Origin of the sequence: Kitasatospora sp. NPDC057936, from assembly GCF_042887525.1 — a bacterium.
Lineage (GTDB): Bacteria > Actinomycetota > Actinomycetes > Streptomycetales > Streptomycetaceae > Kitasatospora.
Genome location: NZ_JBHVPD010000083.1, coordinates 1 through 47,982, shown reverse-complemented (window position 1 = coordinate 47,982; position 47,982 = coordinate 1). Strand labels below are relative to the sequence as shown.

At 74.4% G+C, this 47,982-nt stretch carries 47 protein-coding genes; 36 read left to right on the top strand and 11 right to left on the bottom strand.

The window, feature by feature from the left end; translation table 11 throughout:
* Nucleotides 1-39 precede the first annotated feature (39 nt).
* The 17 genes from ACFVU9_RS33675 (at nt 40) to ACFVU9_RS33595 (ending at nt 14,706) form a co-directional block, all read left to right on the top strand.
* Nucleotides 40-450, top strand: a complete 411-nt coding sequence (locus ACFVU9_RS33675) for an FKBP-type peptidyl-prolyl cis-trans isomerase (RefSeq protein WP_380444392.1) — start codon at nt 40-42, stop codon at nt 448-450.
* A 164-nt stretch (nt 451-614) separates the two neighbouring features.
* Entirely contained in the window at nt 615-1,598 is a 984-nt protein-coding gene (locus ACFVU9_RS33670) for a helix-turn-helix transcriptional regulator (RefSeq protein WP_380444391.1), read from the top strand.
* Between the two features lie 73 nt (nt 1,599-1,671).
* Complete coding sequence (locus tag ACFVU9_RS33665) at nt 1,672-2,628, top strand: WYL domain-containing protein (RefSeq protein WP_359972411.1); 957 nt, start codon at nt 1,672-1,674, stop codon at nt 2,626-2,628.
* A gap of 3 nt (nt 2,629-2,631) precedes the next feature.
* Nucleotides 2,632-2,862, top strand: a complete 231-nt coding sequence (locus tag ACFVU9_RS33660; RefSeq protein ID WP_380444387.1) for a hypothetical protein — start codon at nt 2,632-2,634, stop codon at nt 2,860-2,862.
* A 41-nt stretch (nt 2,863-2,903) separates the two neighbouring features.
* Nucleotides 2,904-3,080 carry a hypothetical protein gene (locus ACFVU9_RS33655; protein ID WP_359972417.1) on the top strand — a complete coding sequence of 59 codons (177 nt, stop codon included), beginning with the start codon at nt 2,904-2,906 and terminating at the stop codon, nt 3,078-3,080.
* Nucleotides 3,081-3,272: 192 nt separating this feature from the next.
* Entirely contained in the window at nt 3,273-3,563 is a 291-nt protein-coding gene (tatA, locus tag ACFVU9_RS33650; protein ID WP_380444385.1) for a Sec-independent protein translocase subunit TatA, read from the top strand.
* A 127-nt stretch (nt 3,564-3,690) separates the two neighbouring features.
* Complete coding sequence (tatC, locus tag ACFVU9_RS33645; protein ID WP_380444404.1) at nt 3,691-4,581, top strand: twin-arginine translocase subunit TatC; 891 nt, start codon at nt 3,691-3,693, stop codon at nt 4,579-4,581.
* Nucleotides 4,582-4,720: 139 nt separating this feature from the next.
* Nucleotides 4,721-5,881, top strand: a complete 1,161-nt coding sequence (locus ACFVU9_RS33640) for an NAD(P)/FAD-dependent oxidoreductase (RefSeq protein ID WP_380444383.1) — start codon at nt 4,721-4,723, stop codon at nt 5,879-5,881.
* Nucleotides 5,882-5,917: 36 nt separating this feature from the next.
* Nucleotides 5,918-6,235 (top strand): (2Fe-2S)-binding protein, encoded by a 318-nt coding sequence (locus ACFVU9_RS33635; RefSeq protein ID WP_380444381.1) that lies wholly within the window; start codon nt 5,918-5,920, stop codon nt 6,233-6,235.
* Between the two features lie 34 nt (nt 6,236-6,269).
* Entirely contained in the window at nt 6,270-7,709 is a 1,440-nt protein-coding gene (locus tag ACFVU9_RS33630; RefSeq protein ID WP_387599944.1) for an NAD(P)/FAD-dependent oxidoreductase, read from the top strand.
* Between the two features lie 136 nt (nt 7,710-7,845).
* Nucleotides 7,846-8,709 (top strand): dihydrodipicolinate synthase family protein, encoded by an 864-nt coding sequence (locus ACFVU9_RS33625; protein WP_380444402.1) that lies wholly within the window; start codon nt 7,846-7,848, stop codon nt 8,707-8,709.
* 62 nt (nt 8,710-8,771) lie between these two features.
* Nucleotides 8,772-9,776 carry a proline racemase family protein gene (locus tag ACFVU9_RS33620; protein WP_380494387.1) on the top strand — a complete coding sequence of 335 codons (1,005 nt, stop codon included), beginning with the start codon at nt 8,772-8,774 and terminating at the stop codon, nt 9,774-9,776.
* A gap of 40 nt (nt 9,777-9,816) precedes the next feature.
* On the top strand, nt 9,817-11,181 hold the full coding sequence (locus ACFVU9_RS33615; RefSeq protein ID WP_380444376.1) for an aldehyde dehydrogenase family protein: 1,365 nt from the start codon (nt 9,817-9,819) through the stop codon (nt 11,179-11,181).
* Nucleotides 11,181-12,209, top strand: coding sequence for a proline racemase family protein (locus tag ACFVU9_RS33610; RefSeq protein WP_387599940.1), 1,029 nt, complete (start codon nt 11,181-11,183; stop codon nt 12,207-12,209). Before ACFVU9_RS33615 ends, ACFVU9_RS33610 begins: the two co-directional genes overlap by 1 nt.
* Entirely contained in the window at nt 12,206-13,153 is a 948-nt protein-coding gene (locus tag ACFVU9_RS33605; RefSeq protein WP_380494379.1) for an ornithine cyclodeaminase family protein, read from the top strand. The genes ACFVU9_RS33610 and ACFVU9_RS33605 overlap by 4 nt, the downstream gene beginning before the upstream one ends.
* Nucleotides 13,154-13,298: 145 nt before the next feature.
* Complete coding sequence (locus ACFVU9_RS33600; RefSeq protein WP_380444370.1) at nt 13,299-14,009, top strand: GntR family transcriptional regulator; 711 nt, start codon at nt 13,299-13,301, stop codon at nt 14,007-14,009.
* A 100-nt stretch (nt 14,010-14,109) separates the two neighbouring features.
* On the top strand, nt 14,110-14,706 hold the full coding sequence (locus ACFVU9_RS33595) for a Uma2 family endonuclease (protein ID WP_387599935.1): 597 nt from the start codon (nt 14,110-14,112) through the stop codon (nt 14,704-14,706).
* Here the strand turns inward: ACFVU9_RS33595 and ACFVU9_RS33590 are convergent.
* A complete protein-coding gene (locus ACFVU9_RS33590) occupies nt 14,636-15,367 on the bottom strand; it encodes an ABC transporter ATP-binding protein (RefSeq protein WP_387599932.1) in 732 nt (243 codons plus the stop codon). The two genes, ACFVU9_RS33595 and ACFVU9_RS33590, sit on opposite strands and share 71 nt — an antisense overlap.
* Nucleotides 15,364-16,440 (bottom strand): ABC transporter permease, encoded by a 1,077-nt coding sequence (locus ACFVU9_RS33585; protein ID WP_380444365.1) that lies wholly within the window; start codon nt 16,438-16,440, stop codon nt 15,364-15,366. Before ACFVU9_RS33585 ends, ACFVU9_RS33590 begins: the two co-directional genes overlap by 4 nt.
* A gap of 162 nt (nt 16,441-16,602) precedes the next feature.
* Between ACFVU9_RS33585 and ACFVU9_RS33580 the strand changes: the two genes are divergently transcribed.
* The 3 genes from ACFVU9_RS33580 to ACFVU9_RS33570 are packed head-to-tail and all read left to right on the top strand — an operon-like array spanning nt 16,603 to nt 19,547.
* Nucleotides 16,603-17,850, top strand: a complete 1,248-nt coding sequence (locus ACFVU9_RS33580) for a sensor histidine kinase (protein WP_387599929.1) — start codon at nt 16,603-16,605, stop codon at nt 17,848-17,850.
* Complete coding sequence (locus tag ACFVU9_RS33575; protein WP_380444361.1) at nt 17,847-18,479, top strand: response regulator; 633 nt, start codon at nt 17,847-17,849, stop codon at nt 18,477-18,479. The genes ACFVU9_RS33580 and ACFVU9_RS33575 overlap by 4 nt, the downstream gene beginning before the upstream one ends.
* 45 nt (nt 18,480-18,524) lie before the next feature.
* Complete coding sequence (locus ACFVU9_RS33570) at nt 18,525-19,547, top strand: nitronate monooxygenase (protein WP_380444359.1); 1,023 nt, start codon at nt 18,525-18,527, stop codon at nt 19,545-19,547.
* A gap of 9 nt (nt 19,548-19,556) precedes the next feature.
* Here the strand turns inward: ACFVU9_RS33570 and ACFVU9_RS33565 are convergent, their stop codons facing one another.
* A complete protein-coding gene (locus tag ACFVU9_RS33565; protein WP_387599925.1) occupies nt 19,557-21,005 on the bottom strand; it encodes an aminopeptidase P family protein in 1,449 nt (482 codons plus the stop codon).
* A gap of 167 nt (nt 21,006-21,172) precedes the next feature.
* Between ACFVU9_RS33565 and ACFVU9_RS33560 the strand changes: the two genes are divergently transcribed.
* From ACFVU9_RS33560 to ACFVU9_RS33540, 5 genes are read left to right on the top strand one after another with little or no spacing between them, the layout of a single operon-like run.
* A complete protein-coding gene (locus ACFVU9_RS33560; protein ID WP_387599922.1) occupies nt 21,173-22,924 on the top strand; it encodes an ABC transporter substrate-binding protein in 1,752 nt (583 codons plus the stop codon).
* Between the two features lie 11 nt (nt 22,925-22,935).
* Nucleotides 22,936-23,910: an ABC transporter permease gene (locus tag ACFVU9_RS33555; RefSeq protein WP_387599920.1), complete on the top strand. Its 975-nt coding sequence runs from the start codon at nt 22,936-22,938 to the stop codon at nt 23,908-23,910.
* Entirely contained in the window at nt 23,907-24,893 is a 987-nt protein-coding gene (locus tag ACFVU9_RS33550) for an ABC transporter permease (RefSeq protein ID WP_380444351.1), read from the top strand. The genes ACFVU9_RS33555 and ACFVU9_RS33550 overlap by 4 nt, the downstream gene beginning before the upstream one ends.
* Complete coding sequence (locus tag ACFVU9_RS33545) at nt 24,893-25,891, top strand: ABC transporter ATP-binding protein (protein ID WP_387599916.1); 999 nt, start codon at nt 24,893-24,895, stop codon at nt 25,889-25,891. Before ACFVU9_RS33550 ends, ACFVU9_RS33545 begins: the two co-directional genes overlap by 1 nt.
* Nucleotides 25,891-26,880 carry an ABC transporter ATP-binding protein gene (locus ACFVU9_RS33540; protein ID WP_380494352.1) on the top strand — a complete coding sequence of 330 codons (990 nt, stop codon included), beginning with the start codon at nt 25,891-25,893 and terminating at the stop codon, nt 26,878-26,880. The genes ACFVU9_RS33545 and ACFVU9_RS33540 overlap by 1 nt, the downstream gene beginning before the upstream one ends.
* Nucleotides 26,881-26,963: 83 nt before the next feature.
* On the opposite strand, the gene soxR is transcribed toward ACFVU9_RS33540, so the two are convergent.
* The 3 genes from soxR to ACFVU9_RS33525 all read right to left on the bottom strand — a co-directional run bounded on the left by soxR (nt 26,964) and on the right by ACFVU9_RS33525 (nt 30,223).
* A complete protein-coding gene (gene soxR, locus ACFVU9_RS33535; protein ID WP_380444345.1) occupies nt 26,964-27,419 on the bottom strand; it encodes a redox-sensitive transcriptional activator SoxR in 456 nt (151 codons plus the stop codon).
* Between the two features lie 185 nt (nt 27,420-27,604).
* A complete protein-coding gene (locus tag ACFVU9_RS33530) occupies nt 27,605-27,982 on the bottom strand; it encodes a YrdB family protein (RefSeq protein WP_387599912.1) in 378 nt (125 codons plus the stop codon).
* Nucleotides 27,983-28,108: 126 nt separating this feature from the next.
* On the bottom strand, nt 28,109-30,223 hold the full coding sequence (locus tag ACFVU9_RS33525; protein ID WP_387599909.1) for a prolyl oligopeptidase family serine peptidase: 2,115 nt from the start codon (nt 30,221-30,223) through the stop codon (nt 28,109-28,111).
* Nucleotides 30,224-30,308: 85 nt separating this feature from the next.
* On the opposite strand from ACFVU9_RS33525, the gene ACFVU9_RS33520 reads away from it, so the two are divergent.
* Complete coding sequence (locus ACFVU9_RS33520; RefSeq protein WP_387599906.1) at nt 30,309-31,481, top strand: aminotransferase class V-fold PLP-dependent enzyme; 1,173 nt, start codon at nt 30,309-30,311, stop codon at nt 31,479-31,481.
* Between the two features lie 41 nt (nt 31,482-31,522).
* Here the strand turns inward: ACFVU9_RS33520 and ACFVU9_RS33515 are convergent, their stop codons facing one another.
* A complete protein-coding gene (locus ACFVU9_RS33515; protein ID WP_387599904.1) occupies nt 31,523-31,855 on the bottom strand; it encodes an ArsR/SmtB family transcription factor in 333 nt (110 codons plus the stop codon).
* 30 nt (nt 31,856-31,885) lie between these two features.
* Nucleotides 31,886-32,260 (bottom strand): hypothetical protein, encoded by a 375-nt coding sequence (locus ACFVU9_RS33510; protein WP_380444337.1) that lies wholly within the window; start codon nt 32,258-32,260, stop codon nt 31,886-31,888.
* Between the two features lie 285 nt (nt 32,261-32,545).
* On the opposite strand from ACFVU9_RS33510, the gene ACFVU9_RS33505 reads away from it, so the two are divergent.
* Nucleotides 32,546-35,401, top strand: coding sequence for a DEAD/DEAH box helicase (locus ACFVU9_RS33505; protein WP_380444400.1), 2,856 nt, complete (start codon nt 32,546-32,548; stop codon nt 35,399-35,401).
* Nucleotides 35,402-35,478: 77 nt separating this feature from the next.
* On the opposite strand, the gene ACFVU9_RS33500 is transcribed toward ACFVU9_RS33505, so the two are convergent.
* Together ACFVU9_RS33500 and ACFVU9_RS33495 are read right to left on the bottom strand one after the other, a co-directional pair.
* On the bottom strand, nt 35,479-36,384 hold the full coding sequence (locus ACFVU9_RS33500) for a 5'-3' exonuclease H3TH domain-containing protein (protein WP_380494444.1): 906 nt from the start codon (nt 36,382-36,384) through the stop codon (nt 35,479-35,481).
* Between the two features lie 76 nt (nt 36,385-36,460).
* On the bottom strand, nt 36,461-37,531 hold the full coding sequence (locus ACFVU9_RS33495) for a cation diffusion facilitator family transporter (RefSeq protein ID WP_387599901.1): 1,071 nt from the start codon (nt 37,529-37,531) through the stop codon (nt 36,461-36,463).
* Nucleotides 37,532-37,779: 248 nt separating this feature from the next.
* On the opposite strand from ACFVU9_RS33495, the gene ACFVU9_RS33490 reads away from it, so the two are divergent.
* The 6 genes from ACFVU9_RS33490 (at nt 37,780) to ACFVU9_RS33465 (ending at nt 43,392) form a co-directional block, all read left to right on the top strand.
* A complete protein-coding gene (locus ACFVU9_RS33490; protein ID WP_387599898.1) occupies nt 37,780-38,727 on the top strand; it encodes an acyl-ACP desaturase in 948 nt (315 codons plus the stop codon).
* A 72-nt stretch (nt 38,728-38,799) separates the two neighbouring features.
* A complete protein-coding gene (locus ACFVU9_RS33485) occupies nt 38,800-39,711 on the top strand; it encodes a class I SAM-dependent methyltransferase (protein WP_387599896.1) in 912 nt (303 codons plus the stop codon).
* Between the two features lie 7 nt (nt 39,712-39,718).
* On the top strand, nt 39,719-41,152 hold the full coding sequence (locus tag ACFVU9_RS33480; RefSeq protein ID WP_387599893.1) for an MFS transporter: 1,434 nt from the start codon (nt 39,719-39,721) through the stop codon (nt 41,150-41,152).
* 14 nt (nt 41,153-41,166) lie between these two features.
* Nucleotides 41,167-41,409, top strand: coding sequence for an acyl carrier protein (locus tag ACFVU9_RS33475; protein ID WP_380444327.1), 243 nt, complete (start codon nt 41,167-41,169; stop codon nt 41,407-41,409).
* Complete coding sequence (locus ACFVU9_RS33470) at nt 41,406-42,629, top strand: beta-ketoacyl-[acyl-carrier-protein] synthase family protein (protein WP_380444325.1); 1,224 nt, start codon at nt 41,406-41,408, stop codon at nt 42,627-42,629. The genes ACFVU9_RS33475 and ACFVU9_RS33470 overlap by 4 nt, the downstream gene beginning before the upstream one ends.
* A 13-nt stretch (nt 42,630-42,642) precedes the next feature.
* Nucleotides 42,643-43,392, top strand: coding sequence for an SGNH/GDSL hydrolase family protein (locus ACFVU9_RS33465; protein ID WP_387599889.1), 750 nt, complete (start codon nt 42,643-42,645; stop codon nt 43,390-43,392).
* A gap of 74 nt (nt 43,393-43,466) precedes the next feature.
* Here ACFVU9_RS33465 and ACFVU9_RS33460 read toward each other — a convergent pair whose 3' ends face one another.
* Complete coding sequence (locus tag ACFVU9_RS33460; RefSeq protein ID WP_387599886.1) at nt 43,467-44,195, bottom strand: gamma-glutamyl-gamma-aminobutyrate hydrolase family protein; 729 nt, start codon at nt 44,193-44,195, stop codon at nt 43,467-43,469.
* A gap of 158 nt (nt 44,196-44,353) precedes the next feature.
* On the opposite strand from ACFVU9_RS33460, the gene ACFVU9_RS33455 reads away from it, so the two are divergent.
* The 3 genes from ACFVU9_RS33455 (at nt 44,354) to ACFVU9_RS33445 (ending at nt 47,906) form a co-directional block, all read left to right on the top strand.
* On the top strand, nt 44,354-45,739 hold the full coding sequence (locus tag ACFVU9_RS33455; protein ID WP_380444319.1) for a glutamine synthetase family protein: 1,386 nt from the start codon (nt 44,354-44,356) through the stop codon (nt 45,737-45,739).
* Between the two features lie 5 nt (nt 45,740-45,744).
* On the top strand, nt 45,745-46,545 hold the full coding sequence (locus ACFVU9_RS33450; protein WP_380444317.1) for a 3-oxoacyl-ACP reductase: 801 nt from the start codon (nt 45,745-45,747) through the stop codon (nt 46,543-46,545).
* Between the two features lie 149 nt (nt 46,546-46,694).
* On the top strand, nt 46,695-47,906 hold the full coding sequence (locus ACFVU9_RS33445; protein WP_387599883.1) for a DUF2510 domain-containing protein: 1,212 nt from the start codon (nt 46,695-46,697) through the stop codon (nt 47,904-47,906).
* Nucleotides 47,907-47,982: the final 76 nt, after the last annotated feature.

Sequence of the window (47,982 nt, the reverse complement as noted above, 5' to 3'; positions counted from 1 at the left end):
GGTCCGGACGGACCGGGTGCGGGCGCCCGCCGCTTGGTCATGGAAGCAGAGAAAACCGTGAGAAGAGGGACTGTGAGCCTCAACGAGAAGCCTGAGATCGATTTCCCCGGCGGCGACGCTCCGACCGAGCTGCAGATCCGCGACATCGTCGTCGGTGACGGCGCGGAGGCCAAGAAGGGCCAGGTCGTCAGCGTCCGCTACGTCGGCGTGACCTTCGAGACCGGCGAGGAGTTCGACGCTAGCTGGAACCGGAGCCCCAACGAGTTCCGTTTCCCGCTGGGCGCCGGCCGCGTCATCAAGGGCTGGGACCAGGGTGTCGAGGGCATGAAGGTCGGCGGCCGCCGCGAGCTGGTCATCCCGTCGCACCTAGCCTACGGCGCGCAGTCGCCGTCGCCGCTCATCCCGGCGCACTCGACCCTGATCTTCGTGGTCGACCTGCTGGGCGTCTGAGCCCGTCGCGGCCGTGGGCCGGACCCCTCCGGGGGCCCGGCCCACGGGCGTTTGCGGATGCGGCTTTTGCGGTGCGTACCGCTACCGGTACGGTCGGTCCCGCCGGGTGACGATCGTCCGGCGGCGCACCCCGCGCACGGCGCGGCACACCGGAAGGGTCAGCGATGGCGATCGCCAAGGCAGAGCGGCTGATGAATCTCGCCCTGTGCCTGATGAACACCAGACGTCCGCTCTCCAAGAAGGAGCTGCGGGAATCCATCGAGGCGTACCGCGAGGCCTGGCAGAACAGCAGCGAGGACGCCTTCAACCGGATGTTCGAGCGGGACAAGGACGACCTGCGCGAGCTCGGCCTGGTGATCGACGTCGACGAGAACGCCCTGGACGGCGAGCTCGGCTACCTCGCCCGCGCCGACCGCAACCGGCTGCCCGAGATCGCGCTGGACGCCGAGGAGGCGGCCGCCCTCACGCTGGCCGCGCGGGTCTGGCAGCAGGCCAAGATGTCCGGCGCCGCCAGCGGCGCGCTGCAGAAGCTGCGGGCCGCCGGGGTGCCGTTCGCCGAGGCCGAGGCGCGCTCCGCCCTGGAACCGCGCATCCCCGCCCGGGAGGCCGCGTTCGAGCCGCTGCTCACCGCCGCCCGGGACCGCCGTCCGGTCACCTTCGAGTACCGCAAGGCCGGTGCCGCCGCCGTCGAGCAGCGCAGCGTCGAGCCGTGGGCGCTGGAGTGCTGGCGCGGGCACTGGTACCTGGCCGGCTGGGACCGCGACCGGGGCGACGCCCGGGTGTTCCGGCTCAGCCGGATCACCGGCAAGGTGCGGGCGAAGACCGGCGCCTTCCTCGGCACCGTGCCGGAGCACGTGGACGTGCGGGCGACCGTCGCCAAGTTCGCCGGCGAGGGCGCCACGGCCACCGCGACCGTGCGGGTCCGGCGGGGCGCGGGCTTCCCGCTGCGCACCAAGGCGCTGAGCACCGGCCGGGTCGACGAGGCCTGGGACGAACTGGAGATCCCGTACGGCAACGGGCTGGGCGCCGACCTGGCCGAGTTCGGGCCGGACGTCGTGGTGCTCGGGCCGGAGGAGCTGCGGGCCGACGTGATCGAGCGGCTGCGGGCGGTCGCCGGGCCGGACGTGGTGGAGGGTGTGCGGGCGTGAACGAGCGAAGCGAGCGAACGATGAGCAGGTGCGTATTGTGCGAAGCGCCCGCCGAGCGCAGCGAGGTGGACGCATGAGTAATGCGATCGACCAGACGCGACGGATGCTGTCGCTGGTCACCTACCTGCGGGAGCGGCCCGGGGCCGAGGTCGCCGAGGTGGCCCGCGCGTTCGGGATCACCGAGCGCGAGCTGATCGGGGACCTCAACGTGCTGCCGATGTGCGGCACCAGCTTCCGCGGCGGCGACCTGCTCGACATCGACACCGACGGCGAGCGGATCTGGTGGCACAACGTCGACGACGTGGCGCAGCCGCTGCGGCTGGCCGCCGACGAGGCCACCGCGCTGCTGGTCGCCGCCCGCGCGGTGGCCGGGCTGCCCGGTCTGCGGGCCGGGGACCGGGAGGCGCTCACCCGGGCCGTCGCCAAGATCGAGAACGCGGCGGGGGAGAGCGCCGAGGGCAGCGCCCGGGTCGGCGTGACGTTCGAGGCCGAGAGTCACGTCTTCGCCGACATCGACCGCGCGCTGAGCGAGGGCCGCCGGCTGTGGCTGCGCTACTACTCGCACGGGCGCGGCGGGATGACCGAGCGCGAGGTCGACCCGATCCGCCTGCTCACCGAGGGCCACACCTACCTGGAAGCCTGGTGCCGCACCTCGGAGGACCACCGGATGTTCCGGCTGGACCGGGTGGCCGAGATCCGGGTCCTGGACGTGCCCGCCGACCCGCCCCGGCGCGAGCCGCGGGACCTGTCCGGCGGGCTGGTCAACCCGGCGGCGGACGACCCGGAGGTGGTCGTCGAGGTGTCCTCCGGCGGGCGCTGGGTGGCCGAGTACTACACCCACGACCGGGCCGAGGAACTGCCGGACGGCGGCCTGCGGATCACCCTGCGCAGCGCCGACCCCTCCCAGCTGCGCCCGCTGGCGCTGCGGCTGGGCCGGGACGGGCGGATCGTGTCGCCGCCGCAGCTCGCCGAGCAGGCGCGCGCGGCGGCCCGGGAGGCGCTGGCCGCCTACGGGGAGGGGCGGGACTGAGCCGTGGAGCCCGGTACCAGATTCAAGGTCTACTGCTCGCAGTGCCGGGAGAAGGTGGAGCTGCCGGCCGAGGAGTTCCGCCTGACCCTCGGCCGCACCCCGGAGCAGGCGCACTACAGCTTCGGCTGCCCACTGTGCGGGGCGGCGGTGCGCAAGGCCGCGGGGGAGAAGATCGTGGCGGCGCTCACCGGGGCGGGAGTGCGCACCATGCGGCTCGTCCCGGCCGAGGGGTAGCAGTCCGGGCCCGGGCCCTCGGCCCGTATAGGGTGGGCGGCATGTCCTGGATGCTCGTCGCCGCCGTCCTGCTCGCCACCGCGGGCCTGCTGGTCCTCGGCGTCCTCGGGATCCGGCTGTGGCTGGACGTCCGGGCGCTGGCCAAGGGCGTCGGCACGGCCTCGCGGGCGCTGGCCGACGCGGCCGAGGAGCTGGCGGCGGCGGTGCCCTCCCGCTGAGGACTGCGTCACCAGGTCGTACGGGGACTGCATCCCGGGTGTAGGGGCGGGTTACGCTCTGAGGTGGCTCCCGAACTGCGAACCGGGGGCCGCTGTCCTTGTTCGGGCGGACGTCGTCGGGGTGTCATCCGCAGCGGTTACCATCCGCCGCGGGCGGTCCGCCGGTGCCGCGTTGACTGAAGGTGGTCGAGCATGCGCATCTCGATGACCGCGATCGTCGTGGTCGTGGTAATCGCCATCGTGCTTTTCGGTGCCAAGCGGCTGCCCGATCTGGCGCGCTCGCTCGGCCAGTCGATGCGGATCCTCAAGAGCGAGGCCAAGGCGATGCGCACGGACGGCGAGGCCGCGGAGCCCGCGCCGGCGCCGCCGGTGAGCGGCGGTGCGGCCAAGACCATCCAGACCGCGCCCGGTGCCACCGGCACGGCCCGGCCGGTGGCCGAGCCCGCCGAGCGGCCCGCCGCGGACGGCGACCGGCCGCACTGAGCGCGGCGCACGTGACGCACGCGACCACGGAGGCCCGTCGACCGGCGGGCCTCGACGCACGAGTTGAGGACCGGGGTTGAGCAAGCTCTCCAAGGCGCCGAAGGCGTCCAAGGATCCTGAGGGGCGGATGGCCCTCGCCGATCACCTGCGGGAACTGCGCAATCGCGTGGTCAAGTCGGTCATCGCGATCGTGCTGATCACCATCGTCGCGGCGATCTACCACAAGCCGATCGAACACTTCCTGCTGGAGCCGCTGCCGCAGTGCACCCCGGACACGGCCGACCAGTTCGACGGGAAGTGCGCTCAGGTCTCGACGATCGGTCTGACCTCCGGTTTCACCTGGATGCTCCAGGTGGCACTGACGGCCGGTGTGGTGGGCGCCGTGCCGGTCTGGCTGTGGCAGGTGTGGGCCTTCGTGGCGCCGGGTCTGCACCGGCACGAGAAGAAGTACACGGTCATCTTCATGGCGGCCGGGGCGCCGCTGTTCCTGGCCGGCGTGGGCTGCGCCATCCTGACGCTGCCGACCACGGTCCAGGTGCTGATCTCGTTCACCCCGGACAAGACCACGCCGATCCTGCCGCCCAACGACTACTTCGACATCGCCACCCGCATGGTGCTGGTCTTCGGCGCGGCCTTCGAGTTCCCGCTGCTGCTGGTCATGATGAACATGGTCGGCATGGTCACCGGCAAGCGGCTGCTCGGCTGGTGGCGCGGGATGGTCATGGGCATCACGGTGTTCGCCGCGTTCGCCACCCCGAGCGCCGACCCGGTCAGCATGCTGGTGCTGGCCGCGCCGATCTGGGCGCTGTACTTCGCCGCGGTGGGCATCGCGCTGTTCAACGACCGGCGCAAGCGCCGCAACAACCCGGACGCGGACCTGGACGACGAGGAGGCCTCGCACGTGGACCTCTCGGTCGAGACGGTCGCGGGAGCGGAGGCCATCGAGGCTTCGTCGGCGCCGGCGGCGAGTGCTCCGGTGCCGGCCGCGCGCCGGGAGCAGATGGACGACATCACCTGATCCGTTGATCCGCTGATCGCCGGCCCCGGCCCGTCGCACCCCGTGTGCGGCGGGCCGGGGCTTTTGCGTCGCTTGGGTCCGGTTCGCGTTTCGTCGCGGCACTCTTGGCAGGGCTGATGGCATGTGACATATTACTGCCGTGCCCAAGACCTGGAGACCTCCCCTGGACGTCGTCGTGGTCGGCGCCGGAGTCGTCGGCGCCGCCTGCGCCTACTACGCGGCCCGCGCCGGGCTCGCCGTCGCCGTCGTCGACCGCGGGCCGGTGGCCGGCGGCACCACCGGCGCCGGCGAGGGCAACCTGCTGGTCTCCGACAAGGAGCCCGGGCCCGAGCTCGACCTCGCGCTGCTCAGCACCCGGCTGTGGCGCGAGCTCGCCGGGGAACTCGGCGCCGCCGTGGAGTACGAGGCCAAGGGGGGCCTGGTCGTCGCCCAGGCCGCGGCCGGGCAGGAAGCCCTGCGCGCCTTCGCCGCGCGCCAGGCGGCCGCCGGGGTGGTCGCCGAGGAGGTGCCCGCCGAGCGGCTGCGGGAGCTGGAACCGCACCTCTCGCCGGGCATGGCCGGCGGCTTCCACTACCCGCAGGACGCCCAGGTGCAGCCCGCCCTCGCCGCCGCCCACCTGCTGCGTGCGGCCCGGCGGATGGGCGCGGAACTGATCACCGGCGAGACCGTCCGGACCGTCCGCCGGGGGGCGGACGGCGCCGTCCTCGGCGTCGGGACAGACCGGCGGCGGCTGGACGCGCCCGCCGTCGTCAACGCCGCCGGGACGTGGGGCGGGGAGCTCGCCGCGCTGGCCGGGGTGCACCTGCCCGTCCTGCCCAGGCGCGGGTTCGTCCTCGTCACCGAGCCGCTGCCGCGGATCGTGCGGCACAAGGTCTACGCCGCCGACTACGTCGCCAACGTGGCCAGCGGGTCGGCCGGGCTGGAGACCTCGGCCGTGGTCGAGGGCACGCCCGGCGGGCCGGTGCTGATCGGCGCCAGCCGGGAGCGGGTCGGCTTCGACCGGACGCTCTCCCGGGAGGTGCTGCGGCGGCTCGCCGCGCAGGCGGCCGAACTGTTCCCGGTGCTCGCGGACGTCGCCGTGATGCGCGCCTACCGGGGATTCCGCCCCTACCTGCCGGACCACCTGCCGGCGGTCGGCGCCGACCCGCGCGTGCCCGGGCTCTACCACGCGTGCGGGCACGAGGGCGCCGGGATCGGGCTCGCCCCGGCGACCGGGCTGCTGATCGCCGAACAACTGACCGGCAAGCAGCCGGAGTTCGACCTCACGCCATTCCGGGCCGACCGATTCCCGGCCGCCTGACCCGCACTTCCCCCGACCGGATTGGAGAGGCCCTCGATGCGCCGCCGCACACCCGCCGAGCTGGTCGGGGCCGAGCCCGGGCCCGCCCACCACATCGACTTCGACGGACGGCCCGTGCCCGCGCTGCCCGGCCAGTCGATCGCCGCCGCGCTCTGGGCCGACGGCGTCCTCGCCTGGCGCACCACCCGGGCCGGCGGGCGGCCCCGCGGGGCGTTCTGCGGGATCGGCGCCTGCTTCGACTGCCTCGCCACCGTCGACGGCCGCCCCAACCAGCGCACCTGCCTGCTCCCCGCCGAGCCCGGCACCACCGTCACCACCCAGGAGGGCCACGGCCGTGCCGACCTCGCCGTCTGAACCGTTCGAGCCGTTCGAGCCGTCAGGTCCGCCAGTGCCGTCAGGTCCGTCAGGGCCGGTCGAGCCGCCGGAAGGGGCGCAGCCCTTCCCGTACGACCTCGCGGTGATCGGGGCCGGCCCGGCCGGGCTCGCCGCCGCCGTCACCGCGGCCGACCTCGGGCTGCGCTGCGCGCTGCTCGACGGGGGCGGGCAGACCGGCGGCCAGTACTACCGCCACCCCGCGCCCGGCCTCCGGGCCGCCCGGCCCGACCGGCTGCACCACGGCTGGTCCGTCTACGCCGACCTGGCCGGCCGGCTCGCCGCGCACGAGCGGACCGGGCAGGTGCGCTTCCTCGGCGGCCACCAGGTGTGGGCGCTGGAGCGCACCGGCGACGGACTCGCCGCGCACGTCACCCTCGGGCCGGAGGCCGGTGACCGGACCACCGTGCGGGCCGCCGCCGTGCTGCTCGCCACCGGCGCGTACGAGCGGCAGCTGCCCTTCCCCGGCTGGACCCTGCCCGGGGTCGTCACCGCGGGCGGCGCCCAGGCCATGCTCAAGGCCGGGCTGGTGCTGCCCGGCCGGCGGATCGTCGTGGCCGGCAGCGGGCCGCTGCTGCTCGCGGCGGCGTCCTCGCTGGTCACCGCCGGGGCCGAGGTGCCCGCGGTGGTCGAGGCCGGCGACTACCTCGGCTACGCGCGGCGCCCCGGCGTGCTGGCGGCCGTTCCCGCCAAGCTCGTCGAGGGCGCCGGGCACGGCGGCGCGCTGCTGCGCCACCGGGTGCGGCTGCGCCCGCGCAGCGCCGTCGTCGAGGCGCACGGCACCGACCGGGTCACCGCCGTCACGGTGGTCCGGCTGGACGCCGACTGGCGGCCGGTGCCCGGCACCGGCCGCCGGATCGCCTGCGACGCGCTCGCCGTCGGCCACGGCCTGCTGCCGCAGATCGAGCTCGCGACCGAGCTCGGCGCGGACACCGTGACCGGCCCGGACGGCGCGGTCGCGCTGCGGGTGGACGCCCGGCTGCGCACCAGCGTCCCCGGCCTGTGGTCGGCGGGGGAGACCAACGGCGTGGGCGGCGCGGACCTCGCGGTCGCGGAGGGCGCGCTGGCCGCGCACGCGGTCGCCGGCCGCACCCCGGAGCCGGCCCTGCTGCGCCGCCGGGCCCGGCGGCGGGCCTTCGCCGCCCTGATGGCCGCCGCCCACCGGCCCGGCCCCGGCTGGACGGACTGGCTGCGCCCGGACACCGACGTGTGCCGGTGCGAGGAGGTGCCGGTGGCGGCGATCCGGGAGGCGGTGGACGAGCTGGGCGCGGGGGACCCGCGGACCGTCAAGCTGCTGACCCGCGCGGGGATGGGGTGGTGCCAGGGCCGGATGTGCGGTCCGGCGGTGGCCTGCCTGTCCGGCGCCGGCGGCGCCTGCGGTCACGGGGGAGCGGGGCCCGACCGGCGGCCGTTCGCCTGCCCGGTGCCGCTCTCGCAGCTGGCGGCCGGCGACTGAGCCGGGCCCGACCGAACACGGGGGCCGGGGACTCTTGTCTCCGGCCCGTCCCCACTAATAAAATGTCACACCTCACCAAGGAGTCATCATCGTGTCCCACACCCCGCACGACACCACCCGGCCCTGGCGCGGCATCATGGTCGCCACCGCGATCCCGCTGCGCCAGGACCTCTCCGTCGACTACGACGCCTACGCCGAGCACGTCCGCTGGCTGATCGACAACGGCTGCGACGGCGTCGTCCCCAACGGCTCGCTCGGCGAGTACCAGACGCTCACCGACGACGAGCGCGCCCGCATCGTCCGGGTGGCCGTCGAGGCGGCCGGCGACGGCGCCCGCGTCATGCCCGGCGTCGCCGCGTACGGGAGCGCCGAGTCCCGCCGCTGGGCCGAGCAGGCCGCGGAGGCGGGCGCCGGCTCCGTCCTGCTGCTGCCGCCGAACGCGTACCGGGCCGACCACGACGCCGTCCGCGCGCACTACGCCGAGGTGGCCCGGGCGGGCGTGCCGGTCGTCGCGTACAACAACCCGATCGACACCAAGGTCGACCTCGTGCCCGCGCTGCTCGCCGAACTGCACGCCGAGGGCTCGATCGTCGCGGTCAAGGAGTTCAGCGGCGACGTCCGCCGGGCCTACGAGATCGCCGAACTCGCGCCCGGGCTCGACCTGCTGATCGGCGCGGACGACGTGCTGCTGGAGCTCGCGCTGGCCGGCGCGGTCGGCTGGATCGCCGGCTACCCGAACGCGCTGCCGGAGGCCTCGGCGGCGCTCTACAAGGCCGCCGTCGCGCACGACCTGGAGACCGCGCTGCCGCTCTACCGGGCGCTGCACCCGCTGCTGCGCTGGGACTCCAAGACCGAGTTCGTCCAGGCCATCAAGCTCTCGATGGACATCGCCGGGCGCCCCGGCGGGCCCGTCCGGCCGCCGCGGCGGCCGCTGGGGGCCGAGGCCGACGCGGCCGTCCGGGCCGCCACCGAGAAGGCGCTGGCCGAGGGCCTGTCCTGAATCCGTAGCCGACGAGCCGGCTGACGGGGCAGCCGGCCCATCCTCCGAGGGAGTTCCGACACATGCGCAGCCGTCACGTGTTCCACGCCGTCGACTCGCACACCGAGGGCATGCCGACCCGGGTCGTCACCGGCGGGTTCGGTGTCGTCCCGGGTGCCACCATGGCCGAGCGCCGGGTGCACTTCCAGCAGCACCTGGACCACTTCCGCACCCTGCTGATGTACGAGCCGCGCGGGCACGCCGCGATGAGCGGCGCGATCCTGCAGCCGCCGACCCGGCCGGACGCCGACTACGGGGTGCTGTTCATCGAGGTCTCCGGGCTGCTGCCGATGTGCGGGCACGGCACGATCGGTGTCGCCACCGTGCTGGTGGAGACCGGGATGGTGCCGGTCGTCGAGCCGGTGACGACCGTGCGGCTGGACACGCCCGCCGGGCTCGTGGTCGCCGAGGTGCGGGTCGAGGACGGCGCGGCCAAGGCCGTGACCATCCGCAACGTGGCCTCGTACGCCGTCGCGCTCGACCGCAAGATCGACGTGCCCGGGTACGGGACGGTCGGCTACGACCTCGCCTACGGCGGCAACTTCTACGCCATCCTGCCGCTCGCCGAGTTCGGGCTGCCGTTCGAGCGCGAGCGCAAGCAGGACATCCTCACCGCCGGGCTGGCCCTGATGGACGCCATCAACGCCGGCCCCGAGCGGCCGGTGCACCCGGAGAACCCGTCCTTCCACAGCTGCCACCACGTGCAGCTGCTCGCCCCCGGCTCGACCGCCGAGCACTCGCGGCACGCGATGGCCATCCACCCCGGCTGGTTCGACCGCTCGCCGTGCGGCACCGGCACCTCGGCGCGGATGGCGCAGCTGCACGCGCGCGGCGAACTGCCGCTCGGGCGGGACTTCCGCAACGACTCCTTCATCGGGACCACCTTCACCGGGCGGCTGGTCGAGGAGACCGAGGTGGCCGGGCGGCCCGCGGTGGTGCCGACCGTCACCGGGCGGGCCTGGGTGACCGGCACCGCCCAGTACTTCCTCGACCCCACCGACCCGTTCCCCGCCGGCTTCCTGCTGTGACGGAGCCTGCTGTGACGCTCCACCCGAAGGGCTTCTGGCTGTGACCATCACCTCGTACAACCCCGCCGACCCCGCGGACCTCGTCGTCGCCGTCGACGAACCCGGCGCCGACGCCGTCCGGGCCGCCGTCGCGCGGGCCCGCGGCGCCCAGGCGCGGTGGCTCGCCGCGGGCGCCGGCGCCCGGTCGGCGGCGCTCGGCCGGATCGCCGACGCGGTCGAGGCGCACGCGGAGGAGCTGGCCTCGCTGGTCGTGCGCGAGGTCGGCAAGCCGCTCGCCGAGGCGCGCGGCGAGGTCGCCAGGACGGCGGCGATCTGGCGGTACTACGCGCAGGCGCCGTACGCGCCCTCCGGGGCCGTGCACGAGACCGCCGGCGGGCCCGGGCTGCTGCTCACCCGGCGGCGGCCGCACGGGGTGGCCGGGCTGATCGCGCCGTGGAACTTCCCGCTGGCGATCCCGAGCTGGAAGGCCGCGCCGGCGCTGGCGGTCGGCAACGCCGCGGTGCTCAAGCCGGCCCCGGAGGCGACCGCGTGCGCGCTGCGGCTGGCCGAACTGGTGGCGCTCGCCGGGCTGCCGGCGGACGTGCTCACGGTGCTGCCGGGCGGCGCGGAGGAGGGCGCGGCGCTGGTCGACGCGGCGGACGTGGTGTCGTTCACCGGCTCCACCGGGGTCGGCCGGGCCGTCGTGCGGGCGGCCACCGAGCGCGGTGTGCCCGTGCAGGCCGAACTCGGCGGGCTGAACGCGGCGCTGGTGCTGCCGGACGCCGACATCGCGCAGGCCGCCGGGCACATCGCCGCCGCCGTCGCCGGGTACGCGGGGCAGAAGTGCACCGCCACCAGCCGGGTGATCGCGGTCGGCGAGGCGTACGAGCCGCTGCGGGACGCGCTGGTCAAGGCGCTGGAGGCGGCGGACGACGCGGTCTGCGGGCCCGTCATCAACGCCGCGGCCCGGGACCGGCTGACGGGGGCCGTCGAGTCGGCCGTGGCCGCCGGGGCCGAACTGCTCACCGGCGGACGGGTGCCCGCGCGGGCCGGCTGGTACGTCGAACCGGCGCTGCTCACCGGGGTGCCCGCCGAACACCCGCTGGCGCGCGAGGAGTTCTTCGGCCCGGTCGCCGTGCTGCACGCCGCGCCCGACCTCGACGCGGCGATCGCGCTCGCCAACGACACCCCGCACGGCCTCGCCACCTCGGTGCACAGCCGCAGTCTGGACGTCGCCCTGGCGGCCGCCGACCGGCTGGACGCGGGCATGATCCGGATCAACGCGCCGTCCAGCGGCGTCGACTTCCACCTGCCGTTCGGCGGCGCCAAGGGCGCGAGCCACGGGGAGCGTGAGCAGGGGCAGGCGGCGCTCGACTTCTACACCGTCGGGCGGACGGTCAGCGTGCTGCCCGCCGGGGGTGTGTGATGTACGTCCGGACCGTCGACTACCACACGGCCGGCGAGCCGTTCCGGATCGTGCTGGACGGCGCCCCGGTGATCCCCGGGGACAGCGTCGCCGAGCGGCGGGCCATCGCGATCGGCGCGGGCGGCAGTGCCACCGCGCCCCGGCCGGGTGCGCTGGACGACGTCCGCCGGCTGCTCGGCCGCGAACCCCGCGGGCACGCCGGGATGTACGGCGGGTTCCTGGTGCCGCCGGACGACGACGAGGCGCACCTGGGCGTCCTGTTCTGGCACAAGGACGGCTACTCGACGGCCTGCGGGCACGGCACCATCGCGCTCGGCGCGTGGGCGGTCGACTCCGGGCTGGTCGCGGCCCCCGCGGACGGCGTGGCGCGGGTGCGGATCGACGTGCCGTCGGGGCGCGTCACGGCCCTCGTCCACCGGGCCGGCGGGCGCACCACCGGGGTGACCTTCCGCAACGTGCCGTCGCGGGTGAGCGCGCCGAAGCTGGCGGTGGCGACCTCGCGCGGCACCGTGGAGGTCGCGGTGGCGCACGCCGGGGCCTGCTACGCCTCGGTGTCGGCGGCGGCGCTGGGCCTGACCGTCGACACCGCCCGGCTGGCGGAACTCACCGCCGCAGGGCGGGAGATCAGGCGGGCGCTGGAGGGTTCGGAGGCGGTGGCGCATCCGTCGGACCCGCGGCTCTCGGGCGTGTACGGGGTCGTGCTGTACGACGAACTCCCCTGGGACGGCGAAGGGTTGAGCCAGCGGAACGTCACCGTCTTCGCGGACGGGCAGATCGACCGCTCGCCCTGCGGCTCCGGCACCTCCGCCCGGCTCGCGGTGCTCGCGGCCGAGGGGCGGCTCGCGCCGGGCGAGGAGCTGCGGCACGAGTCGGTCATCGGGACGGTGTTCCACGGGCGGGTGCTGCCGGGCGGCGACCCGCTGGGCTCCGGCGTCGTCACGGAGGTGACGGGGACGGCGCACCGCACCGGGGAACACGGATTCGTGCTGGAAGAAGGGGACGGGCTCGGGGCAGGATTCCTGCTGTGACTTCTTCTGACGCGAATTACTCCGTACCGCCCGGCACGGCGACCGAGCCGCTCCGGTACGCCGTGTCGGGCACCGGGTCCGTCACGCCCGCCCGGGCCGCCGGCGCGGTCGAGCGGATGCTGCTCGACGGGTTCGACCCCGAGGCCGCGCCCGTCCGCACCGGGGTGCCCGTCCCGGCCGGCGAACTGCTGATGATGCCCGCCGCCGCCGGGCGGTACGCGGGCGTCAAGATCGCCGGTGTCGCGCCCGCCAACCCCGGGCGCGGCCTGCCCCGGATCACCGGCAGCTACCTCCTGCTCGACGGGCCCACCCTCCAGCCCGTCGCGCTGCTCGACGGCGCCGCGCTCACCGCGCTGCGCACGCCCGCCGTCACCGCCGTCGCCCTGCGCCGGCTCGCCCCGCCGGAGGCCGCGCACCTCGTGCTGTTCGGCGCCGGGCCGCAGGCGTACGGGCACCTCGACGCGCTGCTCGCGATCCGGCCGCTGACCCGGCTCACCGTGGTCGCGCGCAGCGCCGGGCCCGCCGAGGCGCTGGCCGCGTACGGGCGGGGGCTCGGGCTGGCGGCCTCGGTCGGCGGGCCGGAGGCCGTCGCGGCGGCGGACGTGGTGGTGTGCTGCACCACCGCGCGCACGCCGCTGTTCGACGGCGCGCTGGTGCCCGCGCACGCCGCCGTCGCGGCGGTCGGCTCGCACGAGCCGGACGCGCGGGAGGTGGACGCCGCGCTGGTCGGGCGGGCCGAACTCTACGTCGAGGCGCGGGCGGTGGCGGCCCGCGAGGCCGGGGACCTGATCATGGCGGGGGTCTCCGGACGCCAGGTGTGGAACCTGGCCGAGCTGGTGCGCGGCGACGTCCACGTGCCGGCGGACCGGCCGCGGTTCTTCAAGAGCGTCGGCATGGCCTGGGAGGACCTGGCCGTGGCGGCGGAGGTGCACGCGGGCGGCTGAGGACGGCGGGTTTCGTGGGCCGCCGGCCGTTGTCACGGCCGGCGGCCGCTGCCACGATGAGCTGCGGCTCGAATCGCGGACCGTTGCGCACGCACCGTAACGTGACATTGTACGCTGGTGTTCTGCACCGACCCGGAGGAACACCATGGCCGAGCTCAAGTCCCGCACCCTGATCTCCGTGCAGGAGCGGCTCCGCGACCAGGTCGCCCACGCACTGCGCGCCGCCCTGATCTCCGGGGAGCTGCGCCCCGGCGTCGTCTACTCCGCGCCCGCGCTCGCCGCCGACTTCGGCGTCTCCGCCACGCCGGTGCGCGAGGCCATGCTCGACCTCGCCCGCGAGGGCCTGGTGGAGGCCGTCCGCAACAAGGGCTTCCGGGTCACCGAACTCACCGAGCGGGACCTCGACGACTACACCGAGATCCGCGCCCTCATCGAGGTCCCGACCGTCGGCCGGGTCACCCGCACGGCCACCGCCGAGCAGCTGGAGCGGCTGCGCCCGCAGGCCGAGGCGATCGTGGCCGCCGCGCGCAAGCACGATCTGATCGGCTACCTGGAGGCGGACCGCCAGTTCCACCTCGACCTGCTGGGCCTCGCGGGCAACGCGCGGCTGGTGGACGTGGTGGGGGACCTGCGCAAGCGCTCGCGGCTGTACGGGCTGAACCGCCTCGACGAGCGTGGTGAGCTGGTGTCCTCGGCGGAGGAGCACCTGGAGCTGCTGGACCTGATGCTGTCGGGCGACGCGGAGGCGGCGGAGGCCTGCATGACGCGGCACCTGAGCCACGTGCGCTCCCTGTGGGCCAACGGCCAGGAGGCCCAGGAGGAGCCCCGCACGGCGCTGCGGCTGCGGGCGCGGTAGAGGCTAAACCACTCGTTCGGGTGAGGGGTGAAGATCGGGCGTCGGAAGGCGTCTGCGTCCTACGATGATGTTCTCGACATCGGCAGTCAGGAGGAACTCCATGTCCGCCGCAGCAGTGGAAGAACCGATGGGGCAGCTGACGCTACTCGAAGCCGCCGAGCTGATCTCGAACCAGTTCGCCGGGCATCGGGTCGAGATCGTCGGGAGCCAGATCACCGTGACGCCGCCGCCGGATGTTTCGCACGGTAAGTCGCTGAGTCGCCTCATGCGGGTACTTTTTGCGGCCGGCCTCGATGGGGACGAGGTCGACGTTCTGCAGAACGTGGGCATCTGGTTGCCGGACGGGCCCTCGGATTATGCGGTGCCCGATCTGTCGATCGTCGATGCCGACATTGATGATCACCTGATCGAGTACAACTGTTACGACCCAGCGGCGTTCCGTCTCGTGCTGGAGGTCACGTCGTCGAACGTCAGTGACGACCTGAAGAAGAAGCCCTTTGCGTACGCCGAGGCTGAAGTGCCCGTCTACGTCATCGTGGACCGGAAGAACCAGCGCGTCATGGTGCTCACCGACCCCAAGGACGGCGAGTACCGGGTACACGCCGTCCACCACCCCGGGCAGTCGTTCACACTGCCGGAGTCGATCGGGGCACCGGTGACACTAGCGGTGGACGACGTGCTGGCTGCGAAGAAGTAGTCAGCCGGCCGTCGTGGACCTCGGCGGTCTCGTCGACGGCGGTCAGGTGGGTGCGGTCGTGGGTGACCAGGACCGTCGCCGTCGCGCGCTGGTGCGTGAGGGTGGTGATCAGGTCCAGGACGGCTGCTCCGCGCTCGTGGTCGAGGGCGCTGGTGGGTTCGTCGATCAGCAGGACCTTCGGGTCGTTCATCAACGCCCGTGCGATGTTGACGCGTTGGCGCTGGCCGCCGGAGAGCTGGTGCGGGCGGCGGTGGGCCTGGTCGCGGAGGCCGACGGCGTCGAGGAGTTCGAGGGCGCGGGGGAGGGCGGCGCGGGGGGAGCGGCCGTCGAGGTGGGCCATCACCTGGAGCTGTTCGGCGGCGGTCAGGGATGGCAGCAGGTTGGCCTGTTGGAAGACGATGCCGATGCGGGTGCGGCGCAGCGCGGTGAGTTCGGCGCGGGTGAGGCCGGTGGTGTCGGTGCCGTCCACGACGACCCGGCCGGAGTCGTGGGCGATGAGGGTCGCGGCGACGGCGAGCAGGCTGGACTTGCCGGAGCCGGACGGGCCGACCACGGCGGTGATGGTGCCCGCGGGGACGGTCAGGGAGACGTCGTCGAGGGCGGTGAGCCGGCCGTCGCCGTCCGGGTAGGTCAGGGTGACGTGGTCGAGGTGGAGGGTCATCGGGCGCTCCCGAGGGCGGTCAGCGGGTCGACGGAGGTGATCCGGCGGATGGACAGGGCCGCGCCGACGGCGCCGAGGGCGATCATCACGGCGGCGGGCAGCAGCAGGGTCGGGGCGTCCAGGACGAACGGGACGGCGGAGCCGATCAGCGAGCCCGCTCCCAGGGCGATCGCGGTGCCCGCCGCGGTGCCGAGCACCAGCAGCAGGACGGCCTGGCCGAGCGCGTCCCGCAGCAGGTAGCGGGTGGAGGCGCCGAGGGCCTTGAGGACGGCGACGTCGCCGCTGCGCTGGATCGTCCAGACCGTGAAGAACGCGCCGATGACCAGGGCGGAGATGGCGAACAGGAAGCCGCGCATCAGCTGCAGCGAGCCGTTCTCGGAGGTGTAGGAGCCGATCGCGGCGAGCGCGTCGTCGCGGGTGCGGGTCTCGGTGCCGAGGCGGGCGTCGGCCGCGCCGAGGTCGGCGCCCTTCGCGGCGGTGAGAGCGATGACCGTCGCGTGGCCGGTGCCGCCGGGGGCGAACGCCTGCCAGTCGGCGAGGCTGGTCCAGATCACGGGGGTGTGGCTGTAGGCGGCGTCGCCGTCGACGGCGGCGACGGTGAGCGGGTGGCCGGCCATCGTGAAGCCGGCGCCGGCCGTCAGCCCGCCGAGGTTCGCGGCGGCGGTCTTCGACAGCACCGCCTGGCCGGCGGTGATGCGGGCGCCCTGCGGGGCCAGCCCGGAGCCGTCCGGGACGCCGAACGCGGAGAGTGCCGCGGTGCGCTGCCCGGCGGCGGCCTTGGTGGTGGTGATGCCGAGCGGCTGGGCGGAGGTCACGCCCGGCTCGTGTGACCAGGCCTGCCACTGCTCCGGGGTGACCTGGGAGTCGGTGAAGGACAGCTGCTGCCCGTCGGCGGGCCGTCCGAACACCAGGTGGTCGGCCGGCAGGCCGGTGATCGCCGAGACGTTCTGCCGGCCGAGCCCGGCGGTCAGCCCGGACAACAGGCCGACCAGCACGGTGATCAGCACGATGACGGTCCCCATCAGGGCGAACCGCCCCTTGGCGAACCCCAGGTCCCTCCAGGCGACGAACACGACGGGCCTCTCTGCACGAAACGACTGTGTGCCCACACCGTCGCCGGGAAGGGGGCCCGCGGGCATCGCACGGGGGATTGCATCCTCGGCATCGAAGGGCAGAAGCGGAGTTCAACCTTTTGATTGATGCCGGGCCCGCAACGCGGAACTTAGGCTGGACGGATGGCGACCGAACGTTTCCGCACCACCCCCGTCGCCCGCGTCCTCCAGGTCTGCCTGCACCTGCTCGTGGCGGGCCTGCTCGTCCTCGCCGTCGCCCGCGCCTTCACCGGCCGCGACGGCGGCCCGGCGTCCGTGACCGCCGCCGCCACCGCCATGGGCGCCGCCTACGCGGCCGGGCCGAGGCTCGCGGTCATCCGCCGCTCGCGCCGGGCGGCCGCGCTGTGGCTCGCGCTGCTCGGCGTCACCTGGGCGGGCGTGCTCGTGGCCACGCAGGACGGGGTGTGGCTGGCGTTCCCGCTGTACTTCCTCGAACTGCACCTGCTCGGCCGCCGGGGCGGACTCGCCGCCGTCGGGCTGACCGCCGCCGCCGCGATCGCCGCGTGGTCCTGGCACCAGCACACCTTCAGCGTGGCCGCGTCGATCGGGCCCGCGCTCGGCGCCGCCGTCGCCACCGCGACCGTCCTCGGCTACCAGGCGCTGTACCGGGAGAGCGAGGAGCGCCGCCGGCTGATCGACGAGCTCACCGCCGCCCGCGCCGACCTCGCCACCGCCCACCACGCCGCCGGGGTGCTCGCCGAGCGCGAACGCCTCGCCCGGGAGATCCACGACACCCTCGCGCAGAGCCTCAGCAGCATCCAGCTGCTGCTCCGGGCCGCCCAGCGGGCCCTGCCGGAGCGCACGGACGCCGCGGCCGGCTACGTCGAGCAGGCCCGGCAGGCCGCCCAGGACAACCTCGACGAGGCCCGGCGCTTCGTCCGCGCGCTCACCCCGCCCGCGCTCGACGGCGACCCGCTGCCCGTCGCGCTGGAGCGGCTGTGCGCCACCACGACGGCGCACAGCGGGCTGCCCGTCCACCTGCACGTCTCCGGGGAGGCGGTGCGGCTGCCGGTGCCGCAGGAGGTCGCGCTGCTGCGGATCGCGCAGTCGGCGCTCGGCAACACCGTCCGGCACGCGCGGGCCTCGCACGCCGAGGTGACGCTCAGCTACATGGAGGGCGAGGTGGCACTCGACGTGTTCGACGACGGGGCCGGGTTCGATCCGGCGGCGCTCCCGGGGCGCCCGGCGCGCGACGACGGCGGGTTCGGGCTGCCGTCGATGGGGGCCCGGGCCCGGGCGCTCGGCGGCACCTTCACGGTGGAGTCGGCGCCCGGCGAGGGCACGGCGCTCGCCGTGCTGCTGCCGGTGCCGGCGGTGCCGCCCGTGCCGCCGGTGCAGCCGGGGTTCCCGGCGACGGAGGTGGGGGCGTGATCAGGCTGCTGCTGGCGGACGACCACCCGGTGGTGCGGGCCGGGCTGCGGGCCGTCCTGGAGGGCGAACCGGACTTCACGATCGTCGGGGAGGCGGCGACCGCCGAACGGGCGGTCGAGCTGGCCTCCGCGGGCGGGGTCGACGTCGTGCTCATGGACCTCCAGTTCGGGCCCGGCTCGGCGATGAACGGTGCCCAGGCCACGGCCGAGATCACCGCCCGCGCGGGGGCGCCGCGGGTGCTCGTCGTCACGACGTACGACACGGACGCGGACACCCTGCCCGCCCTGGAGGCCGGCGCCACCGGGTACCTGCTGAAGGACGCCCCGCCGGAGGAGCTCGCCCAGGCGGTGCGGGCCGCGGCGGCGGGCCGGACGGCGCTCGCGCCGACCGTCGCGGACCGGCTGCTGGAGCGGATGCGGACGCCCGCGGCGTCGCTCAGCAACCGGGAGATCGAGGTGCTGGGACTCGTCGCGGACGGGCTGACCAACCAGCAGGTGAGCCAGCGGCTGCACCTGAGCCAGGCCACGGTGAAGTCGCATCTGGTGCACATCTACACGAAGTTGGGGGTCGACTCGCGCACGGCGGCGGTGCGGGAGGCGCGCGGCCGGGGGCTGATTCGGCGGGCGTAGGGTGGGGCGGGTTCGAACCGTTCTCCGGAGTGGAGGAACCCGCCGATGGCCCGTCTTCTCGATGAACTCGCCGTTCCCGTGATCGCCGCGCCGATGGCGGGCGGGGCGTCCACCCCCGAGCTGGTGGCGGCGGTGAACCGGGCCGGCGGGCTGGGGTTCCTGGCCGCGGGGTACCGGACGGCGGCCGGGACGGCCGAACAGATCGCCGCCGTACGGAAGTCGACCGACCGGGCCTTCGGCGTGAACCTCTTCGTCCCGGCCGCGCCCGGCGATCCGGCGGCGGTCGCGGCCTACCGGGAGCGGCTGCGGCCGGAGGCCGAGAGGTGGGACGTCCGGCTGCCCGAGGAGACCGGGCCGGACCGGGACGACTGGGAGGCCAAGCTCGACGTGCTGCTGGCCGATCCGGTGGACGTCGTCTCGTACACCTTCGGGCTGCCCACGGCGGCGGAGGCCGCGGCCGTCCGCGCGGCGGGGTCGTTCCAGGTGGGCACCGTCACCACGCCCGAGGAGGCGCGGGCGGCGGAGGCGGTCGGCATGGACGCGCTCTGCGTGCAGGGCCCGGAGGCGGGCGGCCACCGGGGCACCCACCGTGTCGCGGACGAGCCGGGAGAGGTGCCGCTGCTCGAACTCCTGGGCACCGTACGGACGGTGACCGACCTGCCGCTGATCGCCGCCGGCGGACTCGGCGACGGCCCGTCCATCGCGGCGGCGCTGCGGGCGGGGGCGGTGGCGGTGCAGCTGGGGACGGCGCTGCTGCGCGCGGACGAGTCCGGCGCGTCCCGGGCCCACCGGGCGGCGCTCACCGGACTGCCGGAGACCGTCGTCACCCGCGCCTTCACCGGCCGCCCGGCCCGCGGCCTGCGCAACGCCTTCATCGACCGTTACGGCCCCTACGCCCCGCCCGCCTACCCCGAGGTCCACCACCTCACCAGCCCCCTCCGCGCCGCCGCCACCCGCCGCGCCGACACCCGGTCCATGCACCTCTGGGCAGGCACCGCCCACCGGCTGGCACGCCCGGGCCCGGCGGAGCAGCTCGTCGCGGACCTCTGGCGGGCGGCGCGGGGGTAGTAGAGGGCTCTACCGCAGCAGGTCGGCCATCCAGGACTCGATGGCCTCCGGTGTCCTCGGGAGGGCGCTGGACATCAGGTGGGCGCCGTCGTGCGTGATGACGAGGTCGTCCTCGATACGGATGCCCAGGCCGCGGAGTTCCAGGGGGAGGGTCTCGTCGTCGGGTTGGAGGTAGAGGCCGGGTTCGACGGTGAGGACCATGCCCTCCTCCAGGGTGCCGTCGAGGTAGCGGTCGGCGCGGGCCTGGGCGCAGTCGTGGTAGTCGAGGCCGAGCATGTGGCCGCTGCCGCAGAGGGTGTAGCGGCGGTACAGGCCGTTGTCCTCGGCGAGGGCCTGGTCGGCGGGGATGCGCAGGACGCCCCAGTCGGCGAGGCCTTCGGCGATGACCCGCATGGCGGCGCGGTGGAAGTCGCGGAAGCGGGCGCCGGGGCGCAGGGCGGCGATGCCGGCGCTCTGAGCGGCGAGGACGAGGTCGTAGGCCTGGCGCTGGACGGGGGTGAAGGTGCCGCTCAGGGGCAGGGTGCGGGTGATGTCGGCGGAGTACAGGGTGTCGGTCTCGACGCCGGCGTCGAGGAGGAGCAGGGCGTCGGGGTCGAGGGCGCCGTCGTTGCGGATCCAGTGCAGGACGCAGGCGTGGGCGCCGGAGGCGGCGATGGTGGTGTAGGCGGTGCCGTTGCCCTCGGCGCGGGCGCGGAGGTCGAAGACGCCCTCGATCCAGCGTTCGCCGCGCGGGTGGCGCAGGGCGGCGGGCAGGGCGCGGACGACGTCCTCGAACCCCAGGACGGTGTGGTCGACGGCGAGTTGGAGCTGGTCGACCTCCCAGGTGTCCTTGGCCAGGCGCAACTCCGAGAGGACGGCGGCCAGTTCGCGGTCGCGGAGGGCGTCGGCGCCGGTCCGCAGGGAGTCGACGAACGGGTCGGTGCCGGCCAGGACGCGGGTCGGCGGCTGCGGTCCGGTGAACAGCTTGGCGAGGTCGTCGAGGTGTTCGGTGCGCAGGCCGGTGAGCGCGGCGGCCTCGGCGAGGTCGGGGCGGCGGCCGACCCAGAACTCGCCGTAGCGGCGGTCGCGGTAGAACTCGGCGCCGTCGCGCGGGGAGCGGGGCCGCAGGTGGAGCACGGGTTCGTGCCCGGTGGGGCCGGCCGGTTCGAGGACGAGGACGTGGTCGGCCTGGTCCTCGCCGGTGAGGCCGGTGAGCCAGGCGTAGGCGCTGTGCGGGCGGAAGCGGTGGTCGAGGTCGTTGCAGCGGACCTTGAGCCGGCCGGCGGGGACGACCAGCCGCTCGCCGGGGAACGCGGCGGAGAGCCGGGCGTGCCGTCCGGGGAGTCGGTCGTGACCGGGTGCGCGCCGGTCGGCGGGCAGCGGGCTGGGGGCCCACCGCGTGGCCATGAAGGCGTCGAGGGCGGGGGAGACGGGGAGGTCGTGGCTCCCCGTGTTGAGGTCGGCTTGACGGAGGGTCACCGGTGAACTCCTCGACGTGGCACGGGCGGTAGGGCGCCGGGCGGTAGGGCGCCGGACACAGCTCGGTAACGGGCGGCGCGAGCTCTTGTGCAGTGCAATTTCACATTACTATGTTACGGGTCACACAGCGGAGCGGCCAGACCCGGCCCCCACAGCGGAGTTGCAACATGACCAGGCGCACCCACGCCGCGCTCGCGGCAGCCCTCGCGGCGACCCTCACCCTCGGCCTCGGGGCCTGCACGAACGACAAGAGCGACAGCGGCGGTGACAGCCGGGCCGAGAGCACCAGGGCCCCCGGCGCCGCCTCCGGCTCGATCGTCGGCGGCACCCCGGTGAGGGGCGGCACCCTGACCGTCCTCTCGAACCAGGACTTCGCCCACCTCGACCCGGCCCGCAACTGGACCATGCCGAACATGGACTTCGGCATCCGGCTGCTCTACCGCACCCTGGTCACCTTCAAGGCGGAGCCGGGCGCCGCCGGCAGCGAGATCGTCCCCGACCTCGCCACCGACCTCGGCCGCTCCTCGGACGGCGGGAAGACCTGGAGCTTCACCCTCAAGGAGGGCGTCAAGTACGAGGACGGGACGCCGATCAGGTCCGCCGACATCAAGTACAACGTCGAGCGCTCCTTCGCCCCGGACCTCACCGGCGGCCCCGACTACGCGCAGCAGTACCTGGCCGGCGGCGAGAACTACAAGGGCCCGCTGAACGGCGAGCACCTGGCGAGCATCGAGACCCCGGACGACCGGACCGTCGTCTTCCACCTCAAGCGCCCGGTGGCCGAGTTCTCCTACACCGCGACCCTGCCGACGTTCGCGCCCGTGCCGCAGGCCCAGGACAAGGGCACGCAGTACGACCTGCGCCCGTTCTCCTCCGGCCCGTACAAGATCGAGACCTACGACCGCGGCAAGCAGCTGACGCTCGTCCGCAACACCGGCTGGGACCCGGCCACCGACCCGGTCCGCAAGGCCTACCCCGACAAGATCGTGGTCGTCCAGGGCCTCAAGGGCGGGCAGGTCGACGACCGGATCATCGCGAGCGAGGGCGCCGACGCCTCGGCGGTCGAGTGGATGAACCTGCGCCCGGAGTCGGTCGCGAAGGTGCTGCCCAAGCCGGACGTGAAGTCCCGGCTGATCGCCGAGCAGCAGGGCTGCACCGACATGCTCTACCCCAACACCTCCAAGGCGCCGTTCGACGACCCGAAGGTGCGCGAGGCGTTGATGTACGCGGTGGACCGGGACGCCCAGGTCACCGCGAACGGCGGCCCGGCGATGGGCGACGTGGCCACCGCCTACCTGCCGCCCGCGATGACCGGCGGCACCAAGGTGGACACGCTGAAGATCGCCCCGACCGGCGACCCGGAGAAGGCCAAGCAGCTGCTCAAGGACGCGGGCAAGACCGACCTCAAGGTCTCGCTGACCGTCTCCTCCGGCGACAAGACCCGGGCCGAGGCGCTCCAGCAGTCGCTGGCCAAGGCCGGGATCCAGGTCACCATCACCACCGCCGACCCGTCCGTCTACTACGACACCATCGGTGACACCAAGAACGCGCCCGACCTCGCCATCCTCGGCTGGTGCCCGGACTACCCGTCCGGCGCGACTTTCCTGCCCATGGTCTTCGACGGCCGCACCATCAAGGAGAAGGGCAACCAGGGCAACGTCGAGCAGTTCCGCGACCAGGCCACCTCGGACCGGATCGACCAGATCAGCGCGATGACCGACGTCGCCGAGGCCAACAAGGCCTGGCTCCAGCTGGGCGACGACCTGATGAAGAAGGCGCCGACCGTGCCGATGCTCTGGCAGCGCCGCCCGCTGCTGGCCGGGACGAACGTGGCCGGCGCCTTCGGGCACCCGGTGTGGACCGGTCAGTGGGACTTCGCCACGATCGGCCTCAAGGACCCCGCCAAGAGCCAGGGCTGAGGGATCGTCCGATGACTGCCACCACTGAGCCCGCCGCCACCGAGCCCGCCACCGCGCGGGCGGGGGCGGCGGGCCCCGCGAAGGCCGCCGGGCGCGGGCCCTGGCGGCTCGTCCGGGACCGGCTGTGGGCCCGCGGTTCGGCCCGGTTCGGCCTGGTCACCGTCGCCGTCCTGGTGCTGCTCGCCGCACTGGCCGGCCCGCTGAGCGCGCTCGGCGGCTGGTCCCCCGACGAGTTCGACAAGCGCGCGATCGACCCGTACCTCGGCGGCCAGCCGGTCGGGGACTTCGGCGGGATCGGCACCCGGCACTGGCTGGGCGTCGAACCGTCGACCGGGCGCGACCTGTTCGCCCGGGTCCTGCACGGCGGCCAGGTCTCGCTGCTGATCGCCTTCACCGCCACCGCCGTGGTCGTGGCCACCGGCACCCTGGCCGGGATCGCCGCCGGCTACTTCGGCGGCCGGACGGACTCGCTGCTCTCCCGGCTGATGGACCTCACGATGTCCTTCCCGTCCCTGATCTTCATGATCGCGATGATGTCGGTGGCCAAGGACGTCAACCGGATCCTGCTGATCACCCTGGTCATCGGCCTGTTCACCTGGCCCGGCATCGCCCGGGTGGTCCGCGGCCAGACGCTCTCGCTCAAGCACCGCGAGTACGTCGAGGCGGCCAAGGTCGGCGGCGCCCGCCCCTGGCGGATCCTCACCCGCGAGATCCTGCCCAACGTCTCCGGCCCGGTCATCGCCTACACGACGCTGCTCGTCCCCGGCATGATCGCGACCGAGGCCGCGCTCAGCTACCTCGGCGTCGGCGTGCGCCCGCCGACCCCCTCCTGGGGCCAGATGATCGCCGAGAGCATCAACTTCTACGAGACCGACCCGACGTACTTCCTGATCCCGACGGCCTTCCTGTTCCTCGCCGTGCTCGCCTTCACCCTGCTCGGCGACGCGCTGCGCGACATCCTGGACCCCCGGGGAGGCCGGTCGTGATCCTCTACCTCGGCCGCCGGCTGCTCGGCGCGGCCGGCATCCTGCTCGCCATCACCGCCATCACCTTCACCATCTTCTACCTGCTGCCCAGCGACCCGGCCGCGGCGGCCTGCGGCAAGACCTGCAGCCCCGAGCGGCTCGCCGACGTCAAGGCCGCGATGGGCCTGGACCGGCCGGTCTGGGAGCAGTTCGCCGGCTACCTGACCGGCATCTTCGCCGGCCGCGACTACGGCAGCGGCCCCAGCGCCGTGCACTGCGGCTTCCCGTGCCTCGGCTACTCCTACGAGTACTCGCTGCCGGTCTGGGACCTGCTCACCGACCGGCTGCCGGTCTCCGTCTCGCTGGCGCTCGGCGCGGCCGTGCTCTGGCTGGCCCTCGGCCTCGGCACGGGCGTCACCTCGGCGCTGCGCAAGGACACGGCCGTCGACCGCACGCTGATGGTGTTCTCGGTCGGCGCCGCGTCGCTGCCGGTCTACTTCACCTCGATCATGCTGATCTGGGGTGTCGTCAGGACGGCCGGGCTGCTGCCCTACCCGGCGTACCACAAGTTCACCGACGGCCCGGTGCCGTGGGCCTCCAACCTGCTCCTGCCGTGGATCGCGCTCGCCCTGCTGTACGCGGCCATGTACGCCCGGCAGAGCCGCAACTCGATGATCGAGGCGATGGCGGAACCGTACATCCGCACCGCCCGTGCCAAGGGGCTGCCGGGGCGCACCGTCACCGTCAAGCACGGGCTGCGCTCCGGGATGACGCCGATCCTGACCATCTTCGGCATGGACCTCGGCGGGCTGCTGGCCGGCGCCGTCATCACCGAGTCCATCTTCGGACTGCCCGGCGTCGGACGGCTCTTCTACGACGCGCTGGTCCGCTCCGACCAGCCGGTCATCCTCGGCGTCACCCTGCTCGCGGCCTCCTTCATCGTCGCGGCGAACCTGCTGGTCGACCTGCTCTACGCGTTCGTCGACCCGAGAGTGAGGTACTGATGGCCGCTCTTCTGGAAGTCGACGACCTCGGGGTCTCGTTCGACACCCCGCGCGGCACCGTCCGGGCCGTCGACGGCATCTCCTTCACCGTCGACGCCGGGCGCACGCTCGGCCTGGTCGGCGAGTCCGGCAGCGGCAAGTCCGTCACCTCGCTCGCCGTCATGGGCCTGCACCGCGGCGCCGCCGTCACCGGCTCGATCCGGCTGGAGGGGAGGGAGCTGAACGGGCTCGGCGAACGGGAGCTGGGCACCGTCCGGGGCCGGCGGATCGCGATGATCTTCCAGGACCCGCTGTCCAGCCTGCACCCCTTCTACACCGTCGGCGAGCAGATCGCCGAGCACTACCGGGTGCACTTCCGGGCGGGCCGCCGGGCCGGCCGGCAGCGCGCCGTCGAGATGCTCGCCGAGGTCGGCATCCCCGAACCGGCCCGCCGCGTCGACGAGTACCCGCACCAGTTCTCCGGCGGCATGCGCCAGCGCGTCATGATCGCCATGGCGCTCGCCTGCGAACCCGACCTGCTGATCGCCGACGAGCCCACCACCGCGCTCGACGTCACCGTGCAGGCGCAGATCCTCGACCTGATCGCCCGGATCCAGCAGGAGCGCGGCCTCGGCGTCGTCATGATCACCCACGACCTCGGCGTCGTCGCCCGGGTCGCCCACGAGGTGCTCGTCATGTACGGCGGACGGGCCGCCGAACAGGCCCCGGTGGACCGGCTGTTCGGCGCCCCCGCCCACCCCTACACCCGCGGCCTGCTCGACTCGCTGCCCCGCCTCGACGACACCGACGACGCCCCGCTGCGGGCCATCCCCGGCAGCCCGCCGTCGCTGATCGCCCCCGCCCCCGGCTGCTCCTTCGCACCGCGCTGCGCCCGCACCACCGCCGCGACCGCCGAGGAGCACGCCCGCTGCCTGGCCGAGCGCCCCGAATTCGGCCCGCTCGGCCCCGGCCACCAGGCCGCCTGCCACCTGCCGCTGGTGCCGGAAGGGGTCCTGTGATGGCTCGATCGACGGGTGAAACCCTGCTCTCCGTACGGGACCTGGTGAAGACCTTCCCGGGGCGCCGCAGTCGCACCGGGCGTCCGGGCGCGCCGATCCGGGCCGTCGACGGGGTGTCCTTCGACGTCGGCCGGGGCGAGACCCTGGGCCTGGTCGGCGAGTCCGGCTGCGGCAAGTCCACCACCGGGCGGATGATCGTCCGGCTGCTCGACCCGACCGCCGGCACCGTCACCTTCGACGGCACCGAGATCGGCGGCCTGTCCCAGTCCCGACTGCGGCCGCACCGGCGGCACTTGCAGATGGTCTTCCAGGACCCGTACTCCTCGCTCAACCCCCGGCAGACGGTGGCCCGGATCATCTCCGAGCCGCTGCTGGTCCAGGGGTCGGGCGCAGCCGAGGCACGGAAGCGGGCCGGCGAGCTGATGGAGCTGGTCGGGCTGATCCCCGAGCACCTCGACCGCTATCCGCACGAGTTCTCCGGCGGCCAGGCGCAGCGCATCGGCATCGCCCGGTCGCTGGCCACCTCGCCGAAGCTGGTGATCGCCGACGAGCCGGTGTCCGCGCTCGACGTGTCGATCCAGGCGCAGGTCGTCAACCTGATGGAGGAGTTGCAGCGCGAGCTGGGCCTCGCCTACGTGTTCATCGCGCACGACCTCTCGGTGGTCAAGCGGGTCTGCGACCGCGTCGCGGTGATGTACCTGGGCCGGATCGTCGAGATCGGCGACAAGGCCGAGGTGTACGGCAACCCGGCGCACCCGTACACGAAGGCGCTGCTGTCGGCCGTGCCGCTGCCCGATCCGGCCGCGGAGCGGGCGCGCGAGCGGATCGTCCTGGCGGGCGACCCGCCGAGCCCGGCGAACCCGCCGTCCGGCTGCACGTTCCACCCGCGCTGCCCGAAGGCGCAGGAGGTGTGCCGGACGGAGCGGCCGCTGCTGAAGCTCGCCGGTCCAGGCGGCCGGGAGGCGGCCTGCCACTTCCCGGAGGCCTGACCGGCCCCAGACCCCCGGTCGGGCGCGGTGGGGAACCACACGAGGACCGCGCCCGACCGGGTTCCAGCCGTTCGTTCACCCGGTCATTCGGTCAGGGGCGGCAGCCGGCGCGGGCCCGGCCCCTCGGCGGCCAGTTCGTCGCCGGGGTTGAGCACCCGGCAGCGGCGCAGCGACACGCAGCCGCAGCCGATGCAGCCGGTCAGCTCCGATTCCAGCCGTTCCAGCTCGGCGCGCCGGGCGCGCAGGTGCTCGGCCCACCTGGCCGAGATGCGTTCCCAGTCGCGCTTGCCGGGCATCCGGTCCTCGGGCAGCGCGGCGAAGACCTCGGCCACCTCGGCCAGCGGGATGCCCAGCCGCTTGGCGACCAGGACGAGGGAGAGCCGGCGCAGCACGTGCCGGCGGTAGCGGCGCTGGTTGCCGGTGGTGCGCTCGGAGGAGATCAGGCCCTGCTCCTCGTAGAAGCGCACCGCCGAGGTGGCGATCCCGGCCCGCCGGGCCACCTCCCCGACGCTCAGCAGATCGACCGGTCCGGTGTCCACGGCGGCCCTCCGGGTGCTCGTTGACTTCAAGTCCTCTTGAAGATCCAGCGTACCGGACGTGATCGAACCGGTCGCGGGGCAGCGTGCCGCGGCCCCTGCCGATCAGGGAGGTTGCGCATCGGAACGGTTGCCGTCCGGTCCCCCGGCGGGCCGGCGTGAACTGCTTCCCGGGCTTTCCCGAGCCGTCAGCCGGCGGTGTACTCCACGGCCGTGGTGACCACCGCGAGCACGCCGTACACCGTCGCGAGCGTGGTCCGGCCGGTGGCGTACAGGGCCAGCGCGCCGGTGCCGAGGACCACCAGCTTGAGGACGATCTCGGCGGCGAGCGGCAGCCGGTACTTCGGACCGCCCGCGGCCAGGAACAGGCCCCAGACGGTCGCCGCCAGGGCGGGCGCGCCGATCCCGAGGAGCAGCCTGGTGCCCAGGGCGGCGCCGGTCTTGAAGCCCCAGTAGCAGAGCGCCGCGAGCAGCGCGAGCTCCAGCCCGAAGGCGACTCCGCCGTTGACCGCGGTCAGCGGCGTCCACTGGCGCTGGTTGACCGGGCCCGGTCTCCGGATCTTCATCTCGTCCACTCTCCCCGTTTCGCCGTCCGGCACGACCGGCGCCCAAACCGGGTGCCGGTCATGCCGGAGTGTGGCAGCACGGCCGGGCCAACTCAATGGATCACGCTCAATGGATCACGCCGCGGATCACGCCAAGGTCTCCCGGAGGAAGACGAGTTCGGCCTGGGTGACCTGCTCGCCCACGCCGCCGGGCGTCATGTGCGTGACGCCGGGCAGCGGCAGGACGCGGTGCGGGCGGCCGGCCCTGGTCAGCGCGCGGGAGAGCCGCAGGGTGTGCGAGGGGTGGACGTTGTCGTCGGCCAGCCCGTGGACCAGCAGCAGCGGGCGGGTCAGCGCGGGGGCGTCGCCGATCAGGCAGTCGTCGGCGTAGCCCTCCGGGTTGTCCTGCGGCAGGCCGAGGTAGCGCTCGGTGTACGCGGTGTCGTACTCCCGGAAGTCGGTGGGCGGGGCGCCCGCGGCGGCGGCGTGGAAGACGTCGGGGCGGCGCAGGACGGCGAGTGCGGCGAAGTAACCGCCGTACGACCAGCCGCGCACGCCGACCCGGCCGAGGTCGAGGTCGGGGTGGCGCTCGGCGAGGGCGTGCAGCGCGGCCACCTGGTCGTCGAGCGCCACCTGGGAGAAGCGGCGGAAGATCGCCCGGGTGAAGGCGGGGGAGACGAACGGGGTGCCCCGGTTGTCGGTGGTGACGACGGCGAAGCCCTGGTCGGCCCACCACTGGCGGAGCTGCCAGCGGCGCGGCTCGCTCGCGACGGCCTGGAAGCCGGGGCCGCCGTAGACGTCGAGGAGGACGGGCAGCCGGCGGCCGGGGACGTGGTCGCGCGGGTACACCACGGCGGTGGGCAGGGCGAGTTCGGTGACGCGCGCGAAGTGCGGGTGGACGCGGAACGGGAGGGCCGCGCTCAGGTCGGCGAGCGGGAGCTCGCGGCCGTCGGGCCGGCGCAGCGTGCGGCGGACGCCGTCGGGGGTGGCGGAGGTGAGCAGCAGGGTGCCGGCGGCGGCGAGGGCGGAGTGGACGCCGGGGCCGTCGCTGAGCCGCTCGGGCGGGCCGCCGTCGGGGTCGACGAGGTGGACGTGCTGGTCGGCCGGGTCGCCGTCGGTGGTCTCGCAGAGCAGCCGGCCGTGCAGCGTGCCGGTCACCCGGCGGACCTGGAGGCCGGTGGTGTCGAGCGGCTTGCCGTCGAGGGCGAGGCCGCGGGCGTCCGGGGTGTCGTGGGCGGTGAGGAGACGGCCGCCGGGGAGCCGGGCCGGGGTGCCGGGCAGGTCGTCGACCCAGAACTCGTCGGTGGTGCGCGAGAGTTCGCGGGTCTCGCCGGTGGCCGGGTCGGCGGTGAGCAGCAGGACGTTCTGCTGGAGCCGGTCGGCGACGGTCAGCAGGAGCTCGTCGTCCGAGGCCCAGGAGGCGTCGCAGACGTACGGGAACGCGGCGGCGTCCCAGCGGAGCCGGACGCGGCTGCGGTCGGCCTCCCGGGTGCCGAGGACCCACAGCTGGACGTCGGCGTTCGGGCCGCCTGCCTGTGGGTAGGCGAAGTCCTCGGCGGGCAGGCCCGGTTGGGCGGGGTCGGCGAAGTACCGCCGGGGCAGGGCGGATTCGTCCACCCGGGCGGCGAGCAGGGCGCCGCCGTCCGGGCGCCACCAGTGGCCGCGGTGGCGGCCGAGCTCCTCGGCGGCGGCGAACTCGGCGACGCCCCAGCGGGCGCCGTCGGCGGGGGAGAGGGGAGTGAGGTCCGGGTGGACGTACAGGGCGTCGTCGGCGACGTACGCGACGCGTTCGCCGGTGGCGTCCGGGCGGGGGTCGAACGCGGGCCCTGCGGTGGGGAGTTCGGTGCCCATGCCGGTGGCGGTGTCGACGCGGAAGAGCCGGCCGTCGAGGGTGAACACGGCGACGGCGAGGTCGGCGGTGGCCGCGTACGTGCCGATGCCGGGGGCGGCCAGCCTGGTCCGTTCGCGCAGCCGGCGCTCGACGGCGGGCAGGTCGTCGCGGTGGCCGGTGCGGCCGGGGGCGAGGGCGGCGGGATCGGCGACGAGGCGCTCGGTGCCGAGCGGGGTGTCGGTCGCGGTGCCGGACCCGGTGTCGAGTGCGGTGTCGAGCAGGTGGAGGCGCTCGACCGGGTCGTCCGGACCGGTCGAGCGGAGCAGCAGCAGCCGGGTGCCGTCCTCGCTGAGCGTGGTCGCACGCGGGGCACCGAAGGTGAACCGGCCGGTTCGGGCGCTGAGGGTGAGGAAGGGGTCCGTGATGGTCATCGCCCGATGGTGGCCGGACGGCGCCTTGCCGGACCAGGGGTACGTCATGTGAAATGTCACACAACACCAGCAGGAGGAGAGTGCCGTGACCGAGGACCTGCCGACCGTCGAACCCCCCGAGCCCCTGAACGGGACCGACGGGCTGTTCGGCCTCTCGACCGACGCCGCGCACCTGAACCACGGCTCGTACGGTGCGGTGCCCCTGCCCGTCCAGCGCGTGCAGGACCGGCTGCGCGCCGAGCACGAGCTCGACCCGGACGACTTCTTCGCCGACCTGCCCGCCCGGATCGGCGCCGCCCGCCGCCGGATCGCCGCCGAGCTGGGCACCGACCCCGACCGCCTCGCGCTGGTCACCAACGTCACCGAGGCGGTCGCGATCGCGCTGGACACCGTCCCGCTCGCGCCCGGCGACCGCGTCCTCGTCACCGACCACGGCTACGGCGCCGTCACCAGGGCGGCCGCCCGGCGGGCCGCCGAGGCCGGCGCCGAGCTCGTCACCGCCGAGCTGCCCCTCGACGCCCCGGACGAGCACGCCGTCCGGGAGGCGGTGCTGGCGGCCGTCGACGGGCGCACCCGCCTCGCCGTCCTCGACCTGGTCACCTCGCCCACCGCCCGCGTCGTGGTCGGCCCCGAGCTGCTCGCCGAGCTGCGCCGGCGCGGCGTGACCACCGTCGTGGACGGCGCCCACGCGCCCGGCATGCTGCCCGCGCCGGTCGACGGAGCCGCCGACTTCTGGTGCGGCAACCTGCACAAGTGGGCCTTCGCCCCGCGCGCCACCGCCGTCCTGTCCGTCCGCCCGGAGTGGACGGACCGGGTGCGCCCGCTCGCCCTCTCCTGGGAGCACGACCGGGGCTTCCCGGCCAACGTCGAGTGGCGCGGCACCTGCGACTACACGCCCTGGCTGGCCGCCCCGGCCGGGTTCGACCTGCTGCGGGAACTCGGCACCGGGCGCGTCGCCGCGCACAACGCCGGGCTCGCCGCGTACGGCCGGCGGGTGCTCGCCGAGCGGGCCGGGCTGACGCCGCTGCCCGCGCCGCCCTGGGCGTGGATGCGCACCGTCCGGCTGCCCGCCGGGTGGGCCGAGACCGAACCCGACGCGCGGGCGGTGATGGCGGCGGTGCGGGAGCGCCTCGCGACCCGGGTCGCCGTCCGCCCGTGGGCCGGCGGCGGGGTGCTGCGGGTGAGCGCGCAGGTGTACAACCGGCCGCACGAGTACGAGCGGCTGGCGGACGGGCTGGCCGAGCTGCTCAAGGGCTGACGCTGCTCAAGGGCCGAGCCGCCTCACGACGCCCGGAGCGGTCATTCGGCGGTCGCGCGCAGCTCGGCGAGGAGCAGGTTCTGGTCGGCGAGCAGCCCGGTGAGGATCCGCCGGGCCGAGCGGAGCAGGTCGGCGACGTCGCCCCCGGCGAGCGCGTACACCACCGTGCTGCCCTCCCGGGTCGCGGTGACGATGCCGGACCGGCGCAGCACGGCGAGCTGCTGCGACAGGCTGGAGGGTTCGACCTCCAGTGCCGCGAGCAGGTCGCGCACGGGCGTCGGTCCGGCCTGGAGGAGTTCGAGGACCCGGATCCGCACGGGGTGGCCGAGCATCCGGAAGAACTCGGCCTTGGCCTGGTAGAGGGCTACCGGCACGAGATCCCCCCTTCCCTGGTGTCGGTGCGCTCAGATCTCCAGGGCGAGTTCGATCCGCTTGAGCTGGTGGCGGGCCATCGCGAGGTTGGAGCGGTTGCGGTTGAGCGCGAGGAAGAGGAACAGCCCGCGGCCGGTGGGCGTCGTGATCGGCCGGACCATGTGGTACTGGTTCGTGAGGCTGATCAGGATGTCCTCGATCTCGTTGTCGTGCAGGTTGAGCATCTCCATCGCCCGCATCTTGGCGCGGACGACGTCGGTGTTCCCGGCGGCGGCGACGTTGAGGTCCAGCTCGCCGCCGTCGCCGAGGCTGCCGAGCGCCATGCCGCTGCCGTAGTCGACGAGGGCCACGCCGATCGCCCCGTCGATCGACATCGCGTCCTTGAGGGACGTCTCCAGGTTCGCCATCTCGGTGTCCTCCCGTGTGTCCGGCCGTCTCCCCGGCCGCGGATCCGGCCGTGCGTCCGGTGCGTGTGTTCGGTGCGGTCGAAGGTAGGGAGGACGGGCCGCTCTCCACCGGGATTGACCGGAGTCGTTCGAAGCTGGCCCGGATCAGATCACTTGAAGACATTTGCAACTATGGATCTGAGGGAGAACTGATCCGGTCCCGGAAAAAACGGTGCTATCGATGTCAGTCCACCCGGGTAACCTCTCGCTGAGATGCGAGATCACACCAACCCCACCCGGACGGCGATGAACACCCCTGAGCCCGAGCCCCACGACGACCGGGAGCTCAGCCCCGCCGAGGCGTACGCGGCCAGCCGTCGCCGGGCCGTGGAGCAGGCGACGGCCCTCCACGGCTTCCAGCAGCTGTACGACTTCCCGCTGGACGACTTCCAGGTCGAGGCCTGCCGGGCCCTGGAGGCGGGCGAGGGCGTCCTCGTCGCCGCCCCCACGGGCTCCGGGAAGACGATCGTCGGCGAGTTCGCCGTGCACCTGGCCCTGGCCGGCGGCCGCAAGTGCTTCTACACGACGCCGATCAAGGCGCTCTCCAACCAGAAGTACGGCGACCTGGTCAAGCGCTACGGCGCTGCCAAGGTCGGCCTGCTCACCGGCGACAACAGCGTCAACGGCGACGCCCCCGTGGTGGTCATGACCACCGAGGTGCTGCGCAACATGCTCTACGCGGGCTCCAGCACCCTCGACGGCCTCGGCTACGTCGTCATGGACGAGGTCCACTACCTCGCCGACCGCTTCCGCGGCGCCGTCTGGGAGGAGGTCATCATCCACCTCCCCGAGTCGGTCACCCTCGTCTCGCTCTCCGCGACCGTCTCCAACGCCGAGGAGTTCGGCGACTGGCTGGACACCGTCCGCGGCGGCACCCGGGTGATCGTCTCCGAGCACCGGCCGGTCCCGCTGTGGCAGCACGTGATGGCCGGCAACCGGATGTACGACCTGTTCGCCAGCCCCGACCGCGACGGGCGCCCCAAGCACAGCCTCAAGAACCCCGGCAAGGCGGTCAACCCCGAGCTCGTCCGGCTCGCCCGCTCGGAGCTCGACCGCAACCCGCGCGACCGCTTCGGCCGCGGCCGGGGCCGCTCCATGCCCAACGGCCGCCCCGGCCGGGTCTGGACGCCGGGCCGCGTCGACGTCATCGACCGGCTCGACGCCGAGGGCCTGCTGCCCGCGATCACCTTCATCTTCAGCCGGGCCGGCTGCGAGGCCGCCGTCCAGCAGTGCCTCAGCTCCGGCCTGCGGCTCAACAAGGACTCCGACAGAGCCCTGGTGCGATCCATCGTCGAGGAGCGCTGCGCCGACATCCCCGACGAGGACCTGCACGTCCTCGGCTACTTCGAGTGGCTGGACGGGCTGGAGCGCGGCATCGCCGCCCACCACGCCGGGATGCTGCCCCGGTTCAAGGAGGTCGTCGAGGAGCTGTTCGTGAAGGGCCTGGTCAAGGCCGTCTTCGCGACCGAGACCCTCGCGCTCGGCATCAACATGCCCGCCCGCTCGGTGGTCATGGAGAAGCTCGTCAAGTGGAACGGCGAGACCCACGCCGACATCACCCCCGGCGAGTACACCCAGCTCACCGGCCGCGCCGGGCGCCGCGGCATCGACGTCGAGGGCCACGCCGTCGTGCTCTGGCAGCGCGGCCTCGACCCGGAGGCGCTCGCCGGCCTGGCCGGCACCCGCACCTACCCGCTCAAGTCCTCGTTCCGGCCGTCCTACAACATGGCCGTCAACCTGGTCTCCCAGTTCGGCCGGCACCGCTCGCGCGAGCTGCTGGAGACGTCCTTCGCGCAGTTCCAGGCGGACCGCTCGGTCGTCGGCATCGCCCGCCAGGTGCAGCGCAACGAGGAGGGGCTGGACGGCTACCGCGCGTCGATGACCTGCCACCTCGGCGACTTCGACGAGTACATGGAGCTGCGCCGCAGCCTCAAGGACCGCGAGAACGAGCTCGCCCGCGAGGGCACCAGCCAGCGCCGCGCCGCCGCCGCCGAGTCCATCGAGCAGCTCAAGCCGGGCGACGTCATCCACGTGCCCACCGGAAAGTTCGCCGGCCTCGCCCTGGTCCTCGACCCGGGCCTGCCGCCGGTCGACCGCTCCGGCCGCGGCGGGTCGCGCCACCCGGACTTCCAGGACGGGCCGCGCCCGGTCGTGCTCACCGCCGAGCGGCAGGTCAAGCGGCTCGCCATGATCGACTTCCCGCACCCGGTCGTCGCGATCGAGCGGGTGCGCATCCCCAAGTCCTTCAACCCGCGCAGCCCGCAGTCCCGCCGCGACCTCGCCTCCGCGCTGCGCACCAAGGCCGGCCACCTGGAGCCCGAGCGCTTCCGGCGCGGGCGCGCCGCCGCCGCGGACGACCCCGAGATCACCCGGCTGCGCACCGTCCTGCGCCAGCACCCCTGCCACGGCTGCGACGAGCGCGAGGACCACGCGCGCTGGGCCGAGCGCTACCACCGGCTGCACCGCGACACCGAGCTGCTGGAGCGCAAGATGCGCTCCCGCACGCACACCATCGCCCGCACCTTCGACCGCGTCTGCGCGCTGCTCACCGACCTCGGGTACCTGAGCGGCGACACCGTCACCGACGACGGCAAGCGGCTCGGCCGGCTCTACGGCGAGCTCGACCTGCTCGCCTCCGAGTGCATCCGCGAGGGCGTCTGGAGCGGCCTGGCCGCCGCCGAACTCGCCGCCTGCGCCTCGGCGCTGGTGTACGAGTCGCGCCAGGCCGACGACGCCGGCGCCCCCCGGGTGCCGGAGGGCGCGGCCAAGGAGGCGCTCGGCAAGATGGTCCGTATCTGGGGCCACCTCGACGCCCTGGAGGAGCAGCACCGGATCAACACCGCCGAGGGCGTCGGCCAGCGCGAACCCGACCTGGGCTTCGCCTGGGTCGCCTACCGCTGGGCGCTCGGCCACAACCTCGACCAGGTGCTGCGCGACGCCGACATGCCGGCCGGCGACTTCGTCCGCTGGACCAAGCAGCTGATCGACGTCCTCGGCCAGATCCAGGACGCCGCCGGCGAGGACGCCGACCTGCGCAAGACCGCCCGCAAGGCCGTCGACGGCCTCCGCCGCGGCATCATCGCCTACTCCTCGGTGGGCTGAGGTCCCGCAAGGCGCCGAACAGGAAAGCCGCACGGGCTCCGGCCCGTGCGGCTTTCCCATGTCCGGGACCCGGCGGTTCAGCGGGTGGTGGCGAGGGCTTCCAGGAGGCGGTCCAGGGAGGTGCCGAGGCCCCAGCGGGTGGAGAGTTCTTCGAGGGTCATGGGGTCGAGGGGCTCGTGGGGGCGGACCGGGTCGAAGAGGGGGAGGGGGGCGTCGTCGGCCACGCGGACGACCTTCGGGGCGACGTCGAGGTAGGCGGCGCCCTCGACGATGTTGCGGCGGCGGGCGGGGGTGAGCCTGGAGGCGACGTCGAGGGCGGCGGCGCGGATGGCGGGGAGGTCGCCGTACTCGTTGATGAGCTGGGCGGCGGTCTTCTCGCCGATGCCCTTGACGCCCGGCAGGCCGTCGGACGGGTCGCCGCGCAGGGCGGCCATGTCGGCGTACTGGGCGCCGCGCACGCCGTACTTCTCCAGGAGCAGGGCGTCGTCCGTCACCTGCAGGTTGCCCATGCCCTTGACGGGGTAGAGGACGGTGATCTCGCGGGCGTCGTCGACGAGTTGGAATAGGTCGCGGTCGCCGGTGACGATCTGCACCGGGCCGGTGGCCCGGGCGGTGAGGGTGCCGATGACGTCGTCCGCCTCGTAGCCGGGGGAGCCGACGCGGGCGATGCCGAGCGCGTCCAGCACCTGCTCGATCACCGGGACCTGCGGGGCGAGGGTGTCGGGCACCTCCTCCTCGCCGTCCTCGGCGGCCTCGGCGACGCGGTGGGTCTTGTACGAGGGCACGAGGTCCACCCGCCACTGCGGGCGCCAGTCGGCGTCCATGCAGGCGACCAGCTGGTCGGGGCGGTGGTCGTGGACCAGCCGGGCGATGAAGTCCAGCAGGCCGCGGACGGCGTTGACCGGCTCACCCTGCGGCGAGCGCAGGGTGTCCGGTACGCCGAAGTAGGCCCGGAAGTACAGGCTGGCGGAGTCGAGCAGCATCAGTCGCGGTGCGGTCACGCCTCAGATCATGCCGTACGGGGCCGACGGACCGCCGGTTCCGGCGGGCCGCCGGTCGTCAGTGCTCGTGCGGTCCGGCGCGGTGCACCGGGCCGTGCGCGTCGGCGCAGTGCTCGGCGGACCGGTCGCCCGGGGTGGCGATCTGCAGCAGCGCGCCCGCCTCGTCCTCGCCGACGTGGTCGACCTGGAGCGTGCTGTGGGTGATCCCGTACTCGCCGGCGAGCCGGCGCTGGAGCTCGCGCCGCACGGCGTGGCAGTCCCCGCCGGGGGTGACCAGGATGTGCGCGGACAGGGCGGGCTGGCCGGAGGTGATCTCCCAGATGTGCAGGTCGTGGATCTCCTCGACCAGCGGCTCGGTGACCAGCCGGTCGGCGACGGCGTCCGGGTCGATGCCGGCCGGGGCGGCCTCCAGGAAGATCCGTCCGGAGTCCCGGACCAGGCCGATGCCCGCCTTGAGCATCAGGACGACGACGATCAGCGAGGCGATCGCGTCGGCCCGGGCGAAGCCGGTGGTCAGGACGACGAGGCCGGCGACGGCGGTGGCGATGAACGCGTACAGGTCGGTGAGGACGTGCTGGAAGGCGCCCTCGACGTTGAGCGAGCTGCGGTTGGCCTTCGACATGCACCAGGCGGCCGCGAGGTTGACGACGATGCCGATCAGCGCGGTGACCAGCACCAGTGAGCCGGTGACGGCCGGGGGTTCGATCAGCCGGGTGACCGCCTCGTAGCCCAGCCACGCGGACAGGACCAGCAGGGTGACGCCGTTGGCCTGCGCGGAGAGGATCTCGGCGCGCTTGAGCCCGTAGGTGTAGCCGCCGCGGGCCGGGCGGGCGGCGAGCCGCATCGCGATCAGCGCGAGGACGATCGAGGCGGCGTCGGTGAGCATGTGCGCGGCGTCGGAGATCAGGGCCAGCGACTGCGCGGCGAAGCCGACCACGACCTCGCCGGCCATGAAGACGACGATCAGGGCGAGGGCGCTGACCAGCCAGCGGCGGTCGGCGTCGGCGGAGACGCCGTGCGAATGGCCGCCGTGCCCGTGGCCGTGCGCGTGTCCGCCGTGGCCGTGTCCGCGGCCGCCGTGGTCGTGGTCATGCGCATGATCATCGTGGGGGTGCTCGTGCCCGGCCATCGAAGTCCTCTCTGGACGCACGGGTGGGAAGGGGGCGCGGCGCGATCGCCCCGCACCGGAAGTGAACCGCAGAATCGACAAAGATCCAAAGGCTGTACTGGTGACCGTTGTCGTTCCCGTTGGACCCTCCCCCGAACGGCCTTCGCATTGCCCGTGGCATAGGCCTTGGTCAATCCGAGTGGGCATGTCACTCGGCCGAGTGAACGCGGCTTGCACCCCGCCGCGCGGGTCCGCGACGATCATGCCCCGTGAAGATCGCTACCACGGGGCCCGTCCGCTGGCTCGTCGAACTCGAAGCAACAGCAGAGGAATTGATGAATCGCCATCTCTCCTCGGCGCGCGAGTGGTTCCCGCACCAGTACGTCCCGTGGAGCCTCGGCCGGGACTTCGACGGCCCGCTCGGCGGGGAGCCCTGGCACCCCGAGCAGTCCGCGATCGGCCCCGCCGTGCGCTCGGCCCTCGTCGTCAACCTCCTCACCGAGGACAACCTGCCCGGCTACCACTGGATCATCGGCGACCGGACCACCAGGGACGGCGCCTGGGGCGCGTGGCTGCACCAGTGGACGGCCGAGGAGGACCGCCACGCCGCCGCCCTCCGCGCCTACCTGCACGCCACCCGCGCCGTCGACCCGGTCGCCCTGGAGCGCGCCCGGATGGCGCACCTGCGCACCGGCACCCTCCCGGAGCCCGAGGGCGCGCTCGGCCTGATCGCGTACGCCGCCGTCCAGGAGCTCGCCACCCGGGTGAGCCACCGCAACACCGGCCGGCTCAGCGGCGACCCGGTGTGCGACCGGCTGCTCGCCCGCATCGCCCAGGACGAGAACCTGCACATGGTCTTCTACCGCGAGCTCCTGCGCGCCGCCGCCGAACTCGACGCCGACCGGGTGCTCGTCACGCTCGACGAGACGATCCGCGGCTTCGCGATGCCCGGCCAGGGCATGCCGGGCTTCGGCCGGATGGCCGCCGAGATCGCCGTCGCCGGCGTGTACGACCCGCGGGTGCACCACGACGAGGTCCTCGTCCCGCTGCTGCGCGCGCTCAAGGTCCTCGACCGGGGCGGGCTCGGCCCCGCCGGCGAGCAGGCCCGCGAGCGCATCGCCGAGCACCTCGAAGGCCTCGACGCCCGGGCCGCCCGCTTCGTCGAGCGCCGCGCCCAGGCCCTGGCCGTCCGCGCCCGCCGGGCCGAGGGCGCCTGAACCCCACCGCTCCACGAGCCCCACCGCTCCACGAGCCCGACCGCCCAGCCCGGCCGACCAGACAGGACCCGCATGACCACCGCCATCACGACCGCAGGCACCAGCGCCGAGGACATCGCCTTCCACTACGACCTCGGCAACGACTTCTACGCCCTCTGGCTCGACGAGACCCTCGCCTACACCGCCGCCAAGTGGGACGGCATCCCGCGCGACGAGCCCGACGCCACCGCGCTGCCCCGCGCCCAGCGGGCCAAGCTCGACCACCACCTCGACCTGGTCGGCGCCGGGCCGGGTGACGGCCTGCGGATCCTCGACGTCGGCTGCGGCTGGGGCGCGATGCTGGCGCACGCGAGCCGCGGCGACCGGGTCGGCGAGGCCGTCGGCCTCACCATCTCGCCGGCCCAGCACGCGTTCCTCGCCGCCCGCGCCCTGCCCGGCGTCGAAGCCCGGCTGGAGAGCTGGGAGGACCACGCACCGGAGCGCCCGTACGACGCGATCGTCTCGATGGGCGCCTTCGAGCACTTCGCCACCGCCGGCATGACGCGCGCCGAGCGGCTCGGCGTGTACGCCCGCTACTTCGAGTCCTGCCACCGCTGGCTGCGCCCCGGCGGCCGGATGTCGCTGCAGTCGATCGGCTACGACGGCGTGGCGGACGGCACCGGACCGCTGGGCGAGTTCGTCGGCAGCGACATCTTCCCGAACTGCACGCTGCCCCGGCTGAGCGAGATCGCCGCCGCCTGCGACCCGTACTTCTCGGTCGTGGCCCTCGCCGCCTCCGCCGAGGACTACGCGCGCACGCTGGCCGCCTGGTCGGCCCGGCTGCTGAAGGCGCGCGAGGCGGCCGAGCGGCTGGTCGGGGCGGACGGGTACCGCCGCTACCGGCGCTACCTGCGCGGCAGCGAAGTGACGTTCCTGCGCGGCGCCGCCACGCTCTACCGGATCGGCCTCCGGCGGCGTGACGAGCCGCTGCGGCTCCCGGTCTGAGGCCGGGGTGGCTTCCGGACGGAGGGCCTGGGCGGCGGTCGCGGTGGTCTGCGCCGCGCTGTTCCTGCTCGGCCTCGACTTCACCGTGCTCAACGTCGCCATCCCCGGCCTGCGCGCCGACCTCGGCCCGACGCTCGCCGAGACGCAGTGGATCGTCGACGGCTACGCGCTCGCGCTCGGCGGCTGCGTCCTGGCCGCCGGGGCGCTCGGCGACCGGTACGGCAGGCGGCGGGCCTTCCTCGCCGGGCTCGCGCTCTGCGGGCTGGCCTCGGTGGCCGGCGCCACCGGTCACGGTGCGGCCCAACTCGTCGCCGCCCGGTGCGGGATGGGGCTCGGGGCGGCGCTGTTCATGCCCGCCACCCTCTCCACCGTCGTGCACGTCCTGCCCGAACCGGCCGCCCGGCGGCGGGCGATCGGCATCTGGGCGGCGGTGGCCGGGGTCGGCGCGGTGTTCGGCCCGGTCGCGGGCGGTCTGCTGGTCCAGCGGTACGGCTGGCAGGCGGCCTTCTGGCTGAACGTCCCGGTGATCGCCGTGATCGGCGCGGCGGCGCTCGCCGTCCTGCCCGAGTCCCGCGCACCCGAGGCGCGGCCGCTCGACCGGCCCGGCGCGCTGCTGTCCTGCGCCGGGCTGCTCGCGCTGGTGTGGGGCGTGATCGAGGCCCCGGGCCGGGGCTGGACCAGCGCCGGGGTGCTGACGGCGTTCGCCGTCGCGGTGCTGCTGATCGCCGCCTTCGTCCGGCGCCAACTCCGGTGCGTCGAAGCGATGGTGCCGGTCCGGCTGCTGCGCGGCGGGCCGGTCTGGCCGGCCACGCTGTCGCTCGCGCTGATGTCCTTCGCCATGTTCGGCGCGATGTTCCTGCTGACGCTCCACCTCCAGCAGGTCCGCGGTCTGTCCGCATGGCAGGCCGGGGTGCGGATGGTCCCGCTCTCCCTCGGACTCGCCACCGGTGCGCTCCTCGGGCCCGTGCTGGCACGGCGGTCGGGTGCCCGGGTGCCGTGCGCCGGCGGCCTGGCGCTGATCGCGGCCGGGTTCGTCCAGCTGGGCGGACTGACCGTCGGCTCCGGGGACGCCCCGGTGCTGCTGTTCGAGGGCCTCGCCGGCGTCGGCGCAGGGCTGCTCGCGCCGGTCGCGACCGAGCTGGTGATGAGCGCCGTCCCGGAGGGCGCGGCCGGGGTCGGCTCGGCCCTCAACGACGCCACCCGGCAGGTCGGTTCGACCCTCGGGGTGGCCGTGCTGGGCTCGGTCCTGGCCACCGCGCTCGAACGGGCCCGCCCGGCGGATCCGGCCGCCTTCGCCCTGGCGTTCACCGACGGCCTCGGCGCCGCGGCCGTGGTCGGCGGTGCGGTCGCCCTGCTCGCCGCCATCCTCGCCTGGCGTCGCCTGCCGGGTCTCGACCGGCCCGCCGTCCGCGACCTCGATTCTTCGACAACCACGTCCTGAAGGGAAGTCCACCCATGTCCTCGACCTACGAGACCCTCCGCTCCTGCCTCGTCGACGAGTTCGACGTCGTGCCCGCCCGCGTCACCCCCGACGCCACCCTGGCCTCGCTCGACCTCGACAGCCTCGCCCTGGTCGAGCTCTCGCTGCTCGTCGAGGAGCGGATCGGCGTCACCGTCGCCGACATCACCCCCGACCGCACCCTCGGCGAGCTCGCCGCCCACGCGGACGCCACTCTCGCCGCGGAGGGCGTCAGTTGAGCACCCGTGCGGTGGCCGTCACCGGGCTCGGGCTGGTCACCCCGGCCGGCAGCGGCGCGGCGGCGGTCTGGGAGCGCTTCCTGGACGCCGGTCCTACCGCCCGGCCGGATCCCGAACTCGCGGGCCTCGCCGTCGACTTCTCCTGCCGGCTGGACGGCTTCGACCCGCCGGCCCTGCTCGGCGGCCGGCTCGCCCGGCGGCTCGACCGCTTCTGCCAGATGGCCGTGGTCGCCGCCCGGCAGGCGGTGGCCGACGCCGGGCTCGACCCGGCGGAGTGGGACGGCACGCGGGTGGGCGCCGTCCTCGGCGTCAGCGCGAACAGCTCGCACACGTACGCCGTCGAGTACGCCCGCCTCGCCGAGGGCCGCGCCGACCGGATCTCGCCGCTGATGCTGCCGCGCAGCATCCCCAACATGGCCGCCGGGGAGGTCGCCCTCGACCTCGGCGTGCTCGGCCCGAGCCTGGTCACCAGCACCGCGTGCGCCTCGGGCACCACCGCGCTCGCGCTCGCCTGCGACCTCATCCGCTCCGGCACCTGCGACCTCGTCCTCGCCGGCGGCACCGACAGCGCCCGCACCGCGATGACGGCCGCCGCCTTCGACCGGCTCGGCGCGCTGTCGCGCCGCCGCCACGACCCGGCCGGCGCCTCCCGCCCGTTCGACGCCGACCGGGACGGCTTCGTGCTCGCCGAGGGTGCGGGCGTCCTCGTCCTCGAACGCCTCGGCCACGCCCGGGCCCGCGGGGTGCGCCCGCGCGCCCTCCTCGCCGGGCACGGCGCCTCCAGCGACGCCCACCACTTCACGGCCCCGCACCCCGGCGGCGACGGCCTCGCCCGCGCCGTGCGGGCCGCCCTCGCCGACGCCGGGCTGGCGCCGTACGAGATCGGGCACGTCAACGCGCACGGCACCGGTACCCCGCTCAACGACCCGGCCGAGGCGGCCGCGCTGCGGCAGGTGTTCCACCGGCCGCCGCCGGTGACCGCCAACAAGAGCGTCATCGGCCACACGATGGGCGCGGCCGGGGCGATCGAGGCGGCGGTCGCCGTCCTGTCCCTCCAGCACCGGCTCGTCCCGCCCACCGCCAACCTCGATCGGCTCGACGACGCCGTCGACCTCGACGTCGTCACCAAGGCGCCGCGCCCGCTCGCCGTCCCCACCGCCCTGTCCGTCTCCAGCGGCTTCGGCGGCCAGAACGCCGCCGTCGTGCTCACCGCCGCCTGAACCCGGAGCCCCGATGTTCCTCCCCCTCGCCCGGCTCTACGCCCGCCTGGTGTTCTGCCGCCCGCCCGCCGACTGGTCGGTCCCCGCGCCGGACGGGCGGTACGAGCCCACCGGGTCCACCGAACCCGCCGCCCCCGGCGACGACCGGCCGCTGACGCTGCTCGTGCTCGGCGACTCGCTCGCCCAGAGCGTCGGCGCCCGGCGTCCGGGGCAGACCCTCGGCGCCCGGCTCGCCCAAGGCCTCGCCGAGGGCACCGGCCGCCCGGTCCTCCTGCGCGTCCACGCCCGGGCCGGCGCCACCACGGCCGCCGTCGGCCGGCAGGTGCTGCGGGCGGCGCGGCTGCGGCCGGGGATCGCGGTGCTGATCGTCGGCGGGAACGACGTCCTGCTGCCCGCGCCGCTCGGCCGGGCCGCCCGCCGCTTCGCCCACCTGGCGCAGGCGCTGCGGGAGGCCGGCTGGGAACTGGTCGTCGTGCCGTGCCCCGACCCCGGTTACGCGCCGGGCTTCCGCCGCCCGGCCCGTTGGATCGGCCACGTCCGCTCCGGCCGCCTCGCCCGCCGCCACACCCGCACCGCCGTCCGCACCGGCGCCCACCTGGCCCCCACGTCGGGCCCCGAGTTCCGGGACCGGGCCGACACCCTCCTGAGCCCCGACGGCGTCCACCCGTCCCCGGCGGGCTACGCCGCCCACGCCACCCGGATGCTCCCCACCCTCCTGGAGGCGGCGGCGCAGATCCGGCTCCCCGTCCCCGCGGCCGGCTGACCGACGGGTCCCCGCGTCTCGCGTCCGGGGCGCGGGGAGGGCGACAAAGTGCTGGCGCAGCAGGCGAGTTGCCGCTACGCCAGCACGACGGCGTCCAACTGCGCCGCCGTCGCCGCCCGCACGAGCGCCCGCATCACCCGCAGGTCGTCCCCCTGCTCCGGGTGCCACTGCACGCCCAGCGTGAACCCCGGCCCCTCCACCGCCTCCACCGTGCCGTCCGGCGCGTGCGCCGAGACCCTTAGGCCGGCCCCGACCCGGTCCACCGCCTGGTGGTGGAAGGTCGGCACCTCCAGTTCGCTCTCCGGCAGCAGCCCGCCCAGCAGCGTCCCGGGCACCGGCCGCACCGGGTGCGTCCCGTACCTGCCCGGCGAGCCGTTGTGCACGTCCACGTCGACGACGTCCGGCAGGTGCTGGACGAGCGTCCCCCCGCACACGACGTTGAGCACCTGCATGCCCCGGCAGATCCCCAGCAGCGGCATGCCCGCCGCGAGCGCGCCGCGCAGCAGCGCAACCTCCCACACGTCCCGTTCCGGCGAGTCGACCTCGGTGCGCGGGTGGGCCGCCGCGCCGTAGTACGCCGGATCGAGGTCCGGCCCGCCGGCGATGACGAGGGCGTCGAGCCGCGCGAGGACGTCGGGCGCGCGTTCCGGGGCGTCCGGCGGGAGGAGGACGGCGATGCCGCCGGAGTCCTGGACGTAGGCGGTGTACCGCTCGGGCACGAGTGCCACCCGGCGGCCCCGCCAGTCGCTCCAACTCGCGTCCACCACGTAGGTGCTGACGCCGATGAAAGGCCTGCGATCCATGGCGCGCATTCTGCACCCGTCACGTCCCTTCCCACGTCAACCACGCATCCCGGCGCGCCACACCCGCCCGCCCTCTTCCGCCCCGCGAGCCGCAGGCCGTACGGTTCGCTGTGACCGCCTGATCTCGAAGAGTGATCGAGGAGAAGGGTTCCGTCGCCATGTCCGAGAACGCCGCCGCAGGCGGGCCGCCGCGGGCCCCGCTCACGCTGGACGAACTGCGCACCCTGGTGGACGCCGGCGAGGTGCACACCGTCGCCCTCGCCTTCACCGACATGCAGGGCCGTCTGCAGGGCAAGCGGTTCGCCGCCCGGTTCTTCCTCGACGAGGTCGTCGAGAACGGCGCCGAGGCCTGCGACTACCTGCTGGCCGTCGACGTCGACCTCAACACCGTCGACGGTTACGCCTTCTCCTCCTGGGCCACCGGCTACGGCGACTTCGCGATGCGCCCCGACCTCGCCACGCTGCGCCTGACCCCGTGGCAGCCCGGCACCGCCCAGGTCACCGCCGACCTGGCCCGGCACGGCGGCCACCCGGTGGACGCGGCGCCGCGCCAGCTGCTGCGCCGCCAGATCGCGCGCCTGGCCGAGCACGGGCTGGCCGCCGACATCGGCACGGAACTGGAGTTCCTGGTCTTCCGGGACACCTACGAGCAGGCCTGGCTGGGCGGTTACCGCGGCCTGACCCCGGCGAACCTGTACAACGTCGACTACTCGATGCTCGGCACCGCCCGGGTCGAGCCGCTGCTGTCGCGCATCCGCAACGAGATGGCGGGCGCGGGCCTGACCGTCGAGTCGGCGAAGGGCGAGTGCAACCTCGGCCAGCACGAGATCGCCTTCCGCTACGCCGACGCCCTCACCACGTGCGACCAGCACAGCGTCTACAAGACCGGCGCGAAGGAGATCGCCGCCCAGCTGGGCTGCGCGCTCACCTTCATGGCCAAGTACGACGAGCGCGAGGGCAACAGCTGCCACATCCACCTGTCGCTGCGGGACGCCGTCGGCGCGCCCGCGTTCGCGGACCGGGACGGCCGGATGACCGACACGATGCGGCACTTCCTGGCCGGACAGCTCGTCGCGCTGCGCGAGTTCGGCCTGCTGTACGCGCCGAACATCAACTCGTACAAGCGGTACCGCCCCGGCTCGTTCGCGCCGACGGCGGTGGCCTGGGGCCGGGACAACCGCACCTGCGCGTACCGGGTGGTCGGTCACGGCCCCGGCCTGCGGATGGAGAACCGGGTGCCCGGCGGGGACGTCAACCCGTACCTCGCGGTGGCCGGGATGATCGCGGCCGGCCTGCACGGCGTCCAGCAGAAGCTGGATCTGCCCGCGCCGTGCCTGGGCAACGCGTACGCCGTCGAGGAGTACGCCCGGGTTCCGGGCTCGCTGCGCGAGGCCGCCGACCTGTGGGCCGGCAGCGAGCTCGCCCGGACGGCCTTCGGGGACGACGTGGTGGAGCACTACCTGAACATGGCCCGGGTCGAGCAGTCCGCGTACGACGGCGCCGTGACCGACTGGGAGCGCTACCGCTCCTTCGAACGGATGTGAGGCCGATGACCGGGAAGGGTTCCGCGCACGAGGACGTGGTCTGCCGACGCCTGGTCGGCCGCACCGCCGTGATCACCGGCGCGGGCAGCGGCATCGGCCTGGCCGCGGCGCGCCGGCTGGCCGCCGAGGGCGCGAAGGTGGTGTGCGCGGACCTCGACGAGGCGAGCGGCAGGGCGGCGGCGAAGGAGGTCGGCGGCCTGTTCGTGCACACCGACGTCACCGACCCGTACATGGTCGAGGCGCTGTTCGACGAGGCCTACGAGACGTGCGGCAGCGTCGACGTGGCCTTCAACAACGCCGGCATCTCGCCCCCGGAGGACGACTCGATCCTGACCACCGGCCTGGAGGCGTGGCGGCGGGTCCAGGAGGTCAACCTGACCTCCGTCTACCTGTGCTGCAAGGCGGCGCTGCCGTACATGCGCCGGCACGGGCGGGGCTCGATCATCAACACGGCGAGCTTCGTGGCCCGGATGGGCGCGGCGACCTCGCAGATCTCCTACACCGCCTCGAAGGGCGGGGTGCTCGCGATGTCCCGCGAGCTGGGCGTGCAGTTCGCGCGGGAAGGGATCCGGGTGAACGCGCTGTCGCCGGGGCCGGTGGACACCCCGCTGCTGCGGGAGCTGTTCGCGAAGGACCCGGAGCGGGCCGCGCGCCGCCTGGTGCACATCCCGCTGGGCCGGTTCGCCCGCCCGGAGGAGATCGCGGCGGCGGTGGCGTTCCTGGCCAGTGACGACTCGTCGTTCATCACCGCGAGCGAGTTCCTGGTCGACGGCGGCATCGCCGGGGCGTACGTCACGCCGCTGTAGACCGCCCCGCCGGGCCGCCGCCCCGCCGCCCCGTCGGGAGCGGCCCGGGGGCCGTCCAGGGTGCTTCTCACCGTAATCTCATCCGGAAGCACGGGAATTCACGCTTGTGCTGATTTCGCGTTTATCCGCCTGCCTTTACATTCTTTGGTGTGAGTGAGCAGATTCCCGCCGGGTGGTACCCGGACCCCAAGGACACCAGCAGCGACCCGAGACCGCAGCGCTGGTGGGACGGCAAGGGCTGGACGGCCAGCACCCGGCCCGCACCCTCGGACGCGCCGACGCCGGAGCCCCCGGCCGCCGACGCTCCGGGGCCGGGGACGGCCGAGGAGCCCGCGGCGGCGGCCGGCGGGCCGACGGTCCTGGAGGGCGAGGTGCTGGAGAGCGGGACGGTCCGCTACCCGGAGCCGCCGCCCTTCGGCACCGCGTACGGTGCCGAGGTGCCGCCGCCGGCCAAGGCCCGGCGCAAGCCCTCCAAGCTGGTCGTGGCGACCGTCGTGGCGGCGCTGGTCGGCCTGGGCGTCGGCTCGGGGGTGACGTACCTCGCGATGGACGGCCACGGCGACCGCACGCAGCGCGTGGCGAAGCCGCAGGCCGCGCCCTGGGAGAACGGCCCGTGGAACGACTTCCCCGGCCTGGGCGGCGGCAGCGGCGGTCCCGGGGGCGGCGGCTCCGGCGGCAACGGTGGCGGCAACGGCAAGGGCGGCAGCGGCGGCAACGGTTCCGGTGGTTCCGGCGGCAACGGCAAGACCCGCCCCGGCTCCGGCGGCGCGATCGACCTGGTCAACCGGATCACCCTGCCCGTCCCGTCCGGCTGGGACGCGGGCAGCACCCGCGACGGCTTCGCGTCGATGAGCGTCGGCACCTACACCTGCGCGGGCGGCGGCACCGGCACCTGCACCCTCGGCGGCGTGAACACCGGCCACATCGACGGTGCCACGGACGTCCAGGCAGCGGCGAAGAGCGACATCACCCAGGCCGCCAAGGACGCCTACGGCGACATCACCGGCCACCAGGAGCTCAAGTCCGAGGCCGTCACCGTGAACGGCAAGAGCGGCTACCTCGTCCGCTGGAAGGTCGACGCGCCCACCGGCAACAACGGCTACGTGCAGACCGTGGTCTTCCCGTCCGCCGACGGCACCGGCCTGGTCTCGGTGCACTTCGGCTTCGACATCGCGGACAAGGCGCCGGACCCCGCGGTGATGGACACCATCGTCAAGGGCATCGGCGACTACAAGGGCAAGCTGCCCTCGATCCCGCTGCCCGGCGGCGGCACCGGTGGGGCGGGCGGCGCAGGCGACTCGGGCAGCACCGGCGGCTCCGGCGACCCGGGCACGGGCGGCACCACCACCACCGCCACCTGAGCGGCGGCGACTCCTCACGCACCAGCGGCGGGGCCACCCGCTCCAACGGGGGGGGCGCGGGGGGTAGCGGGAAGAG

Bases quoted from the DNA above. Each gene is read 5' to 3' on its own strand.
- ACFVU9_RS33595 (WP_387599935.1), top strand. From the start codon at position 14,110: ATGTCCGCCGCAGCAGTGGAAGAACCGATGGGGCAGCTGACGCTACTC.
- ACFVU9_RS33485 (WP_387599896.1), top strand. From the start codon at position 38,800: ATGACCACCGCCATCACGACCGCAGGCACCAGCGCCGAGGACATCGCC.
- ACFVU9_RS33500 (WP_380494444.1), bottom strand. From the start codon at position 36,384: ATGCTGCTCGACTCCGCCAGCCTGTACTTCCGGGCCTACTTCGGCGTA.
- ACFVU9_RS33610 (WP_387599940.1), top strand. From the start codon at position 11,181: ATGTACGTCCGGACCGTCGACTACCACACGGCCGGCGAGCCGTTCCGG.
- ACFVU9_RS33475 (WP_380444327.1), top strand. From the start codon at position 41,167: ATGTCCTCGACCTACGAGACCCTCCGCTCCTGCCTCGTCGACGAGTTC.
- ACFVU9_RS33635 (WP_380444381.1), top strand. From the start codon at position 5,918: ATGCGCCGCCGCACACCCGCCGAGCTGGTCGGGGCCGAGCCCGGGCCC.
- ACFVU9_RS33675 (WP_380444392.1), top strand. From the start codon at position 40: ATGGAAGCAGAGAAAACCGTGAGAAGAGGGACTGTGAGCCTCAACGAG.
- ACFVU9_RS33600 (WP_380444370.1), top strand. From the start codon at position 13,299: ATGGCCGAGCTCAAGTCCCGCACCCTGATCTCCGTGCAGGAGCGGCTC.
- ACFVU9_RS33525 (WP_387599909.1), bottom strand. From the start codon at position 30,223: ATGACCATCACGGACCCCTTCCTCACCCTCAGCGCCCGAACCGGCCGG.
- ACFVU9_RS33555 (WP_387599920.1), top strand. From the start codon at position 22,936: ATGACTGCCACCACTGAGCCCGCCGCCACCGAGCCCGCCACCGCGCGG.
- ACFVU9_RS33495 (WP_387599901.1), bottom strand. From the start codon at position 37,531: ATGGCCGGGCACGAGCACCCCCACGATGATCATGCGCATGACCACGAC.
- ACFVU9_RS33450 (WP_380444317.1), top strand. From the start codon at position 45,745: ATGACCGGGAAGGGTTCCGCGCACGAGGACGTGGTCTGCCGACGCCTG.
- ACFVU9_RS33590 (WP_387599932.1), bottom strand. From the start codon at position 15,367: ATGACCCTCCACCTCGACCACGTCACCCTGACCTACCCGGACGGCGAC.
- tatA (WP_380444385.1), top strand. From the start codon at position 3,273: ATGCGCATCTCGATGACCGCGATCGTCGTGGTCGTGGTAATCGCCATC.
- tatC (WP_380444404.1), top strand. From the start codon at position 3,691: ATGGCCCTCGCCGATCACCTGCGGGAACTGCGCAATCGCGTGGTCAAG.
- ACFVU9_RS33465 (WP_387599889.1), top strand. From the start codon at position 42,643: ATGTTCCTCCCCCTCGCCCGGCTCTACGCCCGCCTGGTGTTCTGCCGC.
- ACFVU9_RS33455 (WP_380444319.1), top strand. From the start codon at position 44,354: ATGTCCGAGAACGCCGCCGCAGGCGGGCCGCCGCGGGCCCCGCTCACG.
- ACFVU9_RS33625 (WP_380444402.1), top strand. From the start codon at position 7,846: ATGGTCGCCACCGCGATCCCGCTGCGCCAGGACCTCTCCGTCGACTAC.
- ACFVU9_RS33570 (WP_380444359.1), top strand. From the start codon at position 18,525: ATGGCCCGTCTTCTCGATGAACTCGCCGTTCCCGTGATCGCCGCGCCG.
- ACFVU9_RS33505 (WP_380444400.1), top strand. From the start codon at position 32,546: ATGAACACCCCTGAGCCCGAGCCCCACGACGACCGGGAGCTCAGCCCC.
- ACFVU9_RS33540 (WP_380494352.1), top strand. From the start codon at position 25,891: ATGGCTCGATCGACGGGTGAAACCCTGCTCTCCGTACGGGACCTGGTG.
- ACFVU9_RS33670 (WP_380444391.1), top strand. From the start codon at position 615: ATGGCGATCGCCAAGGCAGAGCGGCTGATGAATCTCGCCCTGTGCCTG.
- ACFVU9_RS33460 (WP_387599886.1), bottom strand. From the start codon at position 44,195: ATGGATCGCAGGCCTTTCATCGGCGTCAGCACCTACGTGGTGGACGCG.
- ACFVU9_RS33620 (WP_380494387.1), top strand. From the start codon at position 8,772: ATGCGCAGCCGTCACGTGTTCCACGCCGTCGACTCGCACACCGAGGGC.
- ACFVU9_RS33545 (WP_387599916.1), top strand. From the start codon at position 24,893: ATGGCCGCTCTTCTGGAAGTCGACGACCTCGGGGTCTCGTTCGACACC.
- ACFVU9_RS33665 (WP_359972411.1), top strand. From the start codon at position 1,672: ATGAGTAATGCGATCGACCAGACGCGACGGATGCTGTCGCTGGTCACC.
- ACFVU9_RS33580 (WP_387599929.1), top strand. From the start codon at position 16,603: ATGGCGACCGAACGTTTCCGCACCACCCCCGTCGCCCGCGTCCTCCAG.
- ACFVU9_RS33655 (WP_359972417.1), top strand. From the start codon at position 2,904: ATGTCCTGGATGCTCGTCGCCGCCGTCCTGCTCGCCACCGCGGGCCTG.
- ACFVU9_RS33560 (WP_387599922.1), top strand. From the start codon at position 21,173: ATGACCAGGCGCACCCACGCCGCGCTCGCGGCAGCCCTCGCGGCGACC.
- ACFVU9_RS33530 (WP_387599912.1), bottom strand. From the start codon at position 27,982: ATGAAGATCCGGAGACCGGGCCCGGTCAACCAGCGCCAGTGGACGCCG.
- ACFVU9_RS33510 (WP_380444337.1), bottom strand. From the start codon at position 32,260: ATGGCGAACCTGGAGACGTCCCTCAAGGACGCGATGTCGATCGACGGG.